Below are 55,724 nucleotides of genomic sequence, written 5' to 3'. Positions count from 1 at the left end.
CCTCGTCGTCGAGGTCGAGGGGCCGGGCGCCGGTCAGCTGGTCCCACAGCTCCACCAACTGACCGATCGGGGCCACCATGGCGTCGCCGAGAACGCCGCGCAGCAACCCGACGTACAGGGCGATGCCGGGGATGGCGGTGGAGGACTGGGTGACGGCAGCGGCGTTGACCGAGGTCACGGCCCGGCCGCCCAGGGCCTTGCCGAGGCGTTCGTCCAACGTGCGCGCGGTGGCTTCCAGATGGGACTTTGCGGCGCCGATGGTGCCCTGCCGGTAGATCGCCGCGGTGAGTGGCGAGCCGATGTAGGACAGGGCGGCCGTGGTGAAGCCGTCGGCGAGCAGGGACCGGTCGGCCAGGAAGGTGACCCACCGTTCCCAGTCGGTGCCGCCCATCACCGCCACGGTCTGCTCGATGTCGTCACCCTCGGCCGGCGCGGTGGTGACCTCCTTCACCTCCGGGGCGCCCTGCTCGTCGAAGACAAGGGTCTTGGTGGTGTACGGCGAACCGACCGGCTTGAGGACCGAGGCGTACACATCGCCGGTGTCCGGGTCGGTGCGGCGAGGCGCGGCCACTGAGTAGATCAGGAAGTCGAGTCGTCCCCCGAACCGCTCGGCGATCAGGTCGGCGACCTGCTCCTTTGTTGCGTCGCTGAATGCGTCGCCAGTGAGGAAGACCATGTCCCGCCCGTGCTGTTGGGCGAGTCGGGCGGTGGCGGCAGTGCGATACCAGCCGGCCGTGCCGGTGCGGCGCGCTGGCGCCTTCTCGAAGCACACTCCAATTCCACGGATCCCGGCCCGGGCCAGACCCGCGATCGTCGCGGCCAGGCCGTACCCGGCGGATGAACCGATGATCAGCGCCACCGGCCCTTCACCGCCTGCGGTGACCGGGGCGGGGACAGCCTGCCACATCTCGTCCACCAGCTGTCGGCAGCCGCCAGGATGGGAATCGAGAAACAGGAAGCCCCGGCTCTTGGGCGCAATGACGCGTTCACTCACGGTGTGGTGTCCCAGCTGTCGTCACGGACGAGGACGCGGCGGCCGTCTCGGCCACCGCGTCCTGCCAGTCTGCGGCCGTAGTAGAAGCACGGGTGATCTTGACCGACACAATGATGTCCAGCTGGACTTGGAGGGTTTCCACCAGCTCCGTTGGGGCCAACTTGCGGCCTCAACCCATCGCATAGGAGAGGGCTGCCCTGCCGAACGGAGGATCCGAGGCTGTCCTGTCTCAGTCGACCTGAGGCATCATGGCCGGCCTGGCCAGGGGTGCCTCAGATTTGTTGAGACGTCGCTGTCCGAGTCGTCTCAATCAATCTGAGGCAACGGTGAGCGGTCGGGTCGAGCAAGATCGAGGCTGAAGTGGGGCAGTGGGTGGGCGGTTCAGGCTGCGGATGCGTTTTCGGGGGCTTGGAAGTGTGCCTTCCGCGCGTTCTGGTGATGTTGCGCCCAGCGGACAGCGAGTGGTGCTGCCAGGCCCGTGAGCGCGAACATGCCCCCCACGACATACCACCCAGGGCGGCCCCAGGCGATGCAGAGCCAGATGAGTAGCCCTGGCCCGAGGGCCTCCGCCAGTCCGGCGCCGAGGCCGAACACGCCCAGGTACTGGCCGGTGGCGTGCTGTGGAGCGAGGGCGAAGGACACCTCGAAGCCTGCAGCGGAGTGCCATAGCTCACCGATTGTGTGGATCACCACTGCGGTGATGAGCAGCGTTGCGGCCGCCCACGCTGGTATCCCTCCGGACATCGAGATCATCGAGCATGCGATGAGGAAGGCGATGCCTGCTCGACGGTAGGCGTTTCCGCCGGCTGCGGGGGAATCGATGTTGCGGCTGGCTCTCACCTGGAATGCGACGACGATGACCGTGCCGGTGAGCATGGTGCCCGAGATGAGCCAGTGTGGGGCGGTGGTGGCGCTGACGATCCAGAGCGGGATGGCGACGGTGAGCACCTTGAACTGGATGGCCATGATGCCGTCGAGGGCGGTGAGCAGCAGGTAGGGGCGGTCTTGCAGGGCGATCCAGCGAGGGCCGCCGGTGGTGGGGAGGGGCGTGACCGGTGGGAGGAACACCAGGAGTGCCGCGGAGACGACGAAGGCGATCGCATTTCCGATGACCAGGAGCTGGTAGGCGGTGAGGGTGCCCACCTGAACGACCCACCCTGCCCCCACGGCGCCAAGAGAGATGCCGACGTTGGTCACCGCGCGGAGATAGGCACGGAACTCCTGCGGCCGGTCTCCGCCGTGGTGCCTGATGAGCGGGGAGCGGGCGGCTATTCCGGCTGCCTTCGCCCCGGCGGCTGCGCAGACCACGAGGACGAACGGCCAGAAGCTGTCCGCTAGCACGAAGCAGGCCGTGGCCAGAGCCTGGATGATCAGGGTGGTCGCATAGACGCCGCGGGCTCCGTGTCTGTCCGCGAGGTGGCCAACGGCGATCCCCAGGGCCAGCGACACGAATCCCGCGATCCCGAGTCCGAGGCCCACCTGGCTCGCAGGCAGGTGGGCGGCCTGGGTGAAGTAGAGAACGCCTGCGGTCAGGTAAAGGCCGCTGCCGATGGTGTAGACGAAGTTCGACGCGGCTAAGACGCGTTGAGGTCCGGTATTCGGCAGCAGTTGGGGCACGACTGGCTCCGCATCCAGGTCAGGGGTAAGGGCCCGACCAGCTTGTTGCACATTACTTGCAATAGCAAGAGGGGTGCGGCTATGTCTGGATGCCTGGTCAGAGCTTGTCCGGCTGCAGCGTGCACTCCCGCGTCAGTAACGAGGGAAGGTCAGAGGGCAGGTGCGGAAATCCTTCGCCGGCTGTTTGGTGGCGCTGCAGGTTGTCTCGCTGTGAAGGATCAGTGTGAGTGTGTCCTACCTTGTGTAATGCAGGGCGAATTTGTAGTGATTGAGACGATCTCGGACCCACTTGATGAGGGGGTCGTCGATGCCGTCGGATTCATCGCCTCCGAGGATGCCCTGGGCGCTCACTTCGCGGAGGAATGCGGCAAGGCATCCGTCCCGCAGGGCGGTTCGTTCCCAGTGGTCGGAGGCGCGTAGCCCGGAAAGGGCGAGGATCTCCGGATGGAAGCCGACGGCGAGTGCAATGTCGTCGGGCACGGGTTCCCCGGAAGGGGAAGCCAAGACGGCCATGCGCCGGGCGATCGCTTCCTCCGGGAGCCCGCTCCCCTGCGACTCATGCAGAAGGAGCGGGCTGTCTGTGTGCTTGTGGAGGGTGGCCGGGAAAGTAGTCACAGCCATTCGGCGCGTGTGTTATTCCGCAGCGGATAGGGCCGAGCTGCGGTGCTGGGCCATCTTGTTCAGCGTGTCCACGAGGATCAGGAATTGTGCATCATCCATGCGGGCGTTGAGGAACTCGGCGGCCTGGATGGCGTTGTCGTACGGGAATTTGACACCCCTGACCACCGGCTGCGGAGCTTCAGAGCCAGCCCGCTCCTCACGAGGAACAGGGACCCCGTCCGAAGGGGCCTCCCCCAGAGCCTTGCCACTGGCATCTCCAGCCGCAGAAGGAGAGGCGTTGTTGTCCGCGGACAACAACGCGGGAGAGCCGGCCGTCGCGGACGGCGCCTCCGCGGTCACATTCGCAGACGGGCCTTCGCTGGCGGAAGGATTGTTGTCCGCGGACAACAAGTCGCGGCCGGCACTCGCGGCAGTGGGAGATTCTGGTGCCACATCCGTAGCGGCCTCAGGGCTGGAGGCAAGTTTGTTGTCCGCGGACAACAAACCAGAGGAACCAGCTTTCGCCAATGCCTCGCGGCCAGCGGCCAGCAGACGCTGCTCCTCCGCCTTCTGCTGTTCCAAGACATCCTTGGTGTCTGCGAGGCTGGCGAGCAGCTGCGCCGCGTCCTGGCCCGGGTTCTCTTTGAGGCGTCGGGCCAAGGAACGTCCGTCTCGTTCTGAAACCTCGCCTGCGCTGAGCATCGCCTGGATCTCTGTCGGCAAGGTCAGCAGGGCCAGCTGGTTGGTGACCCAGGACCGGTCCTTGTTGAGCCGCTTGGCGGCCCGACTCCGCGCTCCGCGTTCGCCGCCGTCTTCTGCGCAGACGCTGACGAGCTGATTGACGCCTCGGGCTCGCTCGATGACATCGAAGTCCTCGCGGTCGAGGTTCTCCGCCAGGAGGTGATCGACGAAGTCCTCCCGGGTCGCGGCCAGATCGTCTCGGACCACGAAGTCGAGCCTGTCCAGACCGACATGGGCGGCGCTACGGAATCGGCGTTCGCCGTTCACGAGTACGTAGAGCGCGTCTGTCCCGATCGTGCTCTCGTGCGTGGGCCACAGCTTCAGGTAGGCGTCACGGGTGACAGCCACGCACGCGGCGAGCTGTGCGTCGCGCAGTTCCTCGCCGAAGAGTGTCTTCTCCTCGTCAGAGCCGAAGTTGCGACGTGGGTTGAGCGGAGTGGGCGCTACCTGATCGAGGGGGAGCCGGACCAGCTCGTACGCCGGAATCGCCCCCTCGGTCAGTGCCTTCGCTCTTCCGCGTGCACTGCGGCTGCGTGTACGTCCGAACGAGGAACTCTCGCCGACCTTGTCCGCGATGCTCATCCCTGAATCCTCCTGGCGATCGACCGCAGGACGTTCGCCTGCTCACAGTCTGGCTCATAAGCCAGCAACGGCTCCTTGCGGCGAACCGCCTCCCGCTGCTCCTTGAGCTCTGGAACGATGCCGAGGACCGGCTCTTCCATGCTCTGCCATGACTGGAGTGACGAGGTAGCGATGAAGCCGTTGCGTGCGTCGTAGAGGTTGACGACGAAGCCCAGAGTGGCGATCTCCACCTTCAGGTCTTCACACAGATCGTCCATCTGGTCCGCGAGCATGTCGTACGCGTCGCCGGAGGTGTCCTCGGCCTGTACCGGGATCACGATGCCGGACTGTCCGGGCTCCTCGCCCTCACGGGTGCGTCCGTAGTACAGCGCGGTATCCATCGTGTAGCCCAGGCTCGGAGGACAGTCGACGACAATGAAGTCGAAATCCTGTTCCAGATCGGCCAGCACGCGCTCGAGCGCGGTCTCTTTGATCCGGACAGCGCGGGTGGTAGCAAGCTTCGCGTCCAGCAAGAACGCGTCCTTGCACGCGGGGAGCAGCCACAACTGGTCTTCGAAGTCACCACCCTTTATCGCGACGAGCAGCGCCTGGAGATCACCCTCAGCGTCGGCCAGCATGTGCTTGGCCAGGCTGGCCGCACCGATGTCGAGCATCTCGTATCCGAGCTGTCGGGTGAGGTGTCCCTGCGGGTCGAAGTCGATGAGCAGAGTGCGCTTGCCGGTTTCCGCCAGTGCCTGAGCGACGCCTGCCGACACTGAGGTCTTGCCCACGCCGCCCTTCTGGTTACCGAACACCAGGCGTCGTGCGCCGGTCGTCCGCGGGGGAGCCGGGCGAGGGGAGGGATGGGCGTCGAGCCAGCACCGGATCGACTGGGCCATCCCCTGGTTGTAGGAAATTTTGCGGGACTTGCAGGCGCCCTTCAGCTTCTCGTACAACCCGGTCGGCAGGTACGTCGAGAACGAGGCGCCGCCACTGGTATCGACGACCGGATGGTCCTTCAGACCCATCCACGCGGTGACACCTCCGGTCACCGCGTCTTGGATGTCGACATCCAACTCGGCCGCTCGCACCTTGAGTTCGCGACGAAGAGGTGACGGCAGCTTGGCAACTACCTTTTCACGATCTTCAGGGCTATATGGCACAGTCATGGCGCTACCTTAGTACCGTCCATGGGCTACGAAAGATTTCTCGGCCCCGTGTCGCCCCCCGCCCGAGTCATGGCCGACATTCCCGGTGCCGAGCCGGCGAGCCAGCACCGTAGCCACGCCCCACCCCATAAACGGGCCGATCAACTCAAGCCGAGGGACGCGTCATGCCGCTCACGCCAGATGCTGGCGTACACGTATGGGAAATGGCGCACAGACCCCGGCCGCTCTCCTCGGGTGACCTGGCCCTCCCCTGGTTCACCGATCTCAACGTCCAGCGTTGGTGTCTTTTCAGCTGTGCCCAAGCCCCCGGTGCCGCAGCCGCGCCGCGGGGGCCGGTGCGCGTGGCGCGCGACGGCCGCCAGGAGCCGACTCTACGATCCGCGCGTGGGACAGACCCTGGCACAGAAGACGGCACGCGGGCAGCCGCCGGAGAAGCGGCCCGGCAAGGCACAGCGCGAGGCGATCAAGCTGCCCCCCGACGAGCAGCGAGCGAAGGTAGACGCACGGGCAAAAACCGCAGAGGTATGAGCCGCTATCAAGCGCCAGCTATCACGCCGTGATAACCCGCCCAACGACGAGGCATCGCCCAGCACACGACAGAACGAGAGAGTCCCCTGGCACGACGCCAACGCCGTCGCGGACCTCATCCTGCAGAAGATGAGCCCCGACCAACAGAAAACCCTCCTGAACCGACTCTTTGCCGCACACTGATCGGAAACCCCAGCAACCTGATCCCAAGAAACCCCCCAGGCAACCACCAACACATCCCGCCGGATGTGAAGAACGCCAGGGCAGACGTCCTACGGGGCAGCCACACCCTTGAAACCAGGCCCAAGCCCGCGCCGTCGGCTACGTGTCGCAGATGCCGACCGAGAAGTCAACGCGGCCACCACGGCTTGCGCGGTCTGCGGGGTGAGCCCGGCGCTGACCTTCCCGGAGGCCAGGACCCGGGCATACGCGCCAGGGCCGTGCGCGTGGAGGGCGTCGGTGAGCGCGGCGGCCGCAGTCTCCGCCGGCCCGGCGCCCCAGCTGTCGTCGGTCTGTTGCGTCTGCCTGGGGAGAGAGCCGTGTCGGTCGAGGAGGACGGACAGGGCCTGAGCCTCGGGCGCGTCCAGGGTCACGGTCACCAGCGCGGCTCCGAGCTGGTGAACGCGACACCGGACCAGGCCGTGACCGGCGAGCGCCTGGCGCAGCGCCGTACTTGTCCCGGCTGTCGCTCTGCCGCCGACGGCCTCGCCGGTTCCGGTCCCGGCCTGGTCGGCGCGCTCGACAACGGCGGCCGCCGCGACCGGCACGACGGCGAGGATCTCCGCGCACTCCGGATCGAGCTGGGCCAGGGCACCGGCCAAGACCTCAAGGGCAGCGGCCACGTCCTCCACCGCGCTCGTACTCCACCGCGACGGGTCGGAGGCGTCAGCCAACGCGCACGCCGCAACGACGGCCTCCTCCGCCAGCACCTCCACCTTGCCCGGCTCGGTAGTCAGCTTCATGTCCCGCCCAACGAGGTGTGGTCGCGCGCGACCTTGCGCGCTGATCAACATAATGACGTCCGCCGGCCCACTCCACCGACACGGCGCTCGCGGACCGCGCGGGTCACGGAGCCATGAGGATGCCGTGCGTGCCGATGCGACACCAGACCACGTGCGGATCGCCAGGGCGACGCGCGGCCCCGTACTTCCCAAGTGGGGCGCTGCAGGGCCGGTGCCCGCGGACCAGGTGAGCTCGTAGGAGCCGGGCGCGCCTGACGCGGAAGTGGCCGGTGTGCCGGTCCTCGACGAAGGCTGTCACGGCGGGGCGGGAGCGGTGGCGCTGTAGGGCGGCAACTTCTGGAAGCCCTCGAGTACGATGCTCGCCAGCACGGGATGACCGAGACGATCCTGGAGACCGGCGCCAGCAACCTCGCCGCGCTCACGCTCTACACACCCGCTGCGGGTACGCCCTGGCTGCTCCCTACGTCCCCGGCCGCGCCCCTCGGATCAACCGAGCGCTGCGCAAGACACCGGGGCCGTCGACCGAAAGACGGTAGTCCGGCAGCACAGCGCTCCCCCAACCTCCGAGGCGGCACGCCTGCATGCAGGCGGCAGCGAGTCCGTAACCCGTGCTTGATACTCCTCCTGGCCCTCGCCGACGATCCGTTCGACGACTCAGCAGTGACCCTCACGTGCCGCTGCACGATCGGGTGATCCTCGGCGGGAAACAGAGATTTGTCCCGCAGGCCCTGTGAAGCATGAGGGCCATGCTTGAACACCTGCATCGTCGTACGGCACTCCTCGCGGCAGTCTCTGCCCTTGCCGGGGTCGCGCTCACTGCCGCCCCCACAACCGCCATCGCGGCCACCCCTCACACCCACGCTTCTGCTGGCCAGGTCCCAGCCATTCGAGAGCTCCCGGAACCGCCTGACGCTACGAAGGCCCGCGAACTGCTCGCGGGACTCGTCGTGGCCGATGAGGCGGACGTTCCCGGCTACTCCCGGGCGAAGTTCCCGCACTGGATCACCCAGCACGGCACCTGCGACACCCGCGAGGTCGTGCTCCAGCGCGACGGCGAGGATGTCGTTCAGGACGATCAGTGCCGCGCTACCAGCGGGACTTGGTATTCGGAGTACGACGGGCGGACCATCAATTCGGCCTCCGGTATCGACATCGACCACATCGTCCCGCTCAAGGAAGCCTGGAGGTCAGGGGCGTCCAAGTGGACGACGGACGAACGACGAGCCTTCGCGAACGACTTGGTCCATTCACAGCTGATTGCGGTGTCGGCGGGCAGCAACCAGTCGAAGGGCGACAAAGACCCGGCCGCTTGGCGGCCACCTCTGGAGTCGTACCACTGCACCTACAGCCGCGCCTGGATCAGCGTGAAGGCCGAGTACGCACTCACCGCCAACCCCGCCGAGGCCGACGCCCTGTCCCAGATGCTCGACACCTGCAACACCTAACCCTTTCAGGCGAAGCGCCCGGCGACCGAGCAGGAACACAGCCCGGGAGGCCGCCTGAGCGTCGGACGGTGACGCCCGGCCCCGACCCGCCGCAGGGACAGGGGAAATGGTCACCCCGCCCGGCCGCTGTCCCTGAGGCGACCCCATCACCCCCAGCCCGCGCTTCACCACACCGAGTCCGAACCAGACAGAGGGGCGCATCGTGACCCGCACCATCACCGCACCGGCCCGCTACGGCATCCTCCGCAGCACCATCACGGCGATCGCCCTCGCCGCGTTTCTCATCCCGGCCGCCCAGGCCCAGGCGACCGCCGGATGCGCACCCCACACCACCGGAACGTGCAGGGCCGGCAGCCCGCACCCGGCCGACGCGACGGCCCAGTGCAAGGACGGAACATACAGCTACTCGAAGACGTTCCGCGGCACCTGTAGCGGTCACGGTGGCGTCCGCTACTGGTACAAGTAGAAAACGAAGAGGGCGGGCTCTGGAGCGGCGCACACTCCAGCGCCCGCCGCGCTCCGTCGGACTGCCCGGCAAAGTGTTGTCGTCCAACGCGTTCCTGACTGCCTGTCGGGTCCGTCGATGGCGGCGGCCGCGCCGCATACCTTGAGTGTCCTGTCCGGGTCGCCTCGCTCTCTCCGATGCAGAGGGCCGCCGCCGTCCACGGCCATGCTTCCAGCAGGCTGCGATGCCGGAGCAGTTGAAAGGCCGCACCGACCGATCCTGCGACGTGGACACGCTCGCAGAAGATCCTCACCCCGCTCGTCTCAGGGCCCGGTGAGGATGTCGTGGGTGCCGATGCGGCGCCAGATCACGTGTGGATCGTCGCGTATCCGCTCTGTCCCGTACGACCACGTCGCCCGGCCGTTGCCCGCCCAGGTGAGTTCGTAGACGCCAGGGGAGCAGCGGACGCGCTTGATGCGGAGGCCGGCGCGGAAGCGGCCGGTGCGCAGGTCCTCGACGAAGGCCGTCACGGTCTGGCGGAAGCGGCGGCGCTGTTCCGGGGTGAGGCGGTCCAGGTCGTTGTTGAAGCGGGTCATGGTCTCGTAGGTCGGCACGGCGGTCCTCCAGGCAGCAAGAAGCCCCCGGCGTTGCCGGGGGCGGAGAGTCGGTGACGTGGTGCAGGGCGCGGGCGTCTATGGCCGCCGGGTGGGGGAGAGGTACGCAGATGTGCGCTGGTTGACGGTGAAGTCCTCTACTGGCGGTTTCCGGTGTTGGTGAGGCGCGTGTGACTGGCTGCCGCGCAGCATTTACATGGCCCTGGTGGTGTCCGCCGGACGGGCACGGTGGTGCCACGGATGCCCGCCGGGCGGGACCGGGCGTGAAGTTCCGGTGAACTCTCCCGCCTCACGGGATCGTGCTTTTTCGCAGGTCAGAGCCGGTGTGTGCTGTGGGGATGCTGAGTGTCGCGAAGATCCAGAGGCGTAACGCGTGGCGGTACTACATACGCGGAGTCGCGGTCGGGGACGGCCGCCGCCCGGCCGGCCAGTCGTTGAAGGACGCCCAGGAGATGGCCGGTCTCCCACCGGGACGGTGGCTGGGGCGCGGTCTGCGTGCGCTCGGGCTCACCGAAGGCGCGGAGGTGTCCGAGCGCCAGCTGGAGCTGCTGTTCGGCGAGGGCCGGCACCCGGACGCCGACCGCATCGAGCGCGGCCTCCTGGACGACGGCGTCGACGCGGCCACGGCCCGCCGGCTGACCGTGCTGGGGCAGCCGATCGAGGAGATCGAGGCGCGGGGCCAGACGCCGCTGCTCGGCATGGACTTCACCTTCCGGCCGCAGGCGTCGCTGGTCGTGCTGTGGGCACTGGGCGACGCCACCGTGCGCCGGGTCATCGAGCGCGCCCACGAGCGGGCCGTCGCCAGGGCGCTGCGCTGGGTCGAGGACGAGGTCGCGGAGACCCGGTGGGCGTCGGGCCGCGGCCGCGCGAAGACGCCCGCGCTCGTGGTCGCAGCCTTCCGGCACGTCGACAACCGCGACGGGCTGCCGCTCCTGCACGAGCACTGCCTGATCCTCAACCGCGTCCAGCGCCTGGGCGCCGACGGCGATCCGGTCTGGGGTGCTCTGGACACCTACCGCCTCTACCAGAACGTGGTGGCCGCCGGGACGCTCTACACCCTGGCGATGACGACCGAGGTGTGCGAGACGCTCGGGCTGGCGACCGTGCCGCGCGAGGTCACGCCGGGCCTGCGGCCGGTCATGGAGATCGCCGGAGTGCCCGAGGACCTCCTCAACTGGTCGGCGTCCCGCCGCCAGCGCATCGAGGACGCCCTGGAAGTGCTCACCGACCAGTACGTGAAGGACCACGGGCACCTGCCCGGCGAGCGTGGCCGTCACGGCCTGGGTTGGTGGGCGGCGCAGGAGACCCGGCCCGCGAAGAAGAAGCCGAAGCCGCTCGCGCAGCTGCTCGCGTGGTGGCGCGCCTCCGCGATCCTCCGCTTCGGACGGCAGCTCATCGACAGCCTTCTGGACAGGTGCCGGGCCGCGGGAGCGGCGATCCGGGCGCGGGTGGATCCTGCCGTGGACGTGGCGCTCGCCGCCGTCGACGTCGCCGCGGTCGTCTTCACCGTGCGCGAGAAGTTCTCCCGGCGCCACGTCCTGGCCGAAGCGCGCCGGCACCTGCTGGAGACGCTGCGCGGCCGCGAGTTCACCCGTGGCCTGGACGACTACATCGCCCACCGGGCCCTGCTCCGGTACTCCCGCCGTCACACGGTCACGAAGCCCGGCCGGGAAGCGCCGGCGGCGGACCGGATGACCTACACCGCAGACTTCCCCCTGCCGCACCGGTGGTGGATCGCCCCCGCCCAAGGCACACCACCACGGGAGTCCAGCCGCTACGAGCGCGCCCGGGTCGCCAGCCTCGCCGTGCAGAACGCGATCCGCGACGCCCGCATCCGAGCCGACACCGCCACTGCCTTCGAGGCGACGACCTCGGCCTCCTCCGCACCCGCCGATCACCGCGACATCCAGGGCGAGACGGCGTCCGCTCCCCACGCCGTTGACCACCCGGGCCGGGACGCCGCCCCGACCCCGGCGCAGCGGGCCGCAGCCGTCCAGGCCCATCAGCAGGCCGCGATGCCCGAGGAGTATCTGGAGGGCCGCACGACCGACCCGGCGACGTGGCTGCGCACACCGAAGAACCTGGACCGGCTCGCCGCCTTCACCCGCGCCGCCGACACCCGCCGCCGCGCCATGGAGGACCGGCCGAAGCCCGAGCAGCCGGCTGACGCGGTCAAGCCCACCGACCAGCAGCAGCACCACGCGAACCGGCCCGACCAGGGCAGGGGAGCAGGCCGCAACCAGTGAGGGACGGCAACCGGCCAGCGGGTGGCCGATCTGCGACTTCACCCGCGAGGCCCGGCGGTTCGGACTGAGAATCGGGGACGTTGGCACCCGGCACGGGAGGAACCTTGACCGACCTGCACGAACCGCTGGAACCGCTGGAGAGCTACCCCGACGAACTGCCCCCGCCCCGCCAGCGCGGCGACGTGAACCTGGTGGGCCTGCTCAGCCTCGCTGACGACCTCGCCCGCAGCCTGGCGGCGCTGAAGATCCGGGTTCAGCCCCACGACCCGAAGACCTCGCTCGTCAGCCCCGAGAAGGCACGCGAGAACACAGAGAAGGAAGTCGACCGCCTCCTGGGCACGGCCGTCTACCTCCAGCGCCACGCCCACGCCGCGATGCTCGGGCGGTGCGTCCTGGGCGCGGACTCCAAGGAGGACTGCTCCACCGAGGGCGCCAACCTCCAGTTCAACGTCTGGGACGACACCACGCGCCGGGACATCGTCGAAGACGGCACCACCGGCTGCGTCGCCCACACCGTCGAAGCCGCCCGCCGGACCATGGCCGACCCCGCCACCCGCAAGATCCTCCTCGCCTTCGTCCGCGACGACGAAGGCACCGCCGTCGCCCGCGCCCTCGGACTCGGACCGGACGACACCGCCCAGTTCTTCGACCGCGGCCTGGTCCTACGCCCCGAGCACCGCCTCTCCTGACCCATCGCAGCCCGCATTGGAGTGCCACGTTGACCTTCGAGGCCCACGACTTGAACCTGTCCGACCCGACGACCGGATACCTGAACTTCGTCCTCTACACCGAGCCGCGCCTTGGCGTCGTCGCGTCGTCGCTGAACGCCGAGCTGGACATCGAGGCGCAGCAGACCGTGACACCGCACTTCCAGGAGTGGCTGAGCAGGCTGGAGCGCTGCGAGCCGAACGCGATGCACTGCACGCTGGTGACGCCCACGAAGATCCCATCCCTGTTCCACCCGTGCGTGGAGGAAGACAAGAACAGCCCGGCGGCCTTCGCTGGAACGGGCTGTCACTGTCGCCGGACCTTCTACGACCCCGAGTTCGGGCTGCCCGTCGTGGGTGAGCACCGCAAGCTCCGAGGCGAGGGAGGCACGGACCAGTGGAGCTACACGACGTATGCCCCGCTCGAACTGCGCCCTGACGACATCTTCAGCAGCTTCCACACCGGCCGCGGCCTGTTCTGGGCCCGGACCGACAAGGGGCTCCTGTCGATCCTGCCGCAGAAGCACGGCGTCGGATACAACATCGGCTACAGCGGCGGGGGCCCGCACGCCCTGGCCGCCTACCTCACCCAGATCGCCCGCAACGGCGGAGGCACCACGCCCGCCGGCACCCCGTACGAGGATGCGGATCCGGCGATCGTCGCCTGGACGCAGAGCAAGGTGGCGGACCGTGGCACGAACGAGCTGTCGCTGGGCGACCTCCAGGCCATGCTGGAGAGCTGACCGCCGTACGACCCGACGCCCATGGACCAGATGTCCGTGGGCGTCTGCGTGTGCGCAGACGATCGACCCGGCCGGGACCGGTCGGCGGAACGGACGGAGAAGTCACCGGGCCAGATGCCGGGACGCGGCCCGAATGCTTGCCCTGAAGGCGGGGGAGAGCGGCGAGGGTGCGGGGAGCGACCCAGCAGAAGCAGGAGGCCCCATGGTCGAACCGACCTCGCCGCATCTCTCGCCGGAGCAACGCGAGCGCCTGGAGCAGCTCGCCGAAGCGTCCCGGCTGCGCGTCGCGGAGGTGTCCCGGCCTCCGAAGCCGCCTCCGGTCCGGCGCCGCTCTCGCTCACGACAGTTCCCCAGTGGTCGGCCGAACCCGTGGCGCACCGCACGGGGGCTGCCGCCAGGGGTGAGTGGCCACGGTGGACTCCATCGCGCGCCCTGTCGTGGACCGCTGGCCGGACCGGAGTGGAGCCCACCCGGAGAGTGGAAAGCACCGTGGAGCGCATCAGGTGGACTCCACTCGGTGCGCTCCATCCGGTGGGGGAGTGCAGGACATCCCGGCATCCGGCGCGCGGGCGGTTCATCGACCGCACCGACGCACCGCACGGGAGTGGCCGCCACTCCGCACGCTCCACCCAATGCGTGTACAGAGGGTGACGGTGCATCGGGTGCGGTGCACTCGATGCACCCCCCCCTTGACCGGGTGTGCCGCCGGATTCCACCCAGCCCATCTGGTGGAAAGCGACCCTTGTCCGCCCATGAGTTTCGGCGTGATCTTCGACGTTTCCCCTTGACACACTCCGCTACCACCACGGAGACACCCCGCACCGTGCCCTTGATGCCCGGTGCGGGAGGGGAGATCTCTCCCTCCCGGCGCACCGCGCACCGTCACCGTCCGTACGGGCGGTGTGTGGTGCGGAGGATGCCGTGCATCGCCGCATCGCGGTGCGGTCCATCGGGTGGAAGTGCACGACATCGTCCGCACCGAGTGGAGAGTGGAGGCCATCGCGAAGCGCACCAGGTGCAGGTGGAGTCCACTCGGTGCGCTCCACCGGGTGGGGAAGTGCGTTCCATCGCGCGCAACTCAACGCACCATGCACGCGCGGGCGGCGCAGGTTCTCCTTGGCCGACAGCAGCCCGAGTACGGCGTGCTCCTGGTGGTGGGCGTGCCAGCGTTCCGCCAGGGCCCGGTCGGTGAACAGGGCCAGCCCCCGCGCCGTCTCTGCGGTCAGGTCGACGGCATCGAAGCCGCCGGCGGCCTGGACGAACTCCAGCGCGATGTCGTGGAAGCGCGGGCCGCGGAAGTAGGAGACGTGCGTGTCGTCGGGGGCCAGAGCCTGGCCGCTCTCGTCGGACACGAGCGTGTGGGACGCCTTGCGGGATTCGTAGTAGGTGTTGGCCTGCGGCTGGATCTCGGTGCGCATCGCGGCCAGCACGCGCTGCCGGTGGGCGGGTGCGTCCAGGCACTTCTGGTACGAGAAGGCGACCTTGCTGCCGTCGACCAGGACCGCTTCCGGGCCTTTGTGGTGACCGCGCGGGGTGGGGATGATCCGGAAGCGGTCCACCCCCGGGCCGACCTTCTCCGCCGCGTCGGGGTGCATGTCCAGCAGGTCCCGCAACAGCAGGTCGTCGTCCTCCTGGTCGACGTCCTGCCCGAGGCTGTAGCGGCCCAGGATCGCCTGCACCGCTTCCTGTCGGGCCTTCTTCGTCGCGTAGCGGCGCGGGCCGATCCAGACGTCGGGCACGTTGGGCTCCTCTGCCAAGCGGGTGACGGGAGCGCTCACGCTAGAGCACGATCCCCGGTCCGGACGGAGCTTCGCTCTTGCTGTCAGCCTGCCGGGGGACAGGGAGCCGATCGTGATGCCGCTCACGGACAAAACAGGAGGACATGGGGGTGGTCAAGGAGGAATCGGACACCCGCTGCTGTTGATCGTCAGGCGACGGTCAAGGGGTGGCTTCACACGGTGGCCCCGGCCCGTGCGCACATCCGCGTACGAGCCGGACGACTGCCGACCCGGCCCGCAGGCCGGAGGAAACCGAGGACACCGTGCCCGCCGATCTCACGCCCGACCCCGCCCACGACCACCACACCGCCCGTGGCCGCCGGCCTTCCGAGGACGTCGACCAGGTCCCGCAGGCCCCCTCCATGGGCCCCTCCATCGCCCCCTCCACGGCCAATTCGCCCGCCGGGCGCGTCTCCGCAGGTCAGCCCCCGAAGTCAAGGGCAGGCGACGCGTTCGACAACCCTTCTAAGCCCCTGAAGCAGACATGGAAGCCGACCCACACCAGGAAGAAGGAAGTGCTGACGGCTCTGGGGATCTTCCAGAGGGCTACCGCTGACCACCTGTGGCGGATGCTCCGGCCCGGCGACCGGCACGACCGGTGCACGAGGGACACCCTCAACGCCCTCAAGGGCGAGGGGAAGGTCCGCGTGGAGACACGACTGGAGTCGGGACACCAGCTATGGGTGCTGACCGAGCGAGGTCACAAGGAAGCCAAGCAGCTGCTCCCGAAGAGCGCGCGGATGTCCGTGCCGCGCAAGCTCCAGTACGACGACGACGGAGAGCCGGTCGACGGCGATGGCTACGACGAACACGCCGCCGCCGTCACTTCGACCGCAGCCGTGCTCACCGGAGCCGGGTTCGGCACACCGCTGTCCTGGCAGACCGAGATCGCCCACCGCCTCCCGTACGGATACACCCAGTACGCCGACCTGACGATGCGCGCCCCGGACGCCGGAGTGCCCGCGATGCTCCTGGAGGTCGATCGCGTCACCGAGCCCGTCGACGACCTGGTGGACAAGCTGCGCCGCTACAGCGACTGGTTCGAGCTCCTGGCGCCGAAGGCCGACGCGGACCAGGAGAAGGCGGCCCGGCGGCGGGGCGCGGCGGTGCACGACTTCCGGCTGTGGTCGCGGATCTACCCGGCCACGGGCCGCGAGGGGTACGTGCCGGTGGCGTTCGTGTTCACCGGGAAGACCGCCGCGCAGCGCGAGAGCCGGATGCAGCGCCTGGAGCAGGCCACGCGCCGCTACTTCGCCGGCACCCCGTACCCGTGGGCTGGGTTCACGGCCGTCGACTACCACCAGGCGGTGCCCGTGGTCGTGACCGAGCTGGAGCGGATCACTGCCGACCCGGCCGGGGCAGCGGGCCGGGTGTGGCGCAGGCTTGGGCGCGAGGAGTGGCAGACGCTGAGCGAGGCCCTGGACAACCCGGACGGTGAGCGGCTCTACCGGGTGGAGCTCCAAGAGGCCCGTCGGCGGCAGGCGGAACGCAAGGCGGCGGAGCGTGAGGCGCAGCGGCCCGTGTGTGCCCGGTGCGGGACGAAGTTCACCGACGAACGCTGGCAGTCGGTGGCGCAGACCTCATGGCGGGGCCCCGGGGACAGCCTGTGCGGGCCGTGCCGCCAGGCGGACATCGACCGGGCGGAGGCTGAGCGCGTTGCGCAGCGCGAGGCGGAGGAAGCAGAGGAGCGGGAAGCGGCCGAAGCGGAGGCGAAGAAGAATCGCGGCCTGTTCGGGCGTCGCCGGTAGGTGCGGGCAAGCCCAAAGGCAGCCTGGGCAAGCCACCCTCGGATGGAGGCTTGCCCACCCCGGCCGGGATGGGCTGAGGTGGGCAAGCCGGGCCGGGCATCACGGCCTCGGACCGGGGAAGGGGACGCGGTGCGCGGATTCGAGACGGGCCAGACGGTCGTACGGCGTGATGTCCACCGCTCCGGCCGGGTGTGGAGCGAGCTGGCCCTGCGGGTCGTCGCCGACACCGGCGAGGCGCTGGTGACCGCCTGCGTGCCCGGCGCGCAGGCCCGGTGGCCCGCCCTGTACGCCAAGGCCCGCGCGCAGGAGGACCGCTCGGTGCGCACGGAAGCGTTCGACGCGATGGCGACGGGGGAGTGGGAGCTCGCGGCTGGGGTGTGGCAGGAGACGGAACTGCTGCTGTGGAAGCCGCCCACCTCCTGGTTCAGCGTCAACGCCTTCTTCGTGCCCGACGGGGACGGGCGCCGGCTGCGGAACTGGTACGTGAACTTCGAGCACCCCACCCGCCGCACCGAGGACGGGTTCGACACCCTCGACCTCACCGTGGACCTGGTCGTCGCGCCCGACCTGACCGGCTGGGAGTGGAAGGACGAAGACGAGTACGCGCACGTGCGGCGCCTCGGCATCGTCTCCGACACCGAGCACCAGGCCGTCGAAGCCGCTCGCGGCGAGGTCTTGGCGATGCTCACCGAACGCTCCGGCGTCTTTGCACAGACGGAGCGGTGGGCGGCCTGGCGGTGGGAGCCCGCCTGGCCCACGCCGTGCCTGCCCTTGGCCGTGACGGCGACGCAGGGGTTGCACCGGAGGGAGGCTGGACAGTTGCCCGGAGGGTTGCTCACGGCGGGGGACCGAAGGTGTGACCGGGAGTAGGAGCCCGGCAAAACGGACACTGCCCGTTGTTCCTGGTCAGCCCCACTGGGCAAGCCTGGTCGCGCCGACGACACCTCTTACCTACGCGTAGCCGAAGGGAAGAGGCCATGTTCCAGGCCGGGGCGGCCGGAGAGCGCCTTGCCCACTGTCACCGCCGGGCGAAAGGATCGACACGACACGTCACGACCGAGGGGGAAGTACACGGTGAGCAACAAGCTGCTGGCGCCAGACGGATGGCTCGTGCTGGGACTGCCCTGGCCGGAGCAGACCCAGGACGGCTGGGGCGAGTGCGCGGTGGCCATCGCCCCGGCTATGATCCCGCGTGACCTCGTCAGTAAGAGCGCCGGCATCGCGCTCGATCTCGCGACCGGCCTGGCCCGCGACCCGAAGGACGGGCCCGGCAAAGCCGTCTTCTTCTCCGACGTCACCCTCTGGCTCGACAAGCAGGGCAAGGACTGGGCGGACTTCGGAGCCGACTACGAAGCCGTCATCGACGAACTCATCAAGGCGCCGGTCCCGCAGCTCTACATGACACTCGTGCAGAAGGCCCATGCCATCCTGTGCGACGCCAGCCGCGACGGGGTGCGCCTCTACTACCCCGGCGGCCAAGTCGAGCACGTCACCCCACAGGTCCGCGCCGACGTCCACGCCGCGATCACCACGAGCCTGGAGCGGGACTGGCCGCCCTACATCCAGGGCCTCATCGACCGCGGCGCCCTCCAGACCCAGTAGCACCGCATCGCTCCCGCCTCGGGCCCGGCCACCCCGGCCGGGCCCGACGCCGTCTCCGCACCCCCGTTGTCGGTGCTGGCTGGAAGGCTGGTCGGATGAACGGTGACGAGCAGCTGCTGACCGGTCGCGTCTACGGTGCGGACCACGACGACCCGAACCCCGGCCCGCTCCCGTACCGGACCTACGCCGAACTGGTCGGCGGCCCGCTGGACGGCCTGCTGCTCGACATCCACGGCTGGCGCACCGAGGAAGTTGACGACGGCGTCGCCCTGACCACCGAGCTGTCGCACTGGCCCGGCGGCCGGGCCCTGTACGACCCGCAGCCCGGCGAACCCCGCACACCCGGCCCCGGCATCAGCTGCCGCCTCCGCTACTCCGGCGACACACCCTGACCCCGACCGCCGGCCCCGCCGCCCGGCCCGCCCTCGGTCAGCTGGGCGGCGGTGTTCTCGATCCACAGCAGCGTCCACTCGACTCCGGCCCGCCACCCGGGCTCCGCGCTGTCGTACCGGCCTTCGGCGTCGGCGCGGATGTTGGCGGCAAGGGCGCGCAGATCCTTCTGCAGTCCCTGCCGCTTGGCCGCGTCCATGGCCTGGATCATCTCGTCGGTGATATCACCGGGTCGCAGTGCGCTCATCGCCCCACCCTGGACGACCGACCCCGCGCAAGGCCACCCCTGCCCCTGCCTCGTGCGAAGGGCCTCGCGGCAAAGCCCTGGTCACCGCGTGATCCCCCGTGGCAGGCTCGTGACCTTCCAGGCGGAGGGAGCGAGAAGATAAAGAACGGCTTCGCGGAGACGCCGGGCGAACTGTGCCCGGACTGCACAGCGGGCCCCGCCCGGGAGAACGTCCGCGTCGCGGGCGGCACGCCGTACGAGATCTGGCACACCTCCGACTGCTCGGAGTGGACCGTCATGCAGATCAGCTTGGAGGCAGGCTCCCGGCGCATCAAGGAACAGGACGCGTGGGCCAAGGAGCTCTTCCCGACTGTGCACGGGCGGCTGAAGCAGGCTGCCGAAACCCTGCCGCCGGACAGCCCCGCCCAGCCGTTCGCCGACGCTCTGACCGAGCTGGTCCAGGCGCAGGCCGACACCACCGGCTTCGTGGTCCTGCACCGGTGGGTGGAGATCCTGGAGCGCCACTTCCCGCCCCAACTGCCGGACCCTGAGCACACCACCGAGTAGCTGCGGCCGCAGGGGTCCGGAGCGGTCAGGCGGCGTCGCCGTCGCCGGCCGGAAGCTGAGGCTGGCGGATCCGCTCACGTTCGACCTCGGCAGCGATGACCGCGCGCTGCGTCTCGCCGCGCTGCTCGATGGCCGTCCGCTCCGTCGCGCCGCGCTGCTCGATGTGCGCCTTTGCCACCCGCCCGGCCACCGTGACCGCCGTGGCGACGGGCAAGGCCGTGACCAGGATGCCCGGCCAGGCGGAGCCGGTGAGAGAGTCGCCCGGCTGGAAGTCGGTCGGCGGAACATCAGGCTCGTCTGTACTCATAGCCCTCATAGTCCGGCCCTCGCACCCCTGTTGACCAGCACAGTCACCCGTACGGCCCACAGGGGGCGGTCAGGAGTCGGTGATGTGGTCGAACTCGATGGACGTCGCCGCTCGGGCAGCTTGCGGCGAAGACCGTCCATCGCCTTCTTCACGTCCCCGAGATGGTCGCCCAGCACCCGCATACGCCAGTCCAGGCGCTCCATCCGGGCAGCGGCCGCCAACGACGCGAACGTCTGCGCCATCTGCGCCGCGCCCGCCTCGCCCGCCAACGCCTTCTTGACGTACCGGGCGGCCATCGCCTCGTACTGCTTCGCGCGCTCCACCGCAGCCTTGAACTCGGGCGCGTCGTCGTCGTGTTCGGTCATGCAGCCCCTCCCAGGTTGATCTCTCCTCACCGTTGTACCGACCGCGGCTCACAGTCGGGGCGTCTGCGGATTTTCGGGCCGGAAAGTTGTCCACAGATCGCAGCTCAGGGCCCACTTTTCGCCGCGCTCTATCCACAGGCCAGCCGCTTTACGGTTCGTGTCCGCTTCCAGGTGTGAGGTGCCGGGACGCAGATCGAAAGGGCACGGCCATGGCACAGACGAAGTTCGACAAGCAGCTGGAGAAGGAAGCTGACTCCCTCGCGCGCGGAATCGGCAGGGTCCTGGCCGGCCGGGACCTGGACGGGGTGAAGCGCACCGACGCCACGTTCTGGCGCGCGGGCACCCGGGTCCTGCCGAAGGTGGAGGGCAAGGTCCGGCGCCGCTCCTACAAGCCCGGGTGGCACCGGCTGTCCTTCCGCCTCGCCCTCGGTGCGGGCGTCGCGGAGAGCGGCTACCTGGCCACCCAGGACCTGGACGCCACCGTGCAGACCGTTCAGGAGCTGTGGGAGAACCGGGAGGCGGCGCTCGCCGCGCTGGAGCCCGGCGGGATCGGCGCGGCCTCCGTCCTGACCGTGGGCAGCGCCGCGTACATGGTCCTCACCCGTGAGCGCCGGGAGCTGATGCGCGAGTGGGTCCAGCCGCTGCACGACGCGATCCACCGGCCGCTCGGCCTGGCGGAGCAGACCGACCCGCGCCGCTACCTCCACGTCCCGAAGAACTTCAGCGACGACGACGCGGAGATACGCATCGACCTGCCCCGGCATCTGGGCTTCTCCCGCGACGTCGTCGCCGACCTCATCACTCAGAAGCTCGCCCTGGAGGGCGTGACGTTCGACTGGCACCCCGAGGGCCGCAAGCCGTACGTGCGGGTGAAGAAGACCCGCAAGCCTCCGGCGAAGGTCCTCTTCAAGGACCCCAAGACGCGGGAGCTGGTGGCCAAGGCCAAGGAGTCCGCGCCGATCATCGGGTTCGGTGCCGGCGGGCAGATCGTCTCCGTCGACCTGGACGCGGAGTCCCCGCACATCCTGGTCAACGCCTCCACTGGCGGCGGCAAGTCGGTGACCCTGCGGTGCATCGCTTGCCAGATGCTCCACCACGGCTCGCTCGTCGTCGTCCTGGACACCAAGCGGATCTCCCACCCGTGGGCCCACGGCATCGACGGCGTCACCTACTGCCGCGACGTCGCCGACATCCACGACCAGCTCATCGCCCTCGGCCTGGAAGTCCGGCGCCGTACCCGCGTCGCCGACGACCTGGGCATCGACGCCGACCCGAAGGCCATCGGCCCGCGGCTGCTGATCCTCCTCGAAGAGGTCAACGCCACGATGAAGATGCTGGCCCGCTACTGGGAGAAGATCCGCGAGTCCGGCGACCCGAAGGGCTCCCCGGCCATCGACGCGCTCAACGAGATCCTCTACACGGGCCGCCAGCTGCGCATGCACGTCCTCCTGGTCGCGCAGTCCGCCACCGCCCGCGCCCTCGGTGGGCCCGAGGTCCGCGAGCAGTTCTCCACGCGCATCCTCGCCAAGTACAGCGTCAATGCCTGGCGGATGCTCGCCCCCGAGGTCCATCCGGCGCCGAAGTCCACCAAGCACCGCGGCCGCGCCCAGGTCGTCTCGGGCGGGTCCGCGCGCGAGACGCAGGTCCTGTTCTTCACCGAGCCCGAAGCCCGCGAGTGGGCTACCACCGGCAAGACGGCCGCCGACGGCTCCGCCCCGGTCCCGGTGCAGCTGCACAAGCCGCCCGCCGACACCCCGCCCAGCACGGGCGAGCTCCCGCCCGTCTCCGAACCGCCCGCGGACGAAGGCCGGTCCGCTGACGCCCGGAACCCGGCTCCCCCGTCCGGCGAGCTCGCGGCCGACGCCACGGCACCGCCGCCGGCGACCCCGGTCCCGGCCGTGGTCGACGAGGACCAGGCGGTGGGGCTCCGCGAGGCCGCCGAACACCACCTGCCCGGCATCACCCTGGCTGCGCTGCGCTTCGCCCGCGCTAACGACCCGACCTTCCCCGGCCCGGCAGGCAAGCGCGGCGCCGAACTCCTCTACCGCGTCGGCGACCTCAAGAGGTGGGCCCGCAACCGGCCCCGCGCCGCCACCGGCACCACCGACCTCGACTGACCCCCGACGACCGGGTCGGAAATCCGACCCGCCGCCCACCAATCCGGACCTGTCCGCTTTCGCCGACACGATCCCCCCGGCCCTGGAGAACGCCCGGTTCACCAGGCACCACACAGAACAGGAACACCGTCACCATGACGAAGACCGCGCTCCCGACGATGCTCAGCTTCTCCGCCCCCGACCTGCGCGAGCAGATAGAGGCCCTGCCCGAAGGGACCGCCCTCATCGGCATCAGCACCGACGGCCGCGCCATCGCCGTCGACCTGGACGCCGAATGCCCGCACGTCCTGGTCTGCACCGCCAGCGGCGGCGGCAGCACCACCCTGCTGCGCTCCCTGACCGCCCAGTTTCTCCACCAGGGCGCGCACGCCCTGGTCCTCGACCCCAAGCGGATCTCCCACTTGTGGGCGAAGGGCCTGCCGACCGTGACCCACCGCGGGAACGTCGCCGGCATCCACGACGCCTTGGTCGGCCTCGGAGACGAGATGGCGCGCCGCCTCACCCTCACCGACACCGAGCTCGACGCCGCGCCCCGGCTCATCGTCTCCATGGACAGCGCCCCCAGTGCGCTGCGCCAGCTCACCCGCTACTGGGAGACGTTCCGCAGCAAGGACGACCCGCGCATGTCCCCGGCCGTCTCCGCCCTCGAGGCCGCGCTGTACACCGGGCGCGCGGCCCGCGTCCACGTCATCCTCGACGGCACGCCCTCCACCAGCATCCTCGGGGCGGCGCCGCACGAGATGTTCGGCACGGTGATCCTGGCCCGGGTCACGACCACCACCTGGCAGCGCCTCGCCCCGCTCGCCGGCCCGGCCCCGAAGTCGAGCAGGCACCGGGGTCGCGGGCACGTCATCCAGCACGGCGAGGTTCACGAGACGCAGACGATCTGGATGACCGACGCCGACGTCGTCACCTGGCTCACCGACCCGGACGACACCCAGAGCTGACCGAGCGCCGGACACGCCACGGGCCCCGGGGGAATCAGCCTTGACATCCCCGGGGCCCGGAATGGGTTCACGCTGTCCAACGACCGCGCGTCTCCAGCGTCACGCGGTGGCCGGCTCCGGCACTTCGAGTGCGTCCGCGACCCGACGGGCCATCGCGGCCACCTCCGGCGGGAACCGGTCCAGCGACCCGAGGTCGTCGCACAGCTTGGCCCGCAGCCCGTGCAGGCACGCCATCGTGAACAGCACCTCCGGGCTGTCCTCGGGCTGCTGCGCGCCCTCCGCCTCGCGCTGCCCGCGGCCGTACAGCATCCGCACCGTCCCGAGCTCGCTGGCGTCGGCGGGCGCCGTCTGACCGAGCAGGCCCGCCAGGTGCGCCCGGTCGTCCTCCTGCGGACCGTCGGCTCGACTCTGCTGCTGGCTGAGTTGAAGGAAGCCGTTCAGGGTCTCCGGGTCCACGCCGTTCTGCTGGCAGTACGCGGCGATCAGCATGGCCACGCTGTTCATGGTGTCGGCCGCGTCGGTGGACCGGTACAGCGTCATCCGCTTCCAGTCCCGGGCGACGTCCGAGGCCGCGTAGCTCATGACCTCCTGGCAGCGCTCGACAGCCTCGTACACCATCTGGTTGACCGCGCGGCGCATCGGCTCGGGCATCGGGGTATGTTCCATGGCCGCACGCTAAAGGTGCCGCGCACCCGGAGTCCGCTGTCACGGCCACTCGCTCACCCGGACGCAGCAGCACCGGGCCGGACGGCAAGAGGCCCCAGCATGCCGGGGGCCTCGCCGGCGACGGCGGCTGGTCAGGGCAGGAAGTTCGCTGCCACTGGAGCGAGTCCATGCTCAGCGCGGCATCCGCGAGGGCCTTCGCGGACGGCGTCTTGAGCGAGGCGAGGCTGGTGTCGATCCAGTTCTGGGTGAGGCTGTAGCCCTGCTCCCGGTACTCCACCGCCTGAACCAGGCATTCGAGCTTGTCGGCGTCGCGGGCAACGATCGCCTCCGGCGTCTCGCCGGCCTCAGAACCCTTCTCACGGAGATGGCCGGCCCCATGGACGGGGACCGGCCGACGCTCAGGGAGTACGGGTTCAGCCGCGGCGGAGCTCTCCGCGGACGATGCCACCGACGAAGGCGTCGTACTCGGAGTCGGTGAACAGGTGCGGTGCCTGGTGGGGATTTTTCGAGTCGCGCAGCGCCACGATGCCCTGGTCGAGGAAGGCGACCTGGACGCAGTTGGTCCCGCCGCTGCTCTCGCTGCTGGTCTGCCACTGGGCGTCACGCAGCTGGGACTCGACCCAGGCGGAGTCGAGTTCGTTCTTGTTCATTCAAGATCCTTGGCAATGGTGGTGAGAAAGGAAAGTGACGCCTTCTGCGAGAGGGCGTCAGATTTAAGCAGGTCACTGGTGGTGCGGTACACCTCAACCGCCGAGGGTTCGTTGAGGTGGAGGGAGGTGCGCAGGGACTCGATGCAGACGAGATCTCGTCCGTAGGGGAAGGACATGAGCATGAACGGGCCGTCCATCCCGGCGTGGGCGCCTGCCTTGTGCGGCAGGACCTGGATGGTGATGCTGGGCACGGTGCGGGCAAGGTCGGCCAGGTGGCATATCTGGGCGTGCATGGTCGGCCGGCCGCCGACTTCCTGGCGCAGCAGTCCTTCGGGGAGGACCGCCCAGATCTTGAGGGCCGGGTCGCGCTCGAGCATGCTCGCCTGATGTTCCTGGCGCATGGACACGAACTTGTCGATGTCCTCTGGGGTCTTCCAGGCCCGGCTTCCCTCAACCACGGCTCGTGAGTACTGCGGTGTCTGCAGCAGCCCGTGGATGGATGCCGGGTTGAACACGAACAGACTGCTGGCGCTCTCCACCAGGGAGAGATAGTCGCCGAGGGGGTCGTCGACGACGCCTTCGTAGCGCTGCTGCCAGTCCGCGTCGCCCGCCTTGCGGACCAGATCTCGCAGCCCTTCCCGTAGCCCGGGGTCGGTGATGGCGTACACCTCGAAGAAGTGCGGCAACTGCTGGATCTTGAGGCCCTGAACCCCCTTCTCGATCTTGCTGACCGTGGAGAAGGACTTGTACCCGAGCCGGCTTGCCGCCTCTTCCTGCGTCCATCCCAGCGCCTCGCGGATACGCCGGAGCTCTGCGCCCAGGCGCCGGCGTCTGGGCGTCGGTTCGACCGGCATGCCCACCCCCTTCCGTTTCGGCGCCAGAGTAGCGCCCGCTCCAGTTCGTGAATATGCCAACTCCCCCTGAAGGAAAGGCTTTCCTCCAGGACTACTTGTCGAACGGGAAGCTGAGCGTCACTATCGGACTCGGAGCTGCTGACGGTGATATCCCGATCACGCCACGTTTGCGGCGCTGCGGCTCCAGAATCTGGACACAACATCATTTGACCGGTTTCGGCTAACTGTTCCCTTCCATGTGGCCGTGACCCAGGACAGCGGGCCCGTGACGTGTCCGCACCCGACATCCCCCCTAGGAGTTGCCGTGCCCGAGAAGACCGTCAAGGACAAGGTGCTGTGCTACGTCGTGCGCGACGGGAAGCTGCTGGTCTTCCGTCACACCGACTACAGCTACGAGGAGGTCGGCATCCAGGTCCCGGCCGGCAGCATCCGCCCGGGGGAGACGCCGGAGGCCGCGGCGCTTCGGGAAGCGGGGGAGGAGACCGGCCTCAGCGACTTCAAGATCGTGCGAAAGCTCGGCGAGACCGAGTACGACATGAGCCCGTACCGGTTCGAGCTCCAGCGCCGGCACGTCTTCCACCTTGAGCTGACCGAGCCCACGCCGGAGCGGTGGGCCAGCCAGGAGGACCACGACGGGGTCGGCGAACCGACACGGTTCGAGTGCTTCTGGATCCCGCTGGAGGCCGCCCACGTGCTGCAGTCCGGCCAGGGCGCCCTGCTGGGACGCCTGTACGACTGAGGTCCGCTCGGATCACGGCCCCACCCCAGCCACCGGAGGCAGCCGATGAACCGCACGACCGACCAGCACGGACCGATCGAGATCGAGCAGCTGTACCGCGGCCTGGATGCCGAGGACGCCACCAGCGCCGTATCGGTGATTCTGAAGTTGCGCGGTGAGACCTGCGACATCGACTGCCTGTACTGCTACGAGAAGCGCAAGGAGGCCCCGGGAGGCGCCCGGATCGACGCCGGCCAGGTGCGCCGGCTCGCCGAGCTCTTCGCGGGGCGACCGCTCGCCGTGGAACTCCACGGCGGCGAGCCGCTGACGGCGGGCCGCGAGCACGTCGCCGAGGTACTGCGCGAGCTGGCCGCCCAGCCGAGCGTGGTGCGGGTCTCGATGCAGACCAACGGCGTGCTGCTGGATGCGAAGTGGCTGGACCTCTTCGACGCGGAGTACCCCGGCCTGCAGATCGGGATCTCCCTGGACGGGGACGCGAAGGGCAACGCGTGGCGGGTCGGGTACGACGGCAAGCCCGTCTACCCCCGCGTCGTCGCGGCCCTGCGCCTCCTGGCCGAGCGCGGCCGCAGGGCCGGGGTGATCGCGGCTGTCACCCCCGCCATCCTCGGCCGCGCCGAAGCCGTCCTGGACCATCTCGCCGACTTCGGAGCCGTCGACGCGATCAGCTTCGTGCCGTGCTTCGACACCGCCGTCCGGCGCCACACCGCCGCCTCCGGCCGCCGCGTCCCGGCGAGCCGACAGCTCCAGCAGGCGGCCGTCACCGCCGCGGGCGGGCCCGCCTGGGCGATCAGCCCGGACGCGTACGCCGAGTTCGTGCTCTCCGCCACCACCCACTGGATCCAGGCCGGGCACTTCACCCGCCTGAAGATGGAGCCGGCGGTCTCCACCATCCGGCGGCTGCGCGGGCTGGAATCGGGCTTCTGCCACTTCTCCGACCTCAAGTGCGACCACGTCTTCACGCTCTACCCGGACGGCCGGCTCGGAAGCTGCGACGAACTGCCCTGGCCGCAGGCCCAGCTCACCCGCCTCGACCAGGCCGCCGACCAGGTGGGCATCATCGCCGCACAACGGCGCCTTCCCCTGCTGAACCAGGGCAAGCACCTGATGGACCAGTGCACCACCTGCGACTACCGCACCTCGTGCGGCGGAGGGTGCATCGCCACCCGCTGGCGCTACGACAAAGCCGGGGACCAGGACGCCTACTGCGACTACCGGATGCGGATGATCGACGGCATCGCCGCCCTCCTCGCGCAGCCCGCCCACCCGGCCGGCGCCTGGTGCACCACCACCCGCTGGCGCCCCCGCACGCCGAACAGCATGCGCGACCTCGACTCCTTCCTCGCCCGCTGGAACAGCCCGGACGCGCCCCGCCCGCCAGTGCGGCTACACACCAGCGCGCACGGCAACATCAACACCGTCGGCCGGCCCGGCATTCACGAGGCCGACGACCTCGACCCGGCCCACCCTCAGTGGCACGCGGCGATCGAACCCGGCATCCGCCCCCTGGCCGACGCCGTCACCGACACGTGGGGCCTCGTCACCTACGACAGCTGCCAGGGCCACCCCTACAGCGGCCTCGACCTGGCGCCCGCCGAGCGGCGCATCGGCATCCTGCCGCGCGACCGCACGCAGTACGCCGAAGCCGCCGCGGCCCTGTGCCGCACGGCCACCGCGGCCGCGCCCGCTCTGCCCCCAGCCGTGCAGGTGACCGTCGGGCGCGCGGAACTCCAGTGCGAGAAGAGCGGGCGCACCGTCCCGGTCCTCGACCTGATCCTCCTGCCCGCCCCCGGGCACGACTGGCCGGCGTACTTCGCGGCCCTCGACAACGCCACGCACGCCCTGGCCCGCGCGCTCACCGACGAGCGGCCCACCGGCGACGGATGCGCCTGCCCCACACCCCGGCCCGTCGCGGCCGAGGCCCACGAGGCACTGACGTGACCACCACCCCGGACGCGCTGACGATCCACCAGCTCCTCGGACGCATCGTGTACTTCCACGCCCTGCACATCGCCCCCGAGCAGCGCCCCGACTTACCGCCCCAGCCCGGCCAGCCGTGCTGCAACCACCGCGCGGCCCCCGGCCGGCGCTCGACCGCCGAAGTCCTCACCGACTCGGCCTGGAACGCCCTCGTCGAGGTCGCGACCGCTCTTCCCGCCCACCACCGGCCCTGCCCGATCCCCTCCGGGAGCTGCTGCGCAACCTGCCGCATCACCGCGGCCGCCGCAGCGGTCGCCGGCGGATGGGCGACGACCGAACACCACGCCTACCGACACGGCGAACCGGCCGCACAGCTCGTGACGGACTGCCGGAACGCCGCGGCGGACCGCATCGCCAGGGTCTTCGCCGCCCAGCACAACGCCGCCTGCCCGGCGCTCGACGCCAGCCCCGCCCCACAGCCGCACACCCTGCCCGGAGCGGACACGTTGCCGCTCACGGGCGAACTGCTGGCCCTGTGGGCGGACCCGGGGACCACCACCCGCAACCCCGTGGCCAGTTGGCTCAACCACTGCACCGGCCTCGCCGACGTCCGCCGCGTGCTCGAATCGAGGAGGAGCACCACGTGATCCACATCGCTGAGACCGTCAGCACCGGCAGCATCGAGAACTTCCTCAACCCCGAGGAACGCGACCGGCTCGCCCTCGTGATGCGCACCGTCCTCACCTCCGACGAGCGCGGCCGCTTCGGCGAGCAGCGCACCCACTCCATCCACGAGATCCCCGGCCACTCCCCTCAGCAGGCCATGGCCGTGTACGAGCCGGCCGGGCGGGTGGAGATACCGAAGATCCCCACCGAGGCCGAGGACCTGCTCCAGGCCGCCTTCGACCGGGCCCGCCCGGCGCTGTCCCGCGTCATGCCCTCCATCACCACCTGCCGGCCATGGACCTACGTCGAGTACGGACCCGACCAGCACATCACCAGCCACCTCGACGGCATCGCCCCGGACCCGCTCGCCTGGCCGCGGCAGATCGCCGGGATCAGCGTGGTCATCAGCGAGGCGGAAGCCGGCGGCGCCTTCTACGTCGAGAGCTCCTCCAGCGACCGCCTGTGGAACAACCGCCTGGAACGTGACCCGGCCGACGGCTACGCCGGTGGCATGTGGCTCGCCCACGATGGCGCCGACCACTCCGCCGACTGGTTCACCGCGATGCCCCGCACCCGGTGGAGCGTCAGCCCGGCGCTCGGTACCGCCCTGCTGTACGGATCGCAACTCGCCCACGGCACCGAGCCGGTGACCAGCGGCCGGGTCGCGAAGTTCATCAGCTGGCTCATCGCCGAGAAGGACTGAACCCGTGTTACTGGCCCTGGAAGGCATCGCAGGCGCGGGCAAGAGCACGCTGCGCGACCGCCTCCTCGCCGACGCCCACAGCGCACGCATCGCCTTGGGCCACATCGGCCAGTTCTCCTGGCTGTCCCTGAAGGCCACCCGCACCCTCATTGGCCTGCGGGCCGGCCACCCCGCCGCCACCAGCGACCACGCCCTGGCTGCCGCCTACCGCGATCTCGAACTCCACGCCCGGCACAACCTCATTTCTGCGCTAGCCCAGGGTCCGCTGGTCGCCGACCGGCTCACCCTGTCGACCGCCTGCCTGCTCGCCCTGCTGCACCACCGGCCCATCGAGCACTACGTGCGCCCGCTGGCCGAAGTGCGCGCCGCCCGGGCAGACCTCACCGTCCTGGTGACCACCGCACCCGACCTGTGCCAGGCCAGGCTGGCACGCCGGCCGACCACGCGCCGGTTCGCGGAGGAACCTGCGACCGCCGTCCGCCTCGCCGACCTCTACGAACAGGCCGCCACCACCTGGACGGCCATCACCGGCCTGCCCGTACTGCGCCACCCGTGCACCACCGAAACCGACCTCGACCTGCTCACCGCGGCGTGCCTGGCACGGCTGCGCGAAGCCAACCAGCCCGCAGTGCGAATCTGAGGAGCGTCCCCGCCATGCGCCTGCACCCGATGCACCCCGCCGCCTGGGTCCTCGACCAGCTCAGCGACGCCGGGTGGAACGTGAACGACCTGCTCGCCTTCACCCGCGCTAGCACCCTGGTCCTCGCCCACCGCGACGGCGCCGCCCCGGTGGTCCTCAAGGCCGGGTTCGGATCCAACCACGTCCTGGCCGAACTCGACGAGGGCACCCGGCCGGCCGCCTACGGCTTCTACTGGTACGCGGAGATGACCGAGGCCGAACGCGCCCTGACCCGCGAGGACTTCCAGCACGAGATCGCCGTAGCGCACACCGCCACCGGCGCGGCGCACATTGTGCCGCTGCTGGAGGAAGGCAGCACCGACCGGTTCGACTGGTACACGATGCCCCACTGCACCGGCGGCAGCTTCCGACCGCTCCTGAACAAGGCCGGCGGGAGCCAGGCGGCCGGCCTGCGGGTGCTGGCGGACGTCGCCGAGGGACTGGTCACCCTGCACGAGCGCGGCATCGTGCACCGCGACGTCTACCAGGAGAACGTCCTCCTCCACGACGGCCGCGGCCTGATCACCGATTTCGGCGCCGCCCGCCGCCTCGATACCCCCCGCGGGCCCGCCGCCCGCGGCCCCGAAGTCCACTGGCCCCCCGAGTACGCGACGTCCTACAGCACGGCCACCCCGGCCGCCGACGTCTTCAGCCTCGCGGTCCTCACCTACCGCTACCTCTGCGCCGACATCCCCCGCCACGGGCACTCCCATCTGGAGACCGCCCCTGCCGCCCTGCGCCCGCTGCTGTTGGCGGCCCTCGCCCCCGAGCCGAAGGACCGGCCCGATATGAGCGAACTGCGCGACGGCCTGCGGCACGCGGCCACACCGACCACCGCGCCCCACCGCGCGGTCACCGACACCACCCCCTAAGAACGGAGAAGCCGGTGCCTGCCGCCCGATCGCCCCCGCGCCCCCGAGCCCCGTACGTGCACAGCCCACTATCCGCGTTAGGAAAGGACGAGCACCATGGAAGAGACCCGGATCAACGAGTTCCTCGACGCCGTCGGCGAGCTGCGCGGCGAGGACGAGACCGTCCGCGCCACCGCGCACACCTCCAGCGTCTCCGCCGAGGGCTGGACGACCACCGTGGCGTCCGAGCCCGCCACGGGCACCGACGCCTGAGCGTCACCACCGTGCCGGCGGTGAACTGCCGGTGAGCACCGTCTGGGGCCGGACCCGTCGGGTCCGGCCCCAGACCCAGCCCCGTCGGAAGGACCCCCTTTCGTGCTCATGCCCGCCATCGACTTCGCCCTCGCCCCGGTCCAGGACCTGCACCGGGACCGCACCAGCCGGATCCACGCCGTCCTGAAGGCCGGCAGCGCTCCCGCGCGCAGTACGGCCACCGTCTACTGCCTGGCCCACCACGCCCTCGAAGGCGCCGAGACCGCCGCGCGCGCCGGCGACACCGCCACCTTCGAGTGGTACCGGGCCTACCCCGATGCCAACGCCTCCGCGCTGAGCACGCCCACCGTCGTGGGGCCGCGCATCGTGGTCTCCCCGGGCCCGGAGGGCATGCTCCGCTCCCCGCTCTCGGAGACCCCGTACTACCTCCTGGGGCCCGACACGGCGGCTGCCGTGAGGGAGCAGCAGGAACTGGCGGCCGTCGCGTACGCCCTGGGCGCCCGGGCCGGGTTCGCCGGCCTTCTGGCTGACCACGCCGTCGTCGCCTGCCTGTTGTGCCGCAAGAGCCTCGGCGACACCCTCATCAGCTGGTCCATCACGCGGCTTCCGGGCACCGTCTTCTGCGACCACGTCGGCGACCCCGCCGTACTGGGCCGGGACCTCGTCCACGAGGCCGGGCACAACTGGCTGAACGACGCCCTGACCGCCACCGCCTGCAAGATCAGCGAAGAGACGGAGTTCTACTCCCCGTGGAGAAAGACGTCGCGCCCGGCGTTCGGCTTCCTCCACGCCTGCTGGGCCTTCCCCCTCACCATGATCTACACCGCCCGCATCCTCCCGGACACCGCCGGACCCACCCGGGACCTCCTGGCCGCCTACCTGGAACAGCAGCGCCGTCTTCTCACCACCACTGCCGAGGACCACACTCGCGCGCTTGCCCTGATCACCGATCCCACACTGCGCCAGCGCCTGCGCACCATTCATGACAAGGCCCTCACCCTGTGAACTGCACGGCAACCCCAGCTTTGAGGACCTGCTCGACTCCGCTCAGCGCCAGGCCCTGCACCCGGAGCTCCGCTACCCAGCAACAGAAGGCGGTCCCCAGGAGGGCCTCCACACCCGCCGGACCCGATCCGGAAAGACCCGGCCTCCAGCGCCCCGACTTCGGCCAGCCTGCTCCGGCGCTGCTGGAACGCGCCGATCGCGGCTACGCACGCTTCCTCGCCCACACCACCCAGGCCCCGGACGACAGCGCCGACGGCGCGACGACGCGGCGGGCGCCCGATGAGCGGCACCCACACCGTGCTCCACGACCCCCACGGCCTTATCGAGGCCGAACTCCCCCTGGACCGCGCCCCGCACGAAGCACTCGTCACCGCCGCCCTCGCGTGGACCAACCCCGACCTCGACTCCCGCGACTACGAGCAGATCGCCCTCCAACTGACCGGGCACGCCCGCGCCGTGGCCGCCGACGTCCGCCACCCTGCCCAGGAGAGACGGCTGCGGCGCCCTCGCCGAAGTCGTCCTCCTCGAAGCCGACCGACGCCTGTCCGTACGGCCGAGGGGCACCGCTCAGTGCGTCCAGAACCGCGCCCGCCTCGTGCGGGCCTTTTACACGAGGCGGGACCGCCTACGGAAACCCTCCCTGATTAGGCGCCAGGGCGGGCCGGTGAGTGAACGGTCGTGTGCCTTCCGATTTCGGCTGGCGCACCACCCGGCAGCTTGCCACCGAGCGCAGCCCCATTATCCGTCGCTCGCTTCGGCGATGATCTGCTGCTGCTCGGGGTCGTCCAGGGGCGCGGACCTGCGGTACTGAGGATGGTCCAGATCCATCTGTTGGGCGCCGTGGAGGGGTGCGGCGTAGCGGGTACGGTCGGACCAGGTGAGGGCGTGGTGGCTGAGGCGAGCCGTGGCGATGGCGAGGGCTTCGCGGTCGTAGCCGTTCTGGGTGTGCATGGGGTTGATCTCCCGGGTGGTCATGGCGTACCAGGGTGAGTTCATCTCGTTCTCCTCGAACCCGCCGTCGGCTCCGGTCTTCTTGGCGGGTTCGGCGTGCCAGCGCGTCTTGTGCTGGCCGTATCGCTTCTTGCCGTAGTTCCTAGGCTCGGTGAACAGAAACCACGAGTGCCCCTCGGGCTGTCCTTCCGGGTAGTACAGGTCGCTGGAGGTCTTGACCGGCTTCTTTTCGCCGTTCTTGGTGACGTAGGCCAGGCGCGGAAGTTCTTCCTGGAAGCAGTTCATGCGGATGATGCTGACCGGGTGGGTTCCCAGACCCTGGGTGGGGAGCCAGAGGCGGTCGTCCGGTGACTGCTGGCTGCTTCCTTGTTTGTTGTTGTGCAGGCCGGGCCAGGCGCGGCGGCAGGCGTGGCCGTCGACGATGAGGGCGTAGGGCAGGCCCGTGAGGTGGTTGGGGAGTTTCCGTAGGGCGTCGCGGACGTCGCGGCCGGCTTGGGCCCAGCGTTCGGTGTCGCTGTCCCCGTCTTGGGCGTGGAGGGGGTAGTTGTGAGCGTGGAAGAGGTTCTGAGCCTCGTTGTAGTTCCTCCAGCGGCCCTCCGGGTCGAGATTGGTCCAGGCGATGTGCCGCCAGGTGCCTCCCGGTGCGGGGGAGGGGATCAGGCAGGACGCGGTGATGATGCGCTTTGGCTGCCCGCGGAAGCGCCGGTTGGCCTGCTGTTTGCGGATGTGGATGCCGCAGAAGGCCATGCGGGGGATCGGGTGGGCGTCCTGTGGGCTGTAGAGGGCCTCTTCGAAGCGGCCGTCGACGACGCCGATGGAGCGGTGCAGATCGAGCAGCCCCATGAACACCGGATGGTCCTCCCACGGTACCTTCGGCGTGTTGATGGGCTTGAGCTCGTAGGCCGGCTCGCCGTCCTGGCGCTGCTCCTTCTTCTTGTAGCGGCGCTTGACACCGACGAGGTACTGCGAGGGTGAGCGCTGAGTGGAGAGGGCACGCCGGGTCTGGAACTTAGCGTCCGCAGTGGCCAGCTCACGGGCGACGGCCGTGGAGGTCTGCTTCCGCTCGATCGCCGCGTCGCTGTGGGAGGCGGCTTCGGGGATCTCGGTCTCGCACCAGGTGGCAAGGAGCCAGCCGTCCTTGGTGACCTTGCTGTGGATCTTCTCCAGCTCGTGGGCGCGGTGGATGTCGGCGCCGTGCCGCAGGAACGCGTCCGCCTCGTAGAACACCACGTCGGCGCCCTCGCCCAGCGCGATCGGCTCCGCGGATCCGGGGTCGAGGGCATGTGGGTCCAGGCCGTACATGTGGGCCAGGCCGTGCAGCATCCGGATGCGGGTCGGCTGCCGATACCACAGGCACACGAACCGTACCCCGGCGTAACCGGCAGCGCTCAGTGAGTTGCGTACGCTCTGAGGGGAGGGGAGGCCGAAAATGTCGACGAACGGCAGCGCCTTGTATTCGGCCGCGTCCTTCTTCTCCTTCTTTAGCCTCTTGGCGGCTTTCTTCGCCAACTCAGCTGCCTCGTCGGGCTTTTCAAAGAGGCGCTTGGAGAAGACGTTCCCGTCGGACGTGAGGACGAAGGGCTCGGCGGCGTCCTGAAAGACGCACTGCACGTGGTCCAGGAGCATGCGTAGATGGTGCAGGCCCGCTCCGTCACCGACGGCGGAGCTGCGCTTCTTGGAGACGAGAGGCCGGACGACGCCAGGCGCAGGCATCATGAAGGACGGCTTCTGTGCCCGTTCCCTGGCGTCGCTGAGGGTCTTCTTCTCGCTGTCAGCGCGCTTTTCGATGGCGCTGAGAGGGGTGTGGTCGGCTTCCAGGACGGCGAGGATCTCCAGGGCGTGCCGGTTGGCGCGGCGCAGCCCGCGTCCGTCCAAGGAGATGCTGAGGATCGGCTTGTCGTCGGCCTGGTCGATCATGGCGGTCCTGGAGTAGATCAGTGTGTTGTTGACCCGGCGCATGTGGGCGTCGAAGAGAAACACCGGCTGGGCGAACGCCGGGTAGGTGACCATCCTGGTCGAGAGGTAGGACAGCGCGTACTCGAGCTCCCGCGGGCTCGCGTCGACAGGCCAGTTCTGGCTGACCGCGGTGAGGCCCTCGGCGCTGATGGGGTGGCCGTGGCCGACGAAGGCAGGACCGATGGGGTGGTTCCAGGCGATGAGTTCTCCAGTACTCATGGGCCGGTAGCGCACCCGCGCGGGAGTTTCCCCCATCGTCCAGCCGGTGGTGCGCTCATACGGGGTGCCGTCCTTCTTCTGCCGTGTCTCCTTCACCGGCTCCATCGGGTAGTCCAGGAAGTCCTTCCCGGCGAGCTTGATGGCGAGCAGCCACTTGATCGCCGCATACGCCCAGTTGGGCGGGTCGGGGACCTCCTGCCCCTCCTGCAGCGGGATGTGGTCCTTCAGCGGTAGGCGTTGCGGTTTGGTCGCGGCAACCTTGGCCGCGACGGTGGACTTGACGGCGAAGGGGATGTCGGCGAGCGGGACGTCGCGGCAGAACCCTTCCAGGTAGGTGAAGACCATCTCCAGGTCGTCGGCGTCGACCGTATCCAGGGTGACCATGTAGCGCAGATACTTGTCGAGATGTACGTAGCCGCCGGTGAGCTGCTTGAGCACGGTGGTGACGATGGAGTACGGGATGAGGAAGTGGTCTTCCTCCTGGCCCTGCTCCCGCGCACTCTTCTTCGTCTGCGTGACCGCTTCGCCAAGCCGGCGCCAGTGGTCCTGGGCTTCGTCGTCGAACTCCCACACGTAGGCGTGCATGTCGTGCAAGGTCTGCTCGGTGCAGTGAAAGGCCAGGGTGTGGGCGGTCAGTTGTGCCGGGCGCGGTGCCATGAGGGAGCGTGCCTCGTGCTTTCTCCGCCCCGTGCTTTTGCGGTCTGGAGCGGACGGCTGGTCAGGGTCGGTCGGGGTTGATACCCGCGTAAGAAAGGAAGGAGGACAGGGCCTCGCCGTAAAGCTCGTTCATGAAGGCCAGCTGTTCGGCGGACCAGTTGCCGTGAATACGGCGGATAATGCTGGCCAGGTCGGCGCTGAACTCGGTGCGGTGCAGCGCGTAGTCGACGATGTACAGGTTCATGTCGGTGTCACCGCGTCGTGCCCGGCCCGCGAGCTGGACGAGGTCGATGAGCATGCCGGCCACAAGCTCTTCCTGAAGTTCGTGGGCCATGTTGGTGAACCGGCTGGGCGACCGCAGGATACGGACGATCTGCTGCCGGGAGACGGTCTCGGCCTCCAGGAGGGCCGCGACCGGGTCGCTGCTGCCGCCTTCGGGCAGGGCATTGATGCCGGCCGCGTTGATGCTGCCGTGCATCCACTCGATGTCCTCGATACTCAGGACCGGCCGGGTGCACAGGTAGATGTCGCGTACGGCCGAACGCGTCTCGACCAGGATGTTGAGCCCGCGGGCGATGATCGCCAGCGGGACGATCAGGATCTCGCCTTCGCTGGCGAAGGTCTCCAACTCCTCGCGCACCATCTTCCGTACGAACGAGGGGATGTGCTGCTCGTAGTCCTCGGGCCTGCGCCCGCGCACGACGGCACAGATCCGGTGCCGCAGCCCTTCGGCCTGGGCCAGACCGGCGGCCAGGTAGCTGACCTGCGCATAGGAGTTGACGGCCAGGATGCACCGCGCCCGCTGCGGTTCGGTCTGCTCGAGCAGTGCCAGCCGGTCGCTGAGGACCTGCTGGTAGAGGTTCTTGCCCAGGGTGCGCAGGGCCTGGGGTTTGGCCTCGGCGTACAGGCCGCCGATGCTGATCGGGTCCCCGGCACGGTCACCGTCGGTGTACCGGACCGGGCATGGTTCGGTGACGATGGACTTCGGCCGGGTGTCGGGAATCCACCATTTCACCGGGGCATGGATGTGTTCCTGTACGGCCTGGGGGAAGTAGGCGGTCGCCGACAAGCCGAGAACCGGGCGTTCCACTCCGGCCGTCATCAGCGCGGTCAAGCCGCCGAGCTGGGAGGTGAAGGTGTGCGGGTCGCCGGCGACAGTGCGGACCAGCAGCTCCGCCTCGCTCTCCTGTTTCTCCAGGCCACGGGCCTGGTAGCCGTTGATGGTGTGCCCGAGCATCGCCAGCGGATACAGCCCCACCACCGGGGAGTCCTTGATGCTGTCAAGGATCCTGCGCACGGATCCCAGATCCAGATGTCGCAGGCTCTGCGCGGCCTGCCGGGTGAAGGCCAGCGCCTCGTCGATTTCCTTCAGAATCGCGCGAGTCACCAGCAGATTGACCGCGGCAGCGCGCTGGTTGCTGTCGGGGATGGCGGGACGCAGTAGCCGGTTCAGCTCCTGCTGAACGAGCTGGAGATGATCCTCGCCACGGGGCGCGGACAGCGCGTGCAGCGCATCGTGCACCGCCTGCCAGTCGGCACCTTCAGGCAGAGCGGACTCGGCGGTGCCGTCCCTATGCTCATTGTCACGCCAGCGCACGGGCATCAGCTCGTCCAGCAGCCGCAGCTGCTCCCGGCTGATCTCCGCGTCGACACCCTGGTCGGGGAACAGGAGCTGGAGCAGTTCCCGGTCGCGGGAGCGGGCCAGACGCCAGCCGTCGTTACCGCCGCCACCCGCCGGATTGGCACGGGCGTCCCGCGGGTTCATGCGCAGCCGGTTGCCCAGGGAGAGCAACAGCAGCTCAGACATCAGACGGGCCTGGCTGACCGGCGAGAGCAGGCCTTGCTCGTAGTTGCTCGGCAGCCGCTTGGCGTCCAGGTCCAGCTCGCGCAGATCACTCGCGCGCTTGCGAGAGGCGAGGGTGAGCTCGCTGGTGCACCGCCCGATGACGTTCTTCTGGAAGGCATCCACCTCGTCGATGACCACCAGGTCGCAGGCCCGCAGCACCATCTCAAGGACCGACAGACCACGGGTTGCCCGGGCCTTGCCGCGCCATTCGGCCCCGTCCAGGACCGCGCCGATACGCAGCGTGCCGGACAGGAGGTTGGCGTGGTTGGTGACGATGACCGCCGCGTCCGCAGCCATGTACAGCGGGGTGAACTTCCCACACACCGGGATGAACGGGCAGGCGTACGCGGTGTCGTCTTCGCCGGGACGACTGAGTGAGAGGCAGTTCTCCTCACCGGGCCTGTACAGGTTGGGCGGGTCCATCAACGGACGCTGCGCGCAGCTGTAGGCCAGGTGCCCGATGTCGGCCTTCTGCTTGGGCCCCCATGAGGTGATCAGCCCGGACGCTACGTAGGAGGCGTAGTCGAGAGCGCGCTGGTGGCGGCTGGAGGGAGACATCAACGGCACACAGGAGGCGGGCTCGGCAAGATGGCCCTGCTTGTGAAGATGCGCTAGGTCGCCATTGATGTCCCAGGCCATCGCCAAAGTCGCCTTGGCATCGGTGACCCCCATGGCTACTTTGATTCCATGCAGGGCAGCCCACGAGGCGATCGCGCGGACGAGAACCGTCTTTCCACTGCCGGTGGGCGCGTTGATGATCTGGAGGAGACCGGAGGCGAGGTCGAGGATGATTACTGGCCCGTCGTGGCTCTTGAGCGAGGCCAAGAACTTCTTCAGGACCGTGTACAGGTAGTGGAACTTCTTGCCTCGCCCCTTGAGCAGCTTGGCGACCTCCATCAGCTCATCGACTGGGATGGGGATGCTGTCTTGGTGGGGGCGGGTGGTGAGGTGCGGTAGCTGCTCGTGGCCCGCAGGCCCGGTGAACAGTGGGGTCGCGGCGAACTCGATCTCCCGGTTGGTAGTCCCGTGCTCCTTACCGAGAAAGGCGGTACGAGTCCGGTAGCGGCCGGGACCTGCGAACGGCAGTGCCTTCGACCGCTTGCCGAAGGTGAAGAACCGGTCGGTGGTGCGTGCGGCGAAGCCGAGAAGATCCCCGCCGACGCGTGGGATGACTCCCTCTGCCCGATACGGGTCGTTCCCGGGCAGCAAGAATGAGCCGCCAGATCTGTCGTCGTCGCCGTCCGCGTCGAGGGCCATCACACCGAGAAAGGCCAGTGTGGCCGTCTTCATCTTCCGTACGTTGGCAAGCTCGGGCGGAAGCAGCCGCATTACCCTGGAGACGGTGCGTCGCTCCTGCATCGTGCACTTCGCCCAGAAGTCCCATGCTTGCGGCTTGCGGTGTGCAAAATACGTGGCGTTCTCGAACGCCGCCATGACCCGGCCGTCCTCGATGACGCGCGGGAAGAAGTGGCCGGCCAGCGCCAGCGCGCCCAACAGCCCCGCCTCCTCCGCCTTGAGGTCGCTGCTCACCGAGAAGCCCCTTTCCTGACACTGTTCACGACCAGCTCAAGGAAGTCCGTCGCGGTGGCGGCACGCATCCCGTGTCGGCGGCACTCCTCGGTGAGCTGGGGGATCTGGCTCGCACGGTGGTCGGGGACGACGATCCATCCGGCGCCTCCCCGGTCACCGCCGTCCGCCCGCAACTTGCTCACCAGATGGTTCGACCACCGGTAGTCCTTGAAGTCCACGGCGAAGAGAGTCTGTTGTTCTGCGCCCTCCCCGCGCGCGACCAGCAGGTCGTAGACGTCGTTGTCGGGCCACAGCTCGACCTGGACCCCCGTGCCCTCCAGACGCTCGCGTAGCACATCGAAGAGGCGTACCTCCGGCAGCCCGGGAATCGTGGTGTAGCGCCACACGTCGCGCATCAGCGCCTTGTAGCCCTCCACAGGAACAGCCTCAGGGACACCGGGGACGGCCCCGGTGTACACGGCCCTGTGCCGCGCATCCGGAGTGCGGTACTCGACCGCCTGGTCGAGTTCGGGCACATGCCCGGCAGTGGGGGTGAAGATGTACGACGCTCCGGTCTCCGCATGCCAGGGGTACAGGCACTCCACGCTTCCCGCGGCCCTGCCCCGCTCCCCGGACACGCTCACCTTCATGGGCCACTTGCACGCCGGACACGCGAACCAGTAGCCGTGGTACGACATATGGCTCGGGATGTCCGCGAAGTAGTCCATGGCCGGCGGCGGAAGTTTGAGCTTCTTCAGCGCGTCGACCGTCACCACGGGGTGTTTGACGAGGTTTCCCCGGTGCACGTCGTAGTAGGCACCTTTCAGCGACGCGTAGACGGTCTCCTGCTTGTACTCGCCCTGCAGGGCCGTGACTGTCACGCGGCCGTAGAATTTGCCCACCTTCTGTGCCGCCCGGATGACCTGAAGTACCTCGTAGCGGTAGTCGTAGGCGTCCTCGGTGGTGAAGCCGTCCCGGTCGAGGAAGCGCAGGGCGTCCAGCCCGGGCGGCGAGGCCCACGAGGGCATCAGTCCGTCCAGGGTCCCGGCCTCCTCCCCGCTGAGCCGGTCTACCAGATCACTGAAACGCACCCCATGACCGGGCCCTGCGGCGGCCATGAGGAGTGCCTGCGCATCGATGATCTGCTCAAGGCGTGCGGCACCGTCCAGCGAGGGGTTCGTCAGCGCGTCGCCGCAGACGGCGAATGCCTGTGTTGCATCCAGCCCTGGGCCCACCAGTCGGTCCCGCTGCTCCTTTTCCCCATGGGAAACCCGCTCATCGGTCACGGTCTGTGACTTTACATTCCAGATCGGTCACGATGTCAGGTTGGGCGGACAACTCATGCTTTCGGGTACGTCCAGGAACGCGAACTGGACGCCCCTCAAGTCCCTTTCCGCAGTCAGCCCTCGGGCGGATGCTCCAGGAGCCCTGAGGACGGAGGCGCGAAGCCGTCGGCGTCGACATCCGGGTACAACTCCCGGTAGGAGTCCCAGTAGTCACGGATATGCCGCCAGCCCGACTCCGTTACGAACCACCGGTACGGCCCATGCTCCACACCGACCGGGTGCCGCAGCTCGATGAACCCGCGCGACGGCGCCCGCCCAGCAGGGCTACGTCCGACCGCAAGGAAGTGCGGCCCTCTGCCCGCAAGCGAGCCGTCCACTCCTACGTCGCCGCTGATGGCGACGCGCACGAGAATGCCCCACAGCCACCGCGACAGCAGCGGGGCCGGTGGCCCGACCTCCCGGGGGATGCCCAGAGCCGCCCGTGCCACGGCACGTCCTTGACGGGTGAGTTCCACGCGCGTGCGAGGAACATCTCCGAGACCGTCGACGTGAACTTTATCGCGGTATGTCACCACTAGGTGGCGCCTCTTCAGAGCTGCGATCGACGCTCCGGCCCCCGGGTCGTGGACACCCTCCTGCCGCAGCCGGGCCTGGAGCCGCGTATAGCCAATGAGGGCCGGCGGGGCGGACAACGCCAGATCCATCCGCCGCCACTGCTCGGCCTTGCGTCCTGCACTGCCAAGGAAACGACGGTGCCTCTGATCGGCCTCGGCTTCCTGGTCCTGCCAGAAGATGCAGGTCAGGTATGTTCGTTGCCGGTCATTGAGAGCAGCCCAGATCTGCTCGAGCAACTGGCCGTTGTCCCGCCTTTCCGGCTCGGGCAGGACTGGAACAGCATCACCGGGCCGGGTGCGTCTCCACGCATCTACGACGACCCGCTCCGGCACCCCGTACACCTGCGCCATGAGGCGAACCAGCCGACCAGCCCCCTGCGGGGTTACCCATTCACGGCTTCTCACTACGTGGCCGCGCTCCAGTTCACGCAGCTTGCGCCGCTCAGGACGAAGCCCTGCGGCCCCACGCTTGAGCCCGATCGCCCGACATGCCTCCTCCGCGCTCAGACCCGCATCATGCCGCAGGTCCTCCAGCGTCTCCGTTCCCCTCTGGCGCCCGAACAGCTCTTGCGCATCACAGCCAAGAGCCTGTCGTAGAGCCGCGACGGCGCGGTTACCAGGAGTGGCCTTCCCCGCCTCCCAGGCACGCACCGTACGCGCCGTGGCACCGATCGCATCCGCGAGATCCTCAGTGCTCAGACCTCTCAGCTCACGCCAACGAGCCAACGCTTGCGGGGAGAAAGAGGACAGAACCATGCCCTCAGGGAATCGTGATGACGACGACGACGCAACCAACCATGGGCGACTCGGCGCGCCTGCCCAGGGGCTTCGGTCTACCTCCTCGGCGCTGATCGCCCGCGCCTACGCCCGTTTTCCCGCCGTCCAGGCCCCGGGCGCCAGCACCGGCGTCCACGACCAGAACGACGCGGGCGCACGATGAGCGATATGCACACCGCTACATGACCCTGCCTGACTCAGGTGGCCATGCCGAGTGCGTTTTCGGGGCTGTAGTACGAGCAGGGTTCGATCCTTTCGGCGAGTGCCCGGCGGGCTTCGCCTCGGCTGATCGTTCGGCCGTCGTCCATTGAGCAGTCACCGATGTGGACCCGTACTCCTCTCAGTCCGGACGCGGTCCGGGCGGTCTCCAGTTTCCAGTCCGGTGGTTTTGGGGGAGGCCGGCGGGCTCTGGTCGCGGTCAGTTCTGTCTCCAGGGCGCGGACCATTTGTTCGGCCTGCCGGTGTTGCCAGCCCAGCCAGGCGAGCGCGGCCCGCCAGCTCTCCAGCTCACTCACTGCAGCCGCGCCCCGGGCACGGACACCACAGGGGAGGTGCCGGGCTCGCGGTCGGCGGGCCGGGCGGCTGTGGCCGCGTGGTGGAGCTCCATCCGGCCTGCCGTGGACCAGCCGCCCTGCCAGTACGGGTGGGAGTCGATCAGGCGGATGAGCCGGATCAGTTCCCGCCGCAGGCGCGCGGTGTCGGGGGCAGGCTGGGTGAGCCGGTGGTAGGTGCTGAGCTGCTGGCGTTTGAGGTCGATCAGATCGTTGGGGAACGGGAAGGACATCACTCATTCATTAGAGCAGGTGTTCGAATAAGTTGCCGAGTCGAAGCCCACCGCACCGATCTCTGTGCACAGGAGGATCTTCCTAGCGTCCTTGCCCAGCGTGAGGTGTCCGCTTCCGGCGGCATCGTGACGCCTTCACGCACATGCGGCATGAAAGGGCGGTCGACAGCATGGCGCAGACGAAGTTCGACAAGCAGGTGGAGGAGTCCGCCGAATCCCTCGCGCTCGGCATCGGCCGCGTACTGGCCGACCGCGACCTCGACAGTATCCGGCGTACCGATGCGACGTTCTGGCGCGCTGGCACCCGCGTTCTGCCGGGCATCGAAGGCCGGGTCCGGCGCCGGTCGTACCGGGCCGGATGGCGGCGCTTCGCCGTCCGGACGACACTGGGGGCCGCGGTTGCCGAGGGCGGTTACCTCCTCGGCCGGGGGCCCGATGCCACAGCCCGGTCCCTTCAGTCCCTGTGGGAGAACCGCGACCAGGTCGTCGCCGCGCTGGAGGCGGGCGGGATCGGCACGGCCCCCGTGCTGGCCGTCGGCGGCGCGGCGTACGGGTGGCTCTCCCGGGAGCGGCGGGAACTGATGCGGGAGTGGGCGCTCCCGCTGCACGAAGCCCTGGCGCTGCCGCTGCGCCTGCCGGAGCAGACCGACCCGCGCCGCTACCTCCACATCCCGCGCAACTTCTCCGAGGATGACACGGTGATCCGCGTGGACGTGCCGGGCCGTCTGGACTTCTCCAACGACCTGGTCGCCGACATCATCGCCACCAAGCTCGCCCTGGAAGGCTTCACCTTCTCCTGGCACCTGGCGGGCCGCGAGACGTACGTGACGGTGAAGAAGACCCGCAAGCCCCCGGCGAAGCCCGCCTTCAGGGACCCCAGACAGGGGAGCTGGTGGCCAAGGCGAAGGAGTCCGCGCCGATCATCGGGTTCGGTGCCAGCGGTCGGATCGTCTCCGTCGACCTGGACGCGGAGTCCCCGCACATCCTGGTCAACGCCTCCACGGGCGGCGGCAAGTCGGTGACCCTGCGGTGCATCGCCTGCCAGATGCTCCGCCACGGCTCGCTCGTGCTCGTCCTGGACACCAAGCGGATCTCCCACCCGTGGGCGTCCGGCCTGCCCGGCGTCACGTACTGCCGCGACATCGCCGACATCCACGACCAGCTCATCGCCCTCGGCATGGAAGGCCGGCGCCGAACCCGCGTCGCCGACGAACTCGGCATCGACGCTGACCCCAAGGCCATCGGCCCGCGGCTGCTGATCCTCCTCGAAGAGGTCAACGCGACGATGAAGCAGCTGGCCCGCTACTGGAAGAAGATCCGCGAGTCCGGCGCCCCGAAGACATCCCCGGCCGTCGACGCGCTCAACGAGATCCTCTACATGGGCCGCCAGCTGCGCATGCACGTCCTCCTGGTTGCGCAGTCCGCCACAGCCCGCGCCCTCGGAGACCCGGAGGTCCGCGAGCAGTTCTCCACCCGCATCCTGGCCCGCTACAGCGTCAACGCATGGCGGATGCTCACCCCGGAGGTCCACCCGGCGCCGAAGTCCACCAAGCACCACGGCCGCGCCCAGGTCGTCAGCGGAGGCAGCGCGCGGGAGACACAGGTCCTGTTCTTCACCGAGACCGAAGCCCGCGAGTGGGCCACCACCGGCAAGACGGCCCCGGCCACATCCGACGCCCACCCGCGCCCGGTACAGCTGCAGGAGCCTCCCGCCGACTCCCTCCCCGACACTGGGCCCACCACCCCCGGCCTCCCGCCGGCCCCCGAGCCGCCCGCGAGCGGAGACCGGCCCGCCGACGCCCGGAACCTCGCCCCGGCCCCGCCCCCGGCCGCCGCGCCCGGCGAGCTCACGGCCAACGCCACTGCGACGCCGCCGACGACCCCGGCCCCGGCCGTGGTCGACGACGACCAGGCGGTGGGGCTCCGCGAGGCCGCCGAACACCACCTACCCGGCATCACCCTGGCCGCGCTGCGCTTCGCCCGCGCCAACGACCCGACCAGCCCTGGAGAACACTCGGCCTGAGATCGCCTAAGTTGGCGGTCCGGCACCGTCCCCGAAGCGCGACGCCACCCAGGCCGAGCCGTCGCTCGGTCGGGCTGGGCTCGCCCCGGCCCGTGCCGGAATAGAGCGCGCGAGCAAGACCCCGGTCCACGTGACGGGCATCGAACTGGTCGAGCGAGCCCGCGAACATGCACGCTCCGGTGCCGCAGAAGACCGAGATGCCGAGACATCACTGCGCTCCAGGCCGGTACACGTCGGCATACACCCGTGCCCGGACTCCGGCCTCACCCGGCAGACGCCGCACCGGCGCGATACCCGAGGTCGCCCACCGCTGCTGGAGACCGTCCATCACCGCACACAGGGTGTCCTCGTCCGCGGCGGTGATGTCCAGGACCACGAGCCCCGGCTCGGCGACATGCTGCTCATCGGTCTTCATGCCTCCACCGACGGCCTCACCCAGGTGCCTGGTTCGCCGGCCGCAGGAGAAGTAACCCGTACGAGGGAGCGTGGCAACCAGCTCGCCCGATACCGGTCGCGCCAACCGTGCCCGGTCCGTAGACAGGGAGACGCAGCCACGCCCGCTGACAGGGCCGGGCGGGCTGCACCTTCCTATTCGTCGGCACCCCGCTCCGCCCTGCCGAGCGACGCCGCACCACTCATCAGGCGGCCTGCGGATGGAGGGCAACCGTGTCACCGGCCGTCGGTAGCGTGACCGGCGTGATGGTGGGCACCGAACAAACCCGGCTGGTTGTTCTGCGCGGCAACAGCGCCTCGGGCAAGTCGTCCGTCGCGGCCGGCCTCCGCGAGCGGTTCGGCCGAGGCCTGGCCCTGGTCGGCCAGGACAACCTCCGCCGTACCGTGCTCCGCGAGCGCGACCGCCCCGGCGCGGCGAACATCGGCTTGATCGACCTGACGGCCCGCTACGCCCTGGACGCCGGGTATCACGTCGTCCTGGAAGGCATCCTCCACGCCGACCACTACGGCGACATGCTCGCCCGGCTGCACGCCGACCACTGCGGCCCGACCCACGGCTACTACCTGGACGTGCCGTTCGAGGAAACCATGGCCCGGCACATCACGAAGCCGATCGCCGACTCTGTCAGCGAGGCGCAGCTGAGGGACTGGTACCGGCCGCGAGACCTGCTGGCCGGGGGAGCCGAGACTGTCATCGACGCGGCCAGCACTCTCGCCGCGACCGTCGAGCGCATCATGCGCGACACCGGCCTGGACGGCCTTCCGGCCCTCGATCGGTGACACATCCGGCCCCATACGGCCCGTACTCCGGCGTGCGAGCGAGCCCCCGCGGCCTTGACGCCTGCGCCGCGGCGCAGGACGGTCGTTGCGCAACTACACGCAACGGACTCGACAGGGGAGAGCGTCATGGCGTTACGGTTCGTCGGGATCGACCCGAACACTGGTGGCGAGGGATCAGCGACGGTGTGGGTGGAAGAGGAGAGCGCGGACCTGGTCCTCCAGGGCGAGGAAGCCGACGCACTCCTGAAGTCCCTGGTCGGCTCCACCGAGTGGGTCGTCGGCCACAAGACGGGGATCCCCGCGCACGAGCGGGTTATCCGGATTCCGTTCCGCATGGTGCAGATTCTGAGGGAGGCGTGCGATGCCGCTGAACGCGCAGCAGCTGAACACCGCGACGTTCGCTGAGCTGCTCGCCGACACCCATCACACGGCGGTCCACCTGGAGATGCGCGACGTCTACGCCGTCGGCGACGAGACCGACGACTACGCCGCCTTCCTGCGCACTGGCGTCCCGAACCTCGACCCGGCCCGCTCGTTCTGGCCTCAGTGGATGCCGCTCGTCAAGGGCGCGGTAGCCCGCGGCGTGGTGATGCGCCGCGCGCGGATCGTCTCCGAGCCGGTCACCGACTACATCCGCTACGAGCACGCCATCACCCCGCTCAACCTCCAGGCCGGAGAGGACGTGCGCTGGCTGTCCCGCCGCCGGGCGTCCGACATCCCGCTGCCCGGCAACGACTTCTGGCTCCTGGACGGACGGCTCGTGCAGTTCCACCACTTCACCGGCACCGGCGACTGGGCACCGGACGGCAAAGAGCGCACCGTCGACCCGGCCGCGGCCGCGCTGTGCGCCACCGCCTTCGAGACCGTGTGGGAGCGCGGCGTCCCGCACGAGAAGTACACCGTCTAGGCCCCTGAGCAGCCCCATGACCGCATCCCCATCGTCCAGTGCACAGGCAGCCCGTGAGGCGCTGGCTGTGCGGCTCACGCACCTGCGCAGGGACGCCGGCCTCACCGGGAAGGTCCTCTCCGCCCGGTGCGGCTGGCACCCGGCGAAGACCACCCGCATCCAGAAGGGCGACGCCCCGCCCTCGGACAGCGACATCCGGGCCTGGTGCGCGGCGTGCGGCGCCGACGACCAGGCCGACGACCTCATCGCCACCGCCCGCGCGGTCGACTCGATGTACCTGGAGTGGCGCCGCCTGCACAGAGGCGGCATGCGCAAGGTCCAACAGGACTGGAACACCTTGCACGAGCGCACCCGCGTCTGCCGGGCCTACGTCTCCAACGTGCCGCCGGGCTTCTTCCAGACGCCCGGCTTCGCCACCGCCCTCATGGGCCAGATCACCGCCTTCCAGGGCACGCCGAACGACGTCACCGAAGCGGTCGCCGCCAGAGTCGCCCGCTCCCGGTTCCTCTACGAGGGCGGCCACCGCTACGTCGTCCTCATGGAAGAGTCCGTCCTGCGCTACCGCACCGCCGACCCCGACGCTATGCGCGGGCAGCTGCGCCACCTCCTGGCCGTGATGCCCCTCGCCTCGGTCTCGCTGGGGATCATCCCGTTCACCGCGCAGCGCACCGTATGGCCGTTGGAAGCGTTCTACCTCCACGACGACACCACGGCCGTCGTGGAGACCCTGACGGCGGAGATCAAGGTCAAGCAGCCGCGCGAACTCTCCGACTACGCCAAGGCGTTCGCCGGCCTCTCGGAGATGGCTGTCCATGGCGACGACGCCCGCGCCCTCATCCAGGCCGCGATGGACGCCCTGGAGTGAACTTCCGCAATTTCCCGCAATCTCGTTGAGGAACGACCGGCGGTCTCCGTAGCGTCGAACGACACCGACGCACCAGCAACGGAGGCGGTGCCCCATGAGCGCACCCACACCCCCCGGCCCCGCGCCACAAGGCCCCGGCCTCCAGCCGTCCGACTACGGTCGGCCTTCCCAGGCGCTGATCGCCCGCGCCGACCGCGGCTACGCCCGCTTCCTCGCCGCCCAGGCCCCGGCCGCCAGCACCGGCGACCACGACCAGGACGACGCGGCGGGCCGCCGATGAGCGACACGCACACCGTGCTCTACGACCCCCACGGCCTGATCGAGGCCGAACTCCCGCTGGACCGCGCCCCGTACGAAGCACTCGTCACCGCCGTCCTCGCATGGAAGAACCCGCACCTCCAACCCCGCGACTACGAGCAGATCGCCCTCCAGCTCACCGGGCACGCCCGCGCCCTCGCCGCCGACGTCCGCCGCCACGCCGCCGCCCTGCCCAAGAACGACGGCCGCGGCGCCCTCGCCGAAGTCATCCTCCGCGAAGCCGACGGACGACTGTCCGCCCCGCTGCAAGGCACCGCCCGCTGCGCCCAGAACCGCGCCCGCCTCGTACGGGCCCTCTACACACGGCTGGACCGGTTGGAGGCCGTGCTCGGACACCCTGCGACAGCGCCAGGAACTCAAAACCGGCCGAATACGGCTGGCCAGGCCCGCTGACGACGTGGGCCCGCGAAACTGGCAGATCACCTATCTGTGGAGGACTCATGATTCCGGCGACCGTGCCCACCGAAGCCATCTTTGATCGAGGCCGCCTGCCCGATGAGTCTCGCCCCGTGCACGCCTGGGACGACGAAGGCGAACCGCTGGTGCTGTGGCGCAATGAGCTGCGACGAGCACAGAACATCGAGGGCTTCAAGGAAGTCCGTGAGCGCCGTCAGATCGTGGGTGTCGTCCCGGGTGGGGGTTGGATGACGGAGTGGCAGGACCCAGGTGAGAGGACCTCGTTCGCCGATCCGGTGGTGGCCTGGGCCGTGTACTCCGACGGAGACGCCAGACCTATCGACACTGACGCCAATGGCGACACTGTGCTGCTGTCTACGTCCGGCGAGAACCGGCGGATTTACCACCCGGGCCAGATCCCGGAAATGCCGCTGCCCGGCAAGGGAAAGCCGGGTACAGCGGCAGAAGGCGGGTGAAAACGACCTGTGGTTGGGCCTGCCGGAATGGTGGGCCCAACCACAGGATCCGCCTGCCGATCGCGTGCTGGGTGTCCAGCACCTGCCCTGTTTGCTGTGCCGTCCGCCGAGTTGCTCCTGTGGGAGCTGGGAGAAGTTTCTGCCACACGCTCGGCTCGTTGAAACAGGCATGACGACGTATGACACAGCTCCCCGGCCCGCCCCGAAAGCAGATGGAGCCATCCCGACGACGGTCCGCTTCGACCCGAGCGAGGCCCTGGAGATCGACAGATGGCTCCTGGAACTGAGGAACCAGACCGGCAGCCGCTGGGACAAGGCCGAAGTAATCCGTGAACTGCTACGCATGGCACACACGCCTGACGGCATCCTGCACGACGCGCTGACCGCCCGAGCTCGAAAGGCCGCCGCTTGAGCGAGTCGGCTGCCGCGAGATGCACAGAGGGGCTGTGCCGTCAGGCACGGCCCCTCGTGGCGTCTCCAGCGCGCCTACACCTCCGCCCACTCCACCCGAGTGCGCGGTGACGACGACGGCCTGGCGCGCCTGACGCTGGTGTTCGAGGCCGCCGACACCGCCCTGCGCCGGCTGGCCCGCTGCTGGGACACGATCCGGGAGAAGGACGACCCCAAGACGTCCCCGGCCGTCGACGCCTTCGAGTGCGTGCTCTTCGCCGGCCCCCAGGCCCGCATCCACATCCTCGCCACCTCCCAGCTCGCCACCGGCATCCTCGGTGAGGGGCGCGAGAACTTCTCCACCAAGGTCATGGGCCGGGTGACCACCTGCACCTGGGAGCGCCTCGGCCCCGGAGACCAACCCCACCCTGGGCCGCGTCCACGTCGTGCAGGGCTGGAACACCCACCCGACGCAGGTGCTGCTCCTGACCGACGAAGAAGCCGCCGCGGGGATCACCGCCACGGAGACTGAAGAGGACTGACAGAGATAACCGGCTGACAGAAATGGGTTGTTAGGGAAAGATCGGGCCTTATGGTGGCAGTTCAGGTGGCAGTTCTGAAATCGCTAGACGGCGCGAGCGCCCCGTTCATCTCGTACACGCAGCTGGTGACCGTGCTCGCGGCGGCTGCCGATGCGGAAGACCGCTCTGAGGCGGAAAGGGAGCATCTGCACGTACTCGGTGCGGCGATGTTCTTCGTCCGTCAGCCCGACGGCAAATTCACGGGCTCCTACCGCGGTGCCGGCCCCGAAGCCTGGGCTGGCACTCCGAACCAGCTTCCGCCCAGCGTGCACGCTGTCTGGACCGCATACGCCGACACCACAGTGCACCCGGCCGTGTCCGCGCGGCTGCACCACCTGCTCTGGACGATCCAGCACGGGGAGCGCCCTGCCATGCACCTGCAGGCGGCCATCGCCCACTACCGGAACGCCGCTTCCCTCCTGCTGGCCGACACCAGCCCTCATGCACCGGTAAGCCGGTGGGAGGCCGTGGATGCCCTGCGCACCGCTCGCGATCTAGCCGCGAAGTTCCGCCAGCCGCAGCTCACGGACATCATCACCGAGATGCTCGACCTCGTGACCGTGATGCTCTCCTATCCTGAGCCAGACCACGGCGTCATCACCGCCATGACCGAGCCGCTGCTGGGGGACAAGAAGAACCACCCCCGCCTTCGCCCGTTGATCCAGCGAGCCGTCGACGGCTGCCGCGACGGGTCCCTAGTGCAGGTCGAGTTCCTCAAGGATTTGCGCCGCACCGAATCCGACCCGGGCGCCCAGCGCCAGATCGACGAACGAATCATCACCGCCCTGATCAGCCACGCCAAGGGCCAGGAAGGGCTCGCCCAGCTCATGCACCTGGAACAGGCCGCCGAGTTCGCGCGCGCCCACGGACTCAGCGACGCCCTGGACCAGATCCGCCGCATCCAGCAGAAGATCGACACGCAGGAACTGGGCCTCATCCGCGTCCACACCCAGAGCAACCTGCCGACAGCTTTCCTCGACGCTGCACGGGCCGCCATCAACGCGACCGACAATCTCGACCAGGCGCTGCGTACCATCGCCAGTACGCTCCCCAGCTTCGTGGACCCGGTCGATTTCGAACAGCACGGCCTGATTCGAATGCCCTCACTGCGCCTGAACCTCAACGGGCCGTTGGTGACCAGCACCTCGGACACGGACAGCCCCGCCGGCCAGGACCTCATCAACGCCCGGGTCCTCTCCATGGAGTTCCACGGGCTCCGCCTCGAAGCCCAGCTCGACCAGGTCAAGGAGCGCTTCGCCCCCACCACCGACCAACTGCTCGTTGCGCTCACAGATCCCCCGATCGCACCGGCCAGCCGCATGCGAGGACTGGTCCGTGCCCTGGACGCCTTCTGGGAGCACGACGACGACACCTCCATCGCGCTCGTCCTGCCGCGCGTCGAAGGCCTGCTCCGCCGCCGTCTCCGGCAGGCTGACGTCGCCGTCATCCAGCACGCCCAGGGCGACAGGCCGGGCCAGGTCAGCCAGCTCGGCTCCCTCATCAAGGGCATGGAGGACGTCGGATACCCCGAGCCATGGCCGACCGCCTTCCGCACCCTGCTCGGCGGGCCCACCGAGGGCATCAACCTGCGCAACGATGTCCTCCACGACCTGACGGACACCCCGTCCCGCCACCGGATCGCTCTAGCCCTGCAAGCCGCGCTCACCGTGCTGTTCCTCCCGCTCCCTGACTAGACCGGCCGCCACGCTGCCTGCGGAGGGGGAGCGGCCCCGAAGATCCCAGGCCCTACACGCACACCAGTGCGATGTCGCAGCTCAGACCCCCGGGGCATCGCACTCAAGTGCGTGTAGGGCCTGGGTACGGCGCCTCTGGCCCCGGGCAGCGAAGGACCCCGGGCCGCCCTGCGCCCCGGGGTCCTGTCGCCGGCCTCACCCGCCACTCACCAGTCGTCGGGTGCGCTGCCCACCCACGCGATCGGCCGGCCCTCGCTGTTGCGGCCCCAGTGCGGTTCCTCCATCGAGGTCTCGTGACCGGCGGGCAGGACGCAGATCCGTCCCCAGCGGCCGTGCTTGCCCGGACAGACCTCGGTGAGCCGGGCCGCGTCGCCGTCGCGCACGGCCTGGTCGTAGCGATCCTGGAACGGCCGGAGGCGGGCGCACAGCTCCATGCCGAGCTCCGTCTCCGCCGCCTCCACCCGGGCCCGTACCTCCTGCACCCCAGGGTCGGACAACAGCAGGGAGACGGCCTTCTCCGTCCCAACCGGGTTGGGCGGCTTCGGCGCAGGTGTCGAATCCGGTCTGACTTCAACTCCGTTGCTGGTCAGGGCGATGGACTGAAGGTCGATCTCATCGGCCTGGACGCGCAGGACATCGGCGAGGGTACGCACGGTGCCCGCGTCGAGCAGCGTCACGTCACCCCCGGCCGGCGCCCATGCCGGAGCGTCGCCGACCGCGGAGTCGTCCCAGGAGACCGCGACGCTCCGCAGCAGTGCAGCGACGTCCGGGGCCCGGAAGTAAACCTGGCCATCACTGCCGCGCATCGGCCGGAGTTCCGCCACGATCTCGGGCTCGCTCATGCCGCCCACCCCAGTCCGAGGCCGGCCAGCGCGGCGAGCTTGTCGACGGTCAGCTTCGCGCGGCGGCTCTTGGTGTTGCTGAGGAACACCCCGAGCTTGACCTCTGTCCCGTCCGGCAACGCCTCTACGTGGGCCCTGGGGACCACCAGAGAGCCCGTGCGGGCCTTGTACTGCGCCAGGGCCGCAACGCCCTTCTCGAAGGCGCTCACGGGCGCCATGGACGACCCGGTGGGCACACCCGGCTCCACCAGGGGAGTTGGGGCCTCCGGGAGCACAGTCACCGGGAGCGGGGTGACACCGACAGCCTCCAGGCGCTCACGCTGACCCTCCGCCAGGGCCGCCCATACCTCGGGCTTCCGCTGCCGGGCCAGCCACTTCCCCACGTCCATCCCGTGCACCGTGAACCCCGGCAGGACCTCCGCCGGGCCCTCTTCATCGCGCACCAGCTCGCGCAGCGCGGCGAAGTGCCGCTGCCACTCCGCCGGCCACGACGGGTTCCAGTCCTCATCCACGGCCAGGAGCGCGGCCTCCCACTCCGGGTGTCCGGACAGCGCGCCCGGGCGGCGCAGGTTGGACAGCCACTGCCCCACCGGCTTGTCCAGCGCCGCCGCCGACCTCGGAGCGCACAGCGTCCAGTGCTCCTCGAAGTACACCCGCGCCGCCGCCAAGTTCTCCTGGAACCGCGCATCGGCCGCCGACCACGCCATGCCCAGCTTCTCCAGTCGCGCCGCCCGCCGGCCGTTCATCTGCCCGGCCCCGTACGCGCGTCGCTGCTCCGCGACCCAGGTCCCCAGCGGGAACGCGCCCTCCTTGTGCTCGTACGGCACCCGGGCGTGGCCCTCACGCTCGGTGAACTCCTTGAGCTTCGCCCAGCCCCTCGCCCAGTCCTGCCGCTCCGTGTCGATCACGTTGAAGGACACCCAGTTCGCGACCATCACCGGATCACGCGGAGCCGCAAAACGGAGCAGCAGCCGGGTTTCTTCCTCGTTATCACCGGGCGCGGCACCGATGTATTCGGAGGGCTGCACGTCAGCCTTCTGAGGCTCCTGCGGGATCGCCAGCAATTCCACGGCCTCTTCATCGTGAGCCCGCAGACCTTCCAATACCTTCACCAAAGGCCGGTACGAACCCGAGGTGAACATATCTTCCGGCGATTCATCGGGCTGGAGGAAAACCGGCACGATCAGAGAAGCGAGCTTTCCTTCGCCGGGCTTCTGGCGCAGCGCGCGGCCGATGGCCTGCACGATGTCGTGCGGCGCGCCCTTGGGGTCCAGCAGGGCCACGGAGTCCACGGCCCGGATGTCCACGCCCTCCCCGAGGACGCGGCAGTTCGACAGGACCGCGCGCCGGGCGGTGGAGCCGAACTTGCCCAGCACCTCCCGCCGGCGCTCCGGGACGTGCTCGCCGCACAGCCAGTCCGCCCAGATCTCCGCCGGGTACTTCTCCGGCTGGTCGGCGTGCAGCCGCTTGGCCACCCGCTGAAGGCCCTCCGCGTACGCCGCGGCCTCTATGGTCCGGTGGTGGAAGGTGATGCAGGTCTGGAGGTTGTGCTGCTCCATGGTGTGCAGCAGCGCGGCCTGGAGGGCGCCCAGGCGCTGCCCGCGGACCTCCTCGGTGTGCCGCTCCTCGCCCATCAGCCGCTCCGGGGTGACGACCGGGTCCTGGAGCTCCAGGACGATGATCTGGTACCGCGCCAGCAGCTTGCGCGACACCGCCGACGCGAGCGAGAGCTTGTAGAGGACCGGCCCGAAGACCTTCTCGTCATCCATGGAGGCCGCCATCTCGCGCGGCAGCGGATCGCGCACCCCCTCGGCGACCTCCCGGTTCAGCCGCTCCTCCCAGATCCGCGGCGTCGCCGTCAGGTACAGCCGGCGGTGCGCCGGGATCTTCGTCTGGTCGTGGATGTCCGCCCACGCCTTACCCATCGACCCACTGGTCCGGTGCGCCTCATCGACCACCGCCAGGTCCACCGGGGCGAGCTTCTGCCCGTAGGCGCCCTCGAACGCCTCCACGAGCACGCCCAGCGACGCGTAGGTGGCGTAGATGGTCACCGGCCCCGTGGAGTGCCACAGCGCCAGCTGCACGGGGTTCGTGGTGGACCGGACGCCCAGGTGCCACAGCTCCGGATCGTCCAGCGGCGAGCACACCATGACCGCCGGCCCCTTGTGCCCGGCCCCGCTCCACGCCTTCACCGTCTGCGCCAGGAGATCCAGGGTCGGCACCACCACGAGAATGCGGCCCCGGGGCACAATCCTTTTCGCGGAGGCCGCCGCGATGATGGTCTTTCCCGTTCCGCACGCGGCGTGCACCTGCCCGCGCAGACCATTCCAGGGAATGCCGCCCGGCGGGATATCGAGGCCGCGCACGATGGCAGCTACGGCCCCAATCTGGTGTTCACGCAGTTTCACGGCCATTCCCGTGTTCTCCTTTTCGCGGAATGCGGCGCGTAATAGGAATGAGAGTCCGGCGTGGTGAGTGGCGGGCCGGGGTGGTGGTGTCTCGTCCCAGACTCTACACAGTTAGCCTACGTGATGCATCATCCTTACGACAGCTTCCCCCTGTAGGCTGATACTTGGTCGAATCTTGCCCCGCGCGCACGGTTCATGGGGTATGCTGGCGGGGTATTGGTGAACGTGAGCGGCCGGTTTCGGGAGTTGAGGGGATGTCAGGGTGGAGCGCAGCGGAGCCCGTCACTGCGGTGGAGCCGGCACCCTGTCAGGCCGACGGTCCGTCACTCTCGTTGCGGGGGTGGTGGCTGGGATTCCCAAGCCCTACACAGGCCCGCACGTGATGCACCTCCCCTCGTAGCCAGCCCCGGTGATCGCGCTTGCGCGATCGCCTCCAATTCGCGCTTGCGCGAATTTCATTCCGTTCGGAATTCCGCTTGCGGAATTCCATTCCGGCGCTTGCGCCGGAATCCGAATTGCGCTTGCGCAATTCGCGCTCTATGACCCGGCTTGCCGGGTCATATCCCGCTC

At 69.4% G+C, this 55,724-nt stretch carries 59 protein-coding genes and 3 pseudogenes (1 of these 62 running past the window's edge); 36 read left to right on the top strand and 26 right to left on the bottom strand.

Going from position 1 to position 55,724, the window contains the following annotated elements; genetic code table 11:
• The 6 genes from fabV to ACFC79_RS29985 all read right to left on the bottom strand — a co-directional run.
• Window positions 1-994, bottom strand: partial view of an enoyl-[acyl-carrier-protein] reductase FabV gene (gene fabV / locus ACFC79_RS30010; RefSeq protein WP_376246479.1) — the 5' portion only. The gene continues 215 nt to the left of window position 1, outside the view; only the first 994 of its 1,209 coding nucleotides appear in the window; its start codon is at window positions 992-994; its stop codon lies off the left edge, out of view.
• Window positions 987-1,136, bottom strand: coding sequence for a hypothetical protein (locus ACFC79_RS30005; RefSeq protein ID WP_376246476.1), 150 nt, complete (start codon window positions 1,134-1,136; stop codon window positions 987-989). The genes fabV and ACFC79_RS30005 overlap by 8 nt, the downstream gene beginning before the upstream one ends.
• 239 nt (window positions 1,137-1,375) lie before the next feature.
• A complete protein-coding gene (locus ACFC79_RS30000; RefSeq protein WP_376246473.1) occupies window positions 1,376-2,611 on the bottom strand; it encodes an MFS transporter in 1,236 nt (411 codons plus the stop codon).
• A gap of 234 nt (window positions 2,612-2,845) precedes the next feature.
• Window positions 2,846-3,091, bottom strand: a complete 246-nt coding sequence (locus tag ACFC79_RS29995) for a hypothetical protein (RefSeq protein WP_376246470.1) — start codon at window positions 3,089-3,091, stop codon at window positions 2,846-2,848.
• Window positions 3,092-3,244: 153 nt separating this feature from the next.
• Window positions 3,245-4,534: a ParB/RepB/Spo0J family partition protein gene (locus ACFC79_RS29990; protein WP_376246467.1), complete on the bottom strand. Its 1,290-nt coding sequence runs from the start codon at window positions 4,532-4,534 to the stop codon at window positions 3,245-3,247.
• Entirely contained in the window at window positions 4,531-5,682 is a 1,152-nt protein-coding gene (locus ACFC79_RS29985; protein WP_376246464.1) for a ParA family protein, read from the bottom strand. The genes ACFC79_RS29990 and ACFC79_RS29985 overlap by 4 nt, the downstream gene beginning before the upstream one ends.
• A 384-nt stretch (window positions 5,683-6,066) precedes the next feature.
• Between ACFC79_RS29985 and ACFC79_RS29980 the strand changes: the two genes are divergently transcribed.
• Window positions 6,067-6,210: a hypothetical protein gene (locus ACFC79_RS29980; RefSeq protein WP_376246461.1), complete on the top strand. Its 144-nt coding sequence runs from the start codon at window positions 6,067-6,069 to the stop codon at window positions 6,208-6,210.
• 272 nt (window positions 6,211-6,482) lie between these two features.
• On the opposite strand, the gene ACFC79_RS29975 is transcribed toward ACFC79_RS29980, so the two are convergent.
• Entirely contained in the window at window positions 6,483-7,172 is a 690-nt protein-coding gene (locus ACFC79_RS29975; RefSeq protein WP_376246458.1) for a hypothetical protein, read from the bottom strand.
• A gap of 746 nt (window positions 7,173-7,918) precedes the next feature.
• Between ACFC79_RS29975 and ACFC79_RS29970 the strand changes: the two genes are divergently transcribed.
• Window positions 7,919-8,617, top strand: coding sequence for an HNH endonuclease family protein (locus tag ACFC79_RS29970; RefSeq protein ID WP_376246455.1), 699 nt, complete (start codon window positions 7,919-7,921; stop codon window positions 8,615-8,617).
• A 202-nt stretch (window positions 8,618-8,819) separates the two neighbouring features.
• A complete protein-coding gene (locus tag ACFC79_RS29965) occupies window positions 8,820-9,083 on the top strand; it encodes a DUF3761 domain-containing protein (RefSeq protein ID WP_376246452.1) in 264 nt (87 codons plus the stop codon).
• Between the two features lie 302 nt (window positions 9,084-9,385).
• Here ACFC79_RS29965 and ACFC79_RS29960 read toward each other — a convergent pair whose 3' ends face one another.
• Window positions 9,386-9,676 carry a hypothetical protein gene (locus ACFC79_RS29960; protein WP_376246449.1) on the bottom strand — a complete coding sequence of 97 codons (291 nt, stop codon included), beginning with the start codon at window positions 9,674-9,676 and terminating at the stop codon, window positions 9,386-9,388.
• 338 nt (window positions 9,677-10,014) lie between these two features.
• Between ACFC79_RS29960 and mobF the strand changes: the two genes are divergently transcribed.
• The 3 genes from mobF to ACFC79_RS29945 all read left to right on the top strand — a co-directional run bounded on the left by mobF (window position 10,015) and on the right by ACFC79_RS29945 (window position 13,372).
• Entirely contained in the window at window positions 10,015-11,922 is a 1,908-nt protein-coding gene (gene mobF, locus ACFC79_RS29955; RefSeq protein WP_376246446.1) for a MobF family relaxase, read from the top strand.
• A gap of 104 nt (window positions 11,923-12,026) precedes the next feature.
• Window positions 12,027-12,611: a hypothetical protein gene (locus ACFC79_RS29950; RefSeq protein ID WP_376246444.1), complete on the top strand. Its 585-nt coding sequence runs from the start codon at window positions 12,027-12,029 to the stop codon at window positions 12,609-12,611.
• Between the two features lie 29 nt (window positions 12,612-12,640).
• A complete protein-coding gene (locus ACFC79_RS29945; RefSeq protein ID WP_376246441.1) occupies window positions 12,641-13,372 on the top strand; it encodes a hypothetical protein in 732 nt (243 codons plus the stop codon).
• Window positions 13,373-14,169: 797 nt separating this feature from the next.
• Here ACFC79_RS29945 and ACFC79_RS29940 read toward each other — a convergent pair.
• A complete protein-coding gene (locus tag ACFC79_RS29940) occupies window positions 14,170-15,111 on the bottom strand; it encodes a DUF3223 domain-containing protein (RefSeq protein WP_376246438.1) in 942 nt (313 codons plus the stop codon).
• 302 nt (window positions 15,112-15,413) lie between these two features.
• Here ACFC79_RS29940 and ACFC79_RS29935 point away from each other — a divergent pair, with 302 nt between their 5' ends.
• From ACFC79_RS29935 to ACFC79_RS29920, 4 genes are all read left to right on the top strand, one after another.
• A complete protein-coding gene (locus ACFC79_RS29935) occupies window positions 15,414-16,898 on the top strand; it encodes a replication-relaxation family protein (protein WP_376246436.1) in 1,485 nt (494 codons plus the stop codon).
• A gap of 129 nt (window positions 16,899-17,027) precedes the next feature.
• Window positions 17,028-17,768, top strand: coding sequence for a DUF402 domain-containing protein (locus ACFC79_RS29930; protein WP_376246434.1), 741 nt, complete (start codon window positions 17,028-17,030; stop codon window positions 17,766-17,768).
• Window positions 17,769-17,972: 204 nt separating this feature from the next.
• Window positions 17,973-18,500: a hypothetical protein gene (locus ACFC79_RS29925; protein WP_376246432.1), complete on the top strand. Its 528-nt coding sequence runs from the start codon at window positions 17,973-17,975 to the stop codon at window positions 18,498-18,500.
• Between the two features lie 95 nt (window positions 18,501-18,595).
• Window positions 18,596-18,892 (top strand): hypothetical protein, encoded by a 297-nt coding sequence (locus ACFC79_RS29920; protein ID WP_376246429.1) that lies wholly within the window; start codon window positions 18,596-18,598, stop codon window positions 18,890-18,892.
• Here the strand turns inward: ACFC79_RS29920 and ACFC79_RS29915 are convergent.
• On the bottom strand, window positions 18,871-19,137 hold the full coding sequence (locus ACFC79_RS29915) for a hypothetical protein (RefSeq protein ID WP_376246426.1): 267 nt from the start codon (window positions 19,135-19,137) through the stop codon (window positions 18,871-18,873). The two genes, ACFC79_RS29920 and ACFC79_RS29915, sit on opposite strands and share 22 nt — an antisense overlap.
• 276 nt (window positions 19,138-19,413) lie before the next feature.
• Here ACFC79_RS29915 and ACFC79_RS29910 point away from each other — a divergent pair, with 276 nt between their 5' ends.
• Window positions 19,414-19,683 (top strand): hypothetical protein, encoded by a 270-nt coding sequence (locus ACFC79_RS29910; protein WP_376246423.1) that lies wholly within the window; start codon window positions 19,414-19,416, stop codon window positions 19,681-19,683.
• Between the two features lie 25 nt (window positions 19,684-19,708).
• Here the strand turns inward: ACFC79_RS29910 and ACFC79_RS29905 are convergent, their stop codons facing one another.
• Complete coding sequence (locus ACFC79_RS29905) at window positions 19,709-19,990, bottom strand: hypothetical protein (protein ID WP_376246420.1); 282 nt, start codon at window positions 19,988-19,990, stop codon at window positions 19,709-19,711.
• 5 nt (window positions 19,991-19,995) lie between these two features.
• On the bottom strand, window positions 19,996-20,355 hold the full coding sequence (locus ACFC79_RS29900; RefSeq protein WP_376246418.1) for a hypothetical protein: 360 nt from the start codon (window positions 20,353-20,355) through the stop codon (window positions 19,996-19,998).
• 209 nt (window positions 20,356-20,564) lie between these two features.
• On the opposite strand from ACFC79_RS29900, the gene ACFC79_RS29895 reads away from it, so the two are divergent.
• The gene (locus tag ACFC79_RS29895) at window positions 20,565-22,472 is read left to right on the top strand and encodes a helicase HerA domain-containing protein (protein WP_376246416.1); all 1,908 of its coding nucleotides are present in this window, start codon (window positions 20,565-20,567) and stop codon (window positions 22,470-22,472) included.
• Between the two features lie 134 nt (window positions 22,473-22,606).
• Window positions 22,607-23,419, top strand: a complete 813-nt coding sequence (locus tag ACFC79_RS29890) for a hypothetical protein (protein WP_376246413.1) — start codon at window positions 22,607-22,609, stop codon at window positions 23,417-23,419.
• 99 nt (window positions 23,420-23,518) lie between these two features.
• Here the strand turns inward: ACFC79_RS29890 and ACFC79_RS29885 are convergent, their stop codons facing one another.
• The 4 genes and pseudogenes from ACFC79_RS29885 to ACFC79_RS29870 all read right to left on the bottom strand — a co-directional run bounded on the left by ACFC79_RS29885 (window position 23,519) and on the right by ACFC79_RS29870 (window position 25,589).
• Window positions 23,519-24,085, bottom strand: a complete 567-nt coding sequence (locus ACFC79_RS29885; protein ID WP_376246411.1) for a hypothetical protein — start codon at window positions 24,083-24,085, stop codon at window positions 23,519-23,521.
• 142 nt (window positions 24,086-24,227) lie between these two features.
• Window positions 24,228-24,431: pseudogene (locus ACFC79_RS29880) on the bottom strand (HAD family hydrolase); the annotation flags it as partial.
• Between the two features lie 67 nt (window positions 24,432-24,498).
• Window positions 24,499-24,735, bottom strand: a complete 237-nt coding sequence (locus ACFC79_RS29875; protein WP_376246408.1) for a DUF397 domain-containing protein — start codon at window positions 24,733-24,735, stop codon at window positions 24,499-24,501.
• The gene (locus ACFC79_RS29870; RefSeq protein ID WP_376246406.1) at window positions 24,732-25,589 is read right to left on the bottom strand and encodes a helix-turn-helix domain-containing protein; all 858 of its coding nucleotides are present in this window, start codon (window positions 25,587-25,589) and stop codon (window positions 24,732-24,734) included. Before ACFC79_RS29870 ends, ACFC79_RS29875 begins: the two co-directional genes overlap by 4 nt.
• Window positions 25,590-25,893: 304 nt before the next feature.
• Here ACFC79_RS29870 and ACFC79_RS29865 point away from each other — a divergent pair, with 304 nt between their 5' ends.
• The 9 genes and pseudogenes from ACFC79_RS29865 to ACFC79_RS29825 form a co-directional block, all read left to right on the top strand.
• Complete coding sequence (locus tag ACFC79_RS29865) at window positions 25,894-26,328, top strand: NUDIX domain-containing protein (protein ID WP_376246404.1); 435 nt, start codon at window positions 25,894-25,896, stop codon at window positions 26,326-26,328.
• Between the two features lie 45 nt (window positions 26,329-26,373).
• The gene (locus tag ACFC79_RS29860) at window positions 26,374-28,266 is read left to right on the top strand and encodes a radical SAM protein (RefSeq protein ID WP_376246401.1); all 1,893 of its coding nucleotides are present in this window, start codon (window positions 26,374-26,376) and stop codon (window positions 28,264-28,266) included.
• Complete coding sequence (locus tag ACFC79_RS29855) at window positions 28,263-28,892, top strand: hypothetical protein (protein ID WP_376246398.1); 630 nt, start codon at window positions 28,263-28,265, stop codon at window positions 28,890-28,892. Before ACFC79_RS29860 ends, ACFC79_RS29855 begins: the two co-directional genes overlap by 4 nt.
• On the top strand, window positions 28,889-29,614 hold the full coding sequence (locus ACFC79_RS29850; RefSeq protein ID WP_376246395.1) for a hypothetical protein: 726 nt from the start codon (window positions 28,889-28,891) through the stop codon (window positions 29,612-29,614). Before ACFC79_RS29855 ends, ACFC79_RS29850 begins: the two co-directional genes overlap by 4 nt.
• A gap of 4 nt (window positions 29,615-29,618) precedes the next feature.
• The gene (locus ACFC79_RS29845) at window positions 29,619-30,254 is read left to right on the top strand and encodes a hypothetical protein (protein ID WP_376246392.1); all 636 of its coding nucleotides are present in this window, start codon (window positions 29,619-29,621) and stop codon (window positions 30,252-30,254) included.
• A gap of 14 nt (window positions 30,255-30,268) precedes the next feature.
• Entirely contained in the window at window positions 30,269-31,165 is an 897-nt protein-coding gene (locus tag ACFC79_RS29840) for a protein kinase (RefSeq protein WP_376246389.1), read from the top strand.
• A 96-nt stretch (window positions 31,166-31,261) separates the two neighbouring features.
• Entirely contained in the window at window positions 31,262-31,417 is a 156-nt protein-coding gene (locus ACFC79_RS29835; protein WP_376246386.1) for a hypothetical protein, read from the top strand.
• 108 nt (window positions 31,418-31,525) lie between these two features.
• Window positions 31,526-32,422 carry an HEXXH motif-containing putative peptide modification protein gene (locus tag ACFC79_RS29830; protein ID WP_376246620.1) on the top strand — a complete coding sequence of 299 codons (897 nt, stop codon included), beginning with the start codon at window positions 31,526-31,528 and terminating at the stop codon, window positions 32,420-32,422.
• Between the two features lie 279 nt (window positions 32,423-32,701).
• Window positions 32,702-33,050, top strand: a pseudogene (locus ACFC79_RS29825) (restriction endonuclease); the annotation flags it as partial.
• A gap of 110 nt (window positions 33,051-33,160) precedes the next feature.
• Here the strand turns inward: ACFC79_RS29825 and ACFC79_RS29820 are convergent.
• From ACFC79_RS29820 to ACFC79_RS29805, 4 genes are all read right to left on the bottom strand, one after another.
• Window positions 33,161-36,205, bottom strand: a complete 3,045-nt coding sequence (locus tag ACFC79_RS29820; RefSeq protein ID WP_376246384.1) for an RNaseH domain-containing protein — start codon at window positions 36,203-36,205, stop codon at window positions 33,161-33,163.
• Between the two features lie 61 nt (window positions 36,206-36,266).
• Window positions 36,267-39,581 carry a hypothetical protein gene (locus tag ACFC79_RS29815; RefSeq protein WP_376246381.1) on the bottom strand — a complete coding sequence of 1,105 codons (3,315 nt, stop codon included), beginning with the start codon at window positions 39,579-39,581 and terminating at the stop codon, window positions 36,267-36,269.
• The gene (locus tag ACFC79_RS29810) at window positions 39,578-40,846 is read right to left on the bottom strand and encodes a hypothetical protein (RefSeq protein WP_376246378.1); all 1,269 of its coding nucleotides are present in this window, start codon (window positions 40,844-40,846) and stop codon (window positions 39,578-39,580) included. Before ACFC79_RS29810 ends, ACFC79_RS29815 begins: the two co-directional genes overlap by 4 nt.
• 113 nt (window positions 40,847-40,959) lie before the next feature.
• Window positions 40,960-41,334: a hypothetical protein gene (locus ACFC79_RS29805; protein WP_376246634.1), complete on the bottom strand. Its 375-nt coding sequence runs from the start codon at window positions 41,332-41,334 to the stop codon at window positions 40,960-40,962.
• 135 nt (window positions 41,335-41,469) lie between these two features.
• On the opposite strand from ACFC79_RS29805, the gene ACFC79_RS29800 reads away from it, so the two are divergent.
• On the top strand, window positions 41,470-42,057 hold the full coding sequence (locus ACFC79_RS29800) for a hypothetical protein (RefSeq protein WP_376246631.1): 588 nt from the start codon (window positions 41,470-41,472) through the stop codon (window positions 42,055-42,057).
• A gap of 24 nt (window positions 42,058-42,081) precedes the next feature.
• Here the strand turns inward: ACFC79_RS29800 and ACFC79_RS29795 are convergent.
• A pseudogene (locus ACFC79_RS29795) lies at window positions 42,082-42,216 on the bottom strand (helix-turn-helix transcriptional regulator); the annotation flags it as partial.
• Here ACFC79_RS29795 and ACFC79_RS29790 point away from each other — a divergent pair.
• Entirely contained in the window at window positions 42,215-42,400 is a 186-nt protein-coding gene (locus ACFC79_RS29790) for a hypothetical protein (RefSeq protein WP_376246628.1), read from the top strand. The pseudogene ACFC79_RS29795 and the gene ACFC79_RS29790 overlap by 2 nt on opposite strands.
• A gap of 34 nt (window positions 42,401-42,434) precedes the next feature.
• Here the strand turns inward: ACFC79_RS29790 and ACFC79_RS29785 are convergent, their stop codons facing one another.
• Both ACFC79_RS29785 and ACFC79_RS29780 read right to left on the bottom strand, forming a co-directional pair.
• Window positions 42,435-42,752, bottom strand: a complete 318-nt coding sequence (locus ACFC79_RS29785) for a DUF6233 domain-containing protein (protein ID WP_376246375.1) — start codon at window positions 42,750-42,752, stop codon at window positions 42,435-42,437.
• Window positions 42,749-43,021, bottom strand: a complete 273-nt coding sequence (locus ACFC79_RS29780; RefSeq protein WP_376246372.1) for a hypothetical protein — start codon at window positions 43,019-43,021, stop codon at window positions 42,749-42,751. The genes ACFC79_RS29785 and ACFC79_RS29780 overlap by 4 nt, the downstream gene beginning before the upstream one ends.
• A 170-nt stretch (window positions 43,022-43,191) precedes the next feature.
• Here ACFC79_RS29780 and ACFC79_RS29775 point away from each other — a divergent pair, with 170 nt between their 5' ends.
• Together ACFC79_RS29775 and ACFC79_RS29770 are read left to right on the top strand one after the other, a co-directional pair.
• Window positions 43,192-44,043, top strand: coding sequence for a hypothetical protein (locus tag ACFC79_RS29775; protein ID WP_376246369.1), 852 nt, complete (start codon window positions 43,192-43,194; stop codon window positions 44,041-44,043).
• Window positions 43,941-45,044, top strand: coding sequence for a helicase HerA domain-containing protein (locus ACFC79_RS29770; RefSeq protein ID WP_376246617.1), 1,104 nt, complete (start codon window positions 43,941-43,943; stop codon window positions 45,042-45,044). Before ACFC79_RS29775 ends, ACFC79_RS29770 begins: the two co-directional genes overlap by 103 nt.
• A gap of 208 nt (window positions 45,045-45,252) precedes the next feature.
• On the opposite strand, the gene ACFC79_RS29765 is transcribed toward ACFC79_RS29770, so the two are convergent.
• Entirely contained in the window at window positions 45,253-45,459 is a 207-nt protein-coding gene (locus ACFC79_RS29765) for a DUF6207 family protein (protein ID WP_376246366.1), read from the bottom strand.
• 284 nt (window positions 45,460-45,743) lie between these two features.
• On the opposite strand from ACFC79_RS29765, the gene ACFC79_RS29760 reads away from it, so the two are divergent.
• From ACFC79_RS29760 to ACFC79_RS29715, 10 genes are all read left to right on the top strand, one after another.
• Window positions 45,744-46,277, top strand: coding sequence for an AAA family ATPase (locus ACFC79_RS29760; protein WP_376246614.1), 534 nt, complete (start codon window positions 45,744-45,746; stop codon window positions 46,275-46,277).
• A 126-nt stretch (window positions 46,278-46,403) separates the two neighbouring features.
• Window positions 46,404-46,682, top strand: coding sequence for a hypothetical protein (locus ACFC79_RS29755; protein WP_376246363.1), 279 nt, complete (start codon window positions 46,404-46,406; stop codon window positions 46,680-46,682).
• Window positions 46,639-47,184 carry a DUF6879 family protein gene (locus ACFC79_RS29750; RefSeq protein WP_376246360.1) on the top strand — a complete coding sequence of 182 codons (546 nt, stop codon included), beginning with the start codon at window positions 46,639-46,641 and terminating at the stop codon, window positions 47,182-47,184. Before ACFC79_RS29755 ends, ACFC79_RS29750 begins: the two co-directional genes overlap by 44 nt.
• A gap of 16 nt (window positions 47,185-47,200) precedes the next feature.
• On the top strand, window positions 47,201-48,049 hold the full coding sequence (locus ACFC79_RS29745) for a helix-turn-helix domain-containing protein (RefSeq protein WP_376246357.1): 849 nt from the start codon (window positions 47,201-47,203) through the stop codon (window positions 48,047-48,049).
• Window positions 48,050-48,143: 94 nt separating this feature from the next.
• Complete coding sequence (locus ACFC79_RS29740) at window positions 48,144-48,329, top strand: hypothetical protein (RefSeq protein WP_376246354.1); 186 nt, start codon at window positions 48,144-48,146, stop codon at window positions 48,327-48,329.
• On the top strand, window positions 48,326-48,760 hold the full coding sequence (locus tag ACFC79_RS29735) for a DUF6415 family natural product biosynthesis protein (RefSeq protein WP_376246352.1): 435 nt from the start codon (window positions 48,326-48,328) through the stop codon (window positions 48,758-48,760). The genes ACFC79_RS29740 and ACFC79_RS29735 overlap by 4 nt, the downstream gene beginning before the upstream one ends.
• Before the next feature lie 47 nt (window positions 48,761-48,807).
• Window positions 48,808-49,239: a hypothetical protein gene (locus tag ACFC79_RS29730; protein ID WP_376246349.1), complete on the top strand. Its 432-nt coding sequence runs from the start codon at window positions 48,808-48,810 to the stop codon at window positions 49,237-49,239.
• A gap of 169 nt (window positions 49,240-49,408) precedes the next feature.
• Window positions 49,409-49,651: a hypothetical protein gene (locus ACFC79_RS29725; protein ID WP_376246346.1), complete on the top strand. Its 243-nt coding sequence runs from the start codon at window positions 49,409-49,411 to the stop codon at window positions 49,649-49,651.
• 99 nt (window positions 49,652-49,750) lie between these two features.
• Entirely contained in the window at window positions 49,751-50,161 is a 411-nt protein-coding gene (locus ACFC79_RS29720; protein ID WP_376246343.1) for a hypothetical protein, read from the top strand.
• A gap of 75 nt (window positions 50,162-50,236) precedes the next feature.
• On the top strand, window positions 50,237-51,904 hold the full coding sequence (locus tag ACFC79_RS29715; RefSeq protein WP_376246340.1) for a hypothetical protein: 1,668 nt from the start codon (window positions 50,237-50,239) through the stop codon (window positions 51,902-51,904).
• A gap of 206 nt (window positions 51,905-52,110) precedes the next feature.
• On the opposite strand, the gene ACFC79_RS29710 is transcribed toward ACFC79_RS29715, so the two are convergent.
• Together ACFC79_RS29710 and ACFC79_RS29705 are read right to left on the bottom strand one after the other, a co-directional pair.
• Window positions 52,111-52,746, bottom strand: a complete 636-nt coding sequence (locus ACFC79_RS29710) for a hypothetical protein (RefSeq protein ID WP_376246337.1) — start codon at window positions 52,744-52,746, stop codon at window positions 52,111-52,113.
• A complete protein-coding gene (locus ACFC79_RS29705) occupies window positions 52,743-55,160 on the bottom strand; it encodes a Helicase associated domain protein (protein ID WP_376246334.1) in 2,418 nt (805 codons plus the stop codon). Before ACFC79_RS29705 ends, ACFC79_RS29710 begins: the two co-directional genes overlap by 4 nt.
• Window positions 55,161-55,724: the final 564 nt, after the last annotated feature.

The sequence above is a fragment of the Streptomyces sp. NPDC056061 genome, from assembly GCF_042266885.1.
Taxonomy (GTDB): Bacteria; Actinomycetota; Actinomycetes; order Streptomycetales; family Streptomycetaceae; genus Streptomyces.
The sequence above is the reverse complement of the archived record's forward strand: the minus strand, read 5'-3'. Positions and strand labels throughout refer to the sequence as shown.

Excerpts from the sequence above, each read along its gene's own strand:
- ACFC79_RS29990 (WP_376246467.1), bottom strand. The coding sequence starts at position 4,534 with ATGAGCATCGCGGACAAGGTCGGCGAGAGTTCCTCGTTCGGACGTACA.
- ACFC79_RS29985 (WP_376246464.1), bottom strand. The coding sequence starts at position 5,682 with ATGACTGTGCCATATAGCCCTGAAGATCGTGAAAAGGTAGTTGCCAAG.
- ACFC79_RS29975 (WP_376246458.1), bottom strand. The coding sequence starts at position 7,172 with ATGAAGCTGACTACCGAGCCGGGCAAGGTGGAGGTGCTGGCGGAGGAG.
- ACFC79_RS29970 (WP_376246455.1), top strand. The coding sequence starts at position 7,919 with ATGCTTGAACACCTGCATCGTCGTACGGCACTCCTCGCGGCAGTCTCT.
- mobF (WP_376246446.1), top strand. The coding sequence starts at position 10,015 with ATGCTGAGTGTCGCGAAGATCCAGAGGCGTAACGCGTGGCGGTACTAC.
- ACFC79_RS29920 (WP_376246429.1), top strand. The coding sequence starts at position 18,596 with ATGAACGGTGACGAGCAGCTGCTGACCGGTCGCGTCTACGGTGCGGAC.
- ACFC79_RS29915 (WP_376246426.1), bottom strand. The coding sequence starts at position 19,137 with ATGAGCGCACTGCGACCCGGTGATATCACCGACGAGATGATCCAGGCC.
- ACFC79_RS29910 (WP_376246423.1), top strand. The coding sequence starts at position 19,414 with ATGCAGATCAGCTTGGAGGCAGGCTCCCGGCGCATCAAGGAACAGGAC.
- ACFC79_RS29905 (WP_376246420.1), bottom strand. The coding sequence starts at position 19,990 with ATGAGTACAGACGAGCCTGATGTTCCGCCGACCGACTTCCAGCCGGGC.
- ACFC79_RS29900 (WP_376246418.1), bottom strand. The coding sequence starts at position 20,355 with ATGACCGAACACGACGACGACGCGCCCGAGTTCAAGGCTGCGGTGGAG.
- ACFC79_RS29895 (WP_376246416.1), top strand. The coding sequence starts at position 20,565 with ATGGCACAGACGAAGTTCGACAAGCAGCTGGAGAAGGAAGCTGACTCC.
- ACFC79_RS29890 (WP_376246413.1), top strand. The coding sequence starts at position 22,607 with ATGACGAAGACCGCGCTCCCGACGATGCTCAGCTTCTCCGCCCCCGAC.
- ACFC79_RS29885 (WP_376246411.1), bottom strand. The coding sequence starts at position 24,085 with ATGGAACATACCCCGATGCCCGAGCCGATGCGCCGCGCGGTCAACCAG.
- ACFC79_RS29875 (WP_376246408.1), bottom strand. The coding sequence starts at position 24,735 with ATGAACAAGAACGAACTCGACTCCGCCTGGGTCGAGTCCCAGCTGCGT.
- ACFC79_RS29870 (WP_376246406.1), bottom strand. The coding sequence starts at position 25,589 with ATGCCGGTCGAACCGACGCCCAGACGCCGGCGCCTGGGCGCAGAGCTC.
- ACFC79_RS29860 (WP_376246401.1), top strand. The coding sequence starts at position 26,374 with ATGAACCGCACGACCGACCAGCACGGACCGATCGAGATCGAGCAGCTG.
- ACFC79_RS29840 (WP_376246389.1), top strand. The coding sequence starts at position 30,269 with ATGCGCCTGCACCCGATGCACCCCGCCGCCTGGGTCCTCGACCAGCTC.
- ACFC79_RS29835 (WP_376246386.1), top strand. The coding sequence starts at position 31,262 with ATGGAAGAGACCCGGATCAACGAGTTCCTCGACGCCGTCGGCGAGCTG.
- ACFC79_RS29830 (WP_376246620.1), top strand. The coding sequence starts at position 31,526 with ATGCCCGCCATCGACTTCGCCCTCGCCCCGGTCCAGGACCTGCACCGG.
- ACFC79_RS29820 (WP_376246384.1), bottom strand. The coding sequence starts at position 36,205 with ATGGCACCGCGCCCGGCACAACTGACCGCCCACACCCTGGCCTTTCAC.
- ACFC79_RS29790 (WP_376246628.1), top strand. The coding sequence starts at position 42,215 with ATGCCCTCAGGGAATCGTGATGACGACGACGACGCAACCAACCATGGG.
- ACFC79_RS29780 (WP_376246372.1), bottom strand. The coding sequence starts at position 43,021 with ATGTCCTTCCCGTTCCCCAACGATCTGATCGACCTCAAACGCCAGCAG.
- ACFC79_RS29775 (WP_376246369.1), top strand. The coding sequence starts at position 43,192 with ATGGCGCAGACGAAGTTCGACAAGCAGGTGGAGGAGTCCGCCGAATCC.
- ACFC79_RS29765 (WP_376246366.1), bottom strand. The coding sequence starts at position 45,459 with ATGAAGACCGATGAGCAGCATGTCGCCGAGCCGGGGCTCGTGGTCCTG.
- ACFC79_RS29760 (WP_376246614.1), top strand. The coding sequence starts at position 45,744 with ATGGTGGGCACCGAACAAACCCGGCTGGTTGTTCTGCGCGGCAACAGC.
- ACFC79_RS29755 (WP_376246363.1), top strand. The coding sequence starts at position 46,404 with ATGGCGTTACGGTTCGTCGGGATCGACCCGAACACTGGTGGCGAGGGA.
- ACFC79_RS29750 (WP_376246360.1), top strand. The coding sequence starts at position 46,639 with ATGCCGCTGAACGCGCAGCAGCTGAACACCGCGACGTTCGCTGAGCTG.
- ACFC79_RS29745 (WP_376246357.1), top strand. The coding sequence starts at position 47,201 with ATGACCGCATCCCCATCGTCCAGTGCACAGGCAGCCCGTGAGGCGCTG.
- ACFC79_RS29740 (WP_376246354.1), top strand. The coding sequence starts at position 48,144 with ATGAGCGCACCCACACCCCCCGGCCCCGCGCCACAAGGCCCCGGCCTC.
- ACFC79_RS29735 (WP_376246352.1), top strand. The coding sequence starts at position 48,326 with ATGAGCGACACGCACACCGTGCTCTACGACCCCCACGGCCTGATCGAG.
- ACFC79_RS29730 (WP_376246349.1), top strand. The coding sequence starts at position 48,808 with ATGATTCCGGCGACCGTGCCCACCGAAGCCATCTTTGATCGAGGCCGC.
- ACFC79_RS29725 (WP_376246346.1), top strand. The coding sequence starts at position 49,409 with ATGACGACGTATGACACAGCTCCCCGGCCCGCCCCGAAAGCAGATGGA.
- ACFC79_RS29710 (WP_376246337.1), bottom strand. The coding sequence starts at position 52,746 with ATGAGCGAGCCCGAGATCGTGGCGGAACTCCGGCCGATGCGCGGCAGT.
- ACFC79_RS29705 (WP_376246334.1), bottom strand. The coding sequence starts at position 55,160 with ATGGCCGTGAAACTGCGTGAACACCAGATTGGGGCCGTAGCTGCCATC.